This is a genomic window from Haloplanus sp. GCM10025708, assembly GCF_042663985.1.
Classification (GTDB): Archaea; Halobacteriota; Halobacteria; order Halobacteriales; family Haloferacaceae; genus Salinirarus; species Salinirarus marinus.
In genome coordinates this window covers 387,823-442,678 of the sequence record NZ_JBHSZA010000011.1, presented here as the reverse complement: position 1 = coordinate 442,678, position 54,856 = coordinate 387,823, and the positions used below count along the sequence as shown (strand labels likewise).

Annotated in this window: 44 protein-coding genes, 2 tRNA genes and 23 pseudogenes (2 of these 69 running past the window's edge); 28 read left to right on the top strand and 41 right to left on the bottom strand. The window is 68.7% G+C overall.

Annotated features, from left to right (window positions below; all coding sequences use genetic code 11):
• Window positions 1-30 carry the 5' end (the start) of an NOP5/NOP56 family protein gene (locus ACFQJD_RS05450; protein WP_379796711.1) on the bottom strand. Its footprint begins 816 nt before the window's first position, so 30 of the gene's 846 nt are visible here — the first part of the coding sequence; its start codon is at window positions 28-30; its stop codon lies beyond the left edge, outside the window.
• Window positions 31-371: 341 nt separating this feature from the next.
• Between ACFQJD_RS05450 and ACFQJD_RS05445 the strand changes: the two genes are divergently transcribed.
• The gene (locus ACFQJD_RS05445) at window positions 372-2,153 is read left to right on the top strand and encodes a PAS domain-containing protein (protein ID WP_379796709.1); all 1,782 of its coding nucleotides are present in this window, start codon (window positions 372-374) and stop codon (window positions 2,151-2,153) included.
• A 107-nt stretch (window positions 2,154-2,260) separates the two neighbouring features.
• On the opposite strand, the gene ACFQJD_RS05440 is transcribed toward ACFQJD_RS05445, so the two are convergent.
• Window positions 2,261-3,112 carry a hypothetical protein gene (locus tag ACFQJD_RS05440; protein ID WP_379796707.1) on the bottom strand — a complete coding sequence of 284 codons (852 nt, stop codon included), beginning with the start codon at window positions 3,110-3,112 and terminating at the stop codon, window positions 2,261-2,263.
• 115 nt (window positions 3,113-3,227) lie between these two features.
• Here ACFQJD_RS05440 and folP point away from each other — a divergent pair.
• The 3 genes and pseudogenes from folP (at window position 3,228) to ACFQJD_RS05425 (ending at window position 6,866) form a co-directional block, all read left to right on the top strand.
• Window positions 3,228-5,675, top strand: a pseudogene (folP, locus tag ACFQJD_RS05435) (dihydropteroate synthase).
• A 30-nt stretch (window positions 5,676-5,705) separates the two neighbouring features.
• Window positions 5,706-6,466, top strand: a pseudogene (locus tag ACFQJD_RS05430) (NRDE family protein).
• Between the two features lie 55 nt (window positions 6,467-6,521).
• A complete protein-coding gene (locus ACFQJD_RS05425) occupies window positions 6,522-6,866 on the top strand; it encodes a helix-turn-helix transcriptional regulator (protein WP_379796705.1) in 345 nt (114 codons plus the stop codon).
• Window positions 6,867-6,963: 97 nt separating this feature from the next.
• Here the strand turns inward: ACFQJD_RS05425 and psmA are convergent, their stop codons facing one another.
• From psmA to ACFQJD_RS05400, 5 genes and pseudogenes are all read right to left on the bottom strand, one after another.
• Window positions 6,964-7,722, bottom strand: a complete 759-nt coding sequence (psmA, locus tag ACFQJD_RS05420; protein ID WP_379796703.1) for an archaeal proteasome endopeptidase complex subunit alpha — start codon at window positions 7,720-7,722, stop codon at window positions 6,964-6,966.
• A 4-nt stretch (window positions 7,723-7,726) separates the two neighbouring features.
• Entirely contained in the window at window positions 7,727-8,206 is a 480-nt protein-coding gene (locus ACFQJD_RS05415) for an Rpp14/Pop5 family protein (protein WP_379796701.1), read from the bottom strand.
• Window positions 8,203-8,813 (bottom strand): annotated as a pseudogene (locus ACFQJD_RS05410) (class I SAM-dependent methyltransferase). The gene ACFQJD_RS05415 and the pseudogene ACFQJD_RS05410 overlap by 4 nt, the downstream one beginning before the upstream one ends.
• A pseudogene (locus tag ACFQJD_RS05405) lies at window positions 8,797-9,510 on the bottom strand (RNase P subunit p30 family protein). The pseudogenes ACFQJD_RS05410 and ACFQJD_RS05405 overlap by 17 nt, the downstream one beginning before the upstream one ends.
• A 76-nt stretch (window positions 9,511-9,586) precedes the next feature.
• The gene (locus ACFQJD_RS05400; RefSeq protein WP_379796699.1) at window positions 9,587-10,687 is read right to left on the bottom strand and encodes an LLM class flavin-dependent oxidoreductase; all 1,101 of its coding nucleotides are present in this window, start codon (window positions 10,685-10,687) and stop codon (window positions 9,587-9,589) included.
• 30 nt (window positions 10,688-10,717) lie between these two features.
• On the opposite strand from ACFQJD_RS05400, the gene ACFQJD_RS05395 reads away from it, so the two are divergent.
• Window positions 10,718-11,206: a redoxin domain-containing protein gene (locus tag ACFQJD_RS05395; RefSeq protein ID WP_379796697.1), complete on the top strand. Its 489-nt coding sequence runs from the start codon at window positions 10,718-10,720 to the stop codon at window positions 11,204-11,206.
• Here ACFQJD_RS05395 and ACFQJD_RS05390 read toward each other — a convergent pair.
• From ACFQJD_RS05390 to ACFQJD_RS05355, 8 genes and pseudogenes are all read right to left on the bottom strand, one after another.
• A pseudogene (locus tag ACFQJD_RS05390) lies at window positions 11,203-12,278 on the bottom strand (M20 family metallopeptidase). The gene ACFQJD_RS05395 and the pseudogene ACFQJD_RS05390 sit on opposite strands and share 4 nt — an antisense overlap.
• The gene (dapF, locus tag ACFQJD_RS05385; protein WP_379796695.1) at window positions 12,275-13,150 is read right to left on the bottom strand and encodes a diaminopimelate epimerase; all 876 of its coding nucleotides are present in this window, start codon (window positions 13,148-13,150) and stop codon (window positions 12,275-12,277) included. The pseudogene ACFQJD_RS05390 and the gene dapF overlap by 4 nt, the downstream one beginning before the upstream one ends.
• Window positions 13,068-14,360, bottom strand: a pseudogene (gene lysA, locus ACFQJD_RS05380) (diaminopimelate decarboxylase). The gene dapF and the pseudogene lysA overlap by 83 nt, the downstream one beginning before the upstream one ends.
• Window positions 14,357-15,190 (bottom strand): 2,3,4,5-tetrahydropyridine-2,6-dicarboxylate N-succinyltransferase, encoded by an 834-nt coding sequence (locus ACFQJD_RS05375; protein ID WP_379800412.1) that lies wholly within the window; start codon window positions 15,188-15,190, stop codon window positions 14,357-14,359. The pseudogene lysA and the gene ACFQJD_RS05375 overlap by 4 nt, the downstream one beginning before the upstream one ends.
• Before the next feature lie 3 nt (window positions 15,191-15,193).
• Window positions 15,194-15,909 (bottom strand): annotated as a pseudogene (dapB, locus tag ACFQJD_RS05370) (4-hydroxy-tetrahydrodipicolinate reductase); the annotation flags it as partial.
• Between the two features lie 32 nt (window positions 15,910-15,941).
• A pseudogene (dapA, locus tag ACFQJD_RS05365) lies at window positions 15,942-16,837 on the bottom strand (4-hydroxy-tetrahydrodipicolinate synthase).
• A gap of 260 nt (window positions 16,838-17,097) precedes the next feature.
• Window positions 17,098-17,619, bottom strand: a complete 522-nt coding sequence (locus ACFQJD_RS05360) for a redoxin domain-containing protein (RefSeq protein WP_379796693.1) — start codon at window positions 17,617-17,619, stop codon at window positions 17,098-17,100.
• Between the two features lie 52 nt (window positions 17,620-17,671).
• On the bottom strand, window positions 17,672-18,550 hold the full coding sequence (locus ACFQJD_RS05355) for a universal stress protein (protein ID WP_379796690.1): 879 nt from the start codon (window positions 18,548-18,550) through the stop codon (window positions 17,672-17,674).
• A gap of 123 nt (window positions 18,551-18,673) precedes the next feature.
• Between ACFQJD_RS05355 and ACFQJD_RS05350 the strand changes: the two are divergent.
• Window positions 18,674-19,167: pseudogene (locus ACFQJD_RS05350) on the top strand (NYN domain-containing protein); the annotation flags it as partial.
• Between the two features lie 96 nt (window positions 19,168-19,263).
• Here ACFQJD_RS05350 and ACFQJD_RS05345 read toward each other — a convergent pair.
• Complete coding sequence (locus tag ACFQJD_RS05345) at window positions 19,264-20,061, bottom strand: hypothetical protein (protein ID WP_379796688.1); 798 nt, start codon at window positions 20,059-20,061, stop codon at window positions 19,264-19,266.
• Between the two features lie 38 nt (window positions 20,062-20,099).
• Window positions 20,100-20,279, bottom strand: coding sequence for a hypothetical protein (locus ACFQJD_RS05340; protein WP_379796687.1), 180 nt, complete (start codon window positions 20,277-20,279; stop codon window positions 20,100-20,102).
• Between the two features lie 97 nt (window positions 20,280-20,376).
• On the opposite strand from ACFQJD_RS05340, the gene ACFQJD_RS05335 reads away from it, so the two are divergent.
• On the top strand, window positions 20,377-20,850 hold the full coding sequence (locus ACFQJD_RS05335; protein ID WP_379796685.1) for a PUA domain-containing protein: 474 nt from the start codon (window positions 20,377-20,379) through the stop codon (window positions 20,848-20,850).
• Here the strand turns inward: ACFQJD_RS05335 and ACFQJD_RS05330 are convergent.
• The 3 genes and pseudogenes from ACFQJD_RS05330 to srp19 all read right to left on the bottom strand — a co-directional run bounded on the left by ACFQJD_RS05330 (window position 20,847) and on the right by srp19 (window position 22,482).
• Window positions 20,847-21,905 (bottom strand): presenilin family intramembrane aspartyl protease PSH, encoded by a 1,059-nt coding sequence (locus tag ACFQJD_RS05330; RefSeq protein WP_379796682.1) that lies wholly within the window; start codon window positions 21,903-21,905, stop codon window positions 20,847-20,849. The genes ACFQJD_RS05335 and ACFQJD_RS05330 overlap by 4 nt on opposite strands.
• Before the next feature lie 76 nt (window positions 21,906-21,981).
• Window positions 21,982-22,204, bottom strand: a pseudogene (locus ACFQJD_RS05325) (H/ACA ribonucleoprotein complex subunit GAR1).
• Entirely contained in the window at window positions 22,204-22,482 is a 279-nt protein-coding gene (gene srp19 / locus ACFQJD_RS05320) for a signal recognition particle subunit SRP19 (RefSeq protein WP_379796680.1), read from the bottom strand. The pseudogene ACFQJD_RS05325 and the gene srp19 overlap by 1 nt, the downstream one beginning before the upstream one ends.
• Window positions 22,483-22,591: 109 nt before the next feature.
• On the opposite strand from srp19, the gene btuC reads away from it, so the two are divergent.
• From btuC to ACFQJD_RS05300, 4 genes and pseudogenes are all read left to right on the top strand, one after another.
• Window positions 22,592-23,605 carry a vitamin B12 ABC transporter permease BtuC gene (btuC, locus tag ACFQJD_RS05315; protein WP_379796678.1) on the top strand — a complete coding sequence of 338 codons (1,014 nt, stop codon included), beginning with the start codon at window positions 22,592-22,594 and terminating at the stop codon, window positions 23,603-23,605.
• A pseudogene (locus tag ACFQJD_RS05310) lies at window positions 23,602-24,813 on the top strand (ATP-binding cassette domain-containing protein); the annotation flags it as partial. The gene btuC and the pseudogene ACFQJD_RS05310, both read left to right, overlap by 4 nt.
• A 178-nt stretch (window positions 24,814-24,991) precedes the next feature.
• On the top strand, window positions 24,992-25,969 hold the full coding sequence (locus ACFQJD_RS05305; protein WP_379796676.1) for a class I SAM-dependent methyltransferase: 978 nt from the start codon (window positions 24,992-24,994) through the stop codon (window positions 25,967-25,969).
• 63 nt (window positions 25,970-26,032) lie between these two features.
• Window positions 26,033-26,105, top strand: a tRNA-Thr gene (locus ACFQJD_RS05300).
• A gap of 1,119 nt (window positions 26,106-27,224) precedes the next feature.
• On the opposite strand, the gene cysS is transcribed toward ACFQJD_RS05300, so the two are convergent.
• Both cysS and ACFQJD_RS05290 read right to left on the bottom strand, forming a co-directional pair.
• A complete protein-coding gene (gene cysS, locus ACFQJD_RS05295) occupies window positions 27,225-28,709 on the bottom strand; it encodes a cysteine--tRNA ligase (RefSeq protein WP_379796674.1) in 1,485 nt (494 codons plus the stop codon).
• A gap of 111 nt (window positions 28,710-28,820) precedes the next feature.
• On the bottom strand, window positions 28,821-29,303 hold the full coding sequence (locus ACFQJD_RS05290) for a DUF7523 family protein (protein ID WP_379796672.1): 483 nt from the start codon (window positions 29,301-29,303) through the stop codon (window positions 28,821-28,823).
• A gap of 118 nt (window positions 29,304-29,421) precedes the next feature.
• Here ACFQJD_RS05290 and ACFQJD_RS05285 point away from each other — a divergent pair, with 118 nt between their 5' ends.
• Window positions 29,422-29,667: a hypothetical protein gene (locus ACFQJD_RS05285; protein WP_379796671.1), complete on the top strand. Its 246-nt coding sequence runs from the start codon at window positions 29,422-29,424 to the stop codon at window positions 29,665-29,667.
• Here the strand turns inward: ACFQJD_RS05285 and ACFQJD_RS05280 are convergent.
• From ACFQJD_RS05280 to ACFQJD_RS05270, 3 genes are all read right to left on the bottom strand, one after another.
• Window positions 29,648-30,223: a DUF7524 family protein gene (locus ACFQJD_RS05280; protein ID WP_379796669.1), complete on the bottom strand. Its 576-nt coding sequence runs from the start codon at window positions 30,221-30,223 to the stop codon at window positions 29,648-29,650. The two genes, ACFQJD_RS05285 and ACFQJD_RS05280, sit on opposite strands and share 20 nt — an antisense overlap.
• Before the next feature lie 78 nt (window positions 30,224-30,301).
• A complete protein-coding gene (locus tag ACFQJD_RS05275; RefSeq protein WP_379796667.1) occupies window positions 30,302-30,487 on the bottom strand; it encodes a methytransferase partner Trm112 in 186 nt (61 codons plus the stop codon).
• 209 nt (window positions 30,488-30,696) lie between these two features.
• Window positions 30,697-32,019 (bottom strand): adenylosuccinate synthase, encoded by a 1,323-nt coding sequence (locus tag ACFQJD_RS05270; protein WP_379796665.1) that lies wholly within the window; start codon window positions 32,017-32,019, stop codon window positions 30,697-30,699.
• Between the two features lie 167 nt (window positions 32,020-32,186).
• Here ACFQJD_RS05270 and ACFQJD_RS05265 point away from each other — a divergent pair, with 167 nt between their 5' ends.
• A complete protein-coding gene (locus tag ACFQJD_RS05265; RefSeq protein WP_379796663.1) occupies window positions 32,187-32,492 on the top strand; it encodes a hypothetical protein in 306 nt (101 codons plus the stop codon).
• Between the two features lies 1 nt (window position 32,493).
• Here ACFQJD_RS05265 and ACFQJD_RS05260 read toward each other — a convergent pair whose 3' ends face one another.
• From ACFQJD_RS05260 to ACFQJD_RS05240, 5 genes and pseudogenes are all read right to left on the bottom strand, one after another.
• Window positions 32,494-32,745 (bottom strand): DUF7527 domain-containing protein, encoded by a 252-nt coding sequence (locus tag ACFQJD_RS05260; protein WP_379796662.1) that lies wholly within the window; start codon window positions 32,743-32,745, stop codon window positions 32,494-32,496.
• Complete coding sequence (locus ACFQJD_RS05255; RefSeq protein ID WP_379796660.1) at window positions 32,742-34,400, bottom strand: DUF7527 domain-containing protein; 1,659 nt, start codon at window positions 34,398-34,400, stop codon at window positions 32,742-32,744. The genes ACFQJD_RS05260 and ACFQJD_RS05255 overlap by 4 nt, the downstream gene beginning before the upstream one ends.
• Window positions 34,401-34,463: 63 nt before the next feature.
• Entirely contained in the window at window positions 34,464-34,682 is a 219-nt protein-coding gene (locus ACFQJD_RS05250; protein WP_379796658.1) for a CDGSH iron-sulfur domain-containing protein, read from the bottom strand.
• Between the two features lie 73 nt (window positions 34,683-34,755).
• The gene (locus ACFQJD_RS05245; protein ID WP_379796656.1) at window positions 34,756-34,989 is read right to left on the bottom strand and encodes a DUF7385 family protein; all 234 of its coding nucleotides are present in this window, start codon (window positions 34,987-34,989) and stop codon (window positions 34,756-34,758) included.
• A 66-nt stretch (window positions 34,990-35,055) separates the two neighbouring features.
• Window positions 35,056-35,909: pseudogene (locus ACFQJD_RS05240) on the bottom strand (cytochrome c oxidase subunit 3).
• 114 nt (window positions 35,910-36,023) lie between these two features.
• Here ACFQJD_RS05240 and ACFQJD_RS05235 point away from each other — a divergent pair.
• Together ACFQJD_RS05235 and ACFQJD_RS05230 are read left to right on the top strand one after the other, a co-directional pair.
• Window positions 36,024-37,402 (top strand): annotated as a pseudogene (locus tag ACFQJD_RS05235) (hypothetical protein).
• Window positions 37,399-37,671 (top strand): DUF7410 domain-containing protein, encoded by a 273-nt coding sequence (locus ACFQJD_RS05230; protein WP_379796654.1) that lies wholly within the window; start codon window positions 37,399-37,401, stop codon window positions 37,669-37,671. Before ACFQJD_RS05235 ends, ACFQJD_RS05230 begins: the two are co-directional and overlap by 4 nt.
• A gap of 7 nt (window positions 37,672-37,678) precedes the next feature.
• Here the strand turns inward: ACFQJD_RS05230 and ACFQJD_RS05225 are convergent.
• Window positions 37,679-38,748 (bottom strand): annotated as a pseudogene (locus ACFQJD_RS05225) (phytoene/squalene synthase family protein).
• A 152-nt stretch (window positions 38,749-38,900) separates the two neighbouring features.
• Here ACFQJD_RS05225 and ACFQJD_RS05220 point away from each other — a divergent pair.
• Both ACFQJD_RS05220 and ACFQJD_RS05215 read left to right on the top strand, forming a co-directional pair.
• A pseudogene (locus ACFQJD_RS05220) lies at window positions 38,901-40,039 on the top strand (acyl-CoA dehydrogenase).
• A gap of 53 nt (window positions 40,040-40,092) precedes the next feature.
• Window positions 40,093-40,374, top strand: coding sequence for a DUF7111 family protein (locus ACFQJD_RS05215; RefSeq protein ID WP_379796652.1), 282 nt, complete (start codon window positions 40,093-40,095; stop codon window positions 40,372-40,374).
• 10 nt (window positions 40,375-40,384) lie between these two features.
• On the opposite strand, the gene ACFQJD_RS05210 is transcribed toward ACFQJD_RS05215, so the two are convergent.
• Entirely contained in the window at window positions 40,385-41,071 is a 687-nt protein-coding gene (locus tag ACFQJD_RS05210) for a protein sorting system archaetidylserine synthase (RefSeq protein ID WP_379796650.1), read from the bottom strand.
• A 100-nt stretch (window positions 41,072-41,171) separates the two neighbouring features.
• Here ACFQJD_RS05210 and ACFQJD_RS05205 point away from each other — a divergent pair, with 100 nt between their 5' ends.
• Window positions 41,172-41,588 (top strand): cupredoxin domain-containing protein, encoded by a 417-nt coding sequence (locus ACFQJD_RS05205; protein WP_379796648.1) that lies wholly within the window; start codon window positions 41,172-41,174, stop codon window positions 41,586-41,588.
• A gap of 78 nt (window positions 41,589-41,666) precedes the next feature.
• Here the strand turns inward: ACFQJD_RS05205 and ACFQJD_RS05200 are convergent, their stop codons facing one another.
• The 4 genes and pseudogenes from ACFQJD_RS05200 to ACFQJD_RS05180 form a co-directional block, all read right to left on the bottom strand.
• Window positions 41,667-42,308: a 30S ribosomal protein S3ae gene (locus ACFQJD_RS05200; protein ID WP_379796646.1), complete on the bottom strand. Its 642-nt coding sequence runs from the start codon at window positions 42,306-42,308 to the stop codon at window positions 41,667-41,669.
• Window positions 42,301-42,534, bottom strand: a complete 234-nt coding sequence (locus ACFQJD_RS05195; protein WP_379796644.1) for a KEOPS complex subunit Pcc1 — start codon at window positions 42,532-42,534, stop codon at window positions 42,301-42,303. The genes ACFQJD_RS05200 and ACFQJD_RS05195 overlap by 8 nt, the downstream gene beginning before the upstream one ends.
• Window positions 42,535-42,541: 7 nt before the next feature.
• Window positions 42,542-43,698: pseudogene (locus ACFQJD_RS19335) on the bottom strand (exonuclease RecJ); the annotation flags it as partial.
• Window positions 43,699-44,165, bottom strand: a pseudogene (locus ACFQJD_RS05180) (30S ribosomal protein S15). It lies immediately after the preceding pseudogene.
• 215 nt (window positions 44,166-44,380) lie between these two features.
• On the opposite strand from ACFQJD_RS05180, the gene ACFQJD_RS05175 reads away from it, so the two are divergent.
• Window positions 44,381-44,452 (top strand) — tRNA-Ala (locus ACFQJD_RS05175).
• Window positions 44,453-44,787: 335 nt separating this feature from the next.
• Here ACFQJD_RS05175 and ACFQJD_RS05170 read toward each other — a convergent pair.
• Together ACFQJD_RS05170 and ACFQJD_RS05165 are read right to left on the bottom strand one after the other, a co-directional pair.
• Window positions 44,788-45,809, bottom strand: a pseudogene (locus ACFQJD_RS05170) (YeiH family protein).
• Window positions 45,790-45,933, bottom strand: a complete 144-nt coding sequence (locus tag ACFQJD_RS05165) for a hypothetical protein (protein WP_379796639.1) — start codon at window positions 45,931-45,933, stop codon at window positions 45,790-45,792. Before ACFQJD_RS05165 ends, ACFQJD_RS05170 begins: the two are co-directional and overlap by 20 nt.
• A 245-nt stretch (window positions 45,934-46,178) precedes the next feature.
• Between ACFQJD_RS05165 and ACFQJD_RS05160 the strand changes: the two are divergent.
• From ACFQJD_RS05160 to ACFQJD_RS05135, 6 genes and pseudogenes are all read left to right on the top strand, one after another.
• Window positions 46,179-47,072, top strand: a pseudogene (locus ACFQJD_RS05160) (phosphotransferase family protein); the annotation flags it as partial.
• Window positions 47,073-47,298: 226 nt separating this feature from the next.
• Window positions 47,299-47,634, top strand: a pseudogene (eno, locus tag ACFQJD_RS05155) (phosphopyruvate hydratase); the annotation flags it as partial.
• A pseudogene (locus ACFQJD_RS05150) lies at window positions 47,549-48,460 on the top strand (enolase C-terminal domain-like protein); the annotation flags it as partial. The pseudogenes eno and ACFQJD_RS05150, both read left to right, overlap by 86 nt.
• Before the next feature lie 140 nt (window positions 48,461-48,600).
• A pseudogene (locus ACFQJD_RS05145) lies at window positions 48,601-49,542 on the top strand (NAD-dependent epimerase/dehydratase family protein); the annotation flags it as partial.
• A 41-nt stretch (window positions 49,543-49,583) separates the two neighbouring features.
• Window positions 49,584-50,336 carry a DUF2797 domain-containing protein gene (locus ACFQJD_RS05140; RefSeq protein WP_379796637.1) on the top strand — a complete coding sequence of 251 codons (753 nt, stop codon included), beginning with the start codon at window positions 49,584-49,586 and terminating at the stop codon, window positions 50,334-50,336.
• A 56-nt stretch (window positions 50,337-50,392) separates the two neighbouring features.
• A pseudogene (locus ACFQJD_RS05135) lies at window positions 50,393-50,817 on the top strand (hypothetical protein).
• On the opposite strand, the gene ACFQJD_RS05130 reads toward ACFQJD_RS05135, so the two are convergent.
• Both ACFQJD_RS05130 and ACFQJD_RS05125 read right to left on the bottom strand, forming a co-directional pair.
• On the bottom strand, window positions 50,814-51,827 hold the full coding sequence (locus ACFQJD_RS05130; RefSeq protein WP_379796635.1) for a glycosyltransferase: 1,014 nt from the start codon (window positions 51,825-51,827) through the stop codon (window positions 50,814-50,816). The pseudogene ACFQJD_RS05135 and the gene ACFQJD_RS05130 overlap by 4 nt on opposite strands.
• 158 nt (window positions 51,828-51,985) lie before the next feature.
• Window positions 51,986-53,038: a glycosyltransferase family 4 protein gene (locus tag ACFQJD_RS05125; protein WP_379796633.1), complete on the bottom strand. Its 1,053-nt coding sequence runs from the start codon at window positions 53,036-53,038 to the stop codon at window positions 51,986-51,988.
• Window positions 53,039-53,203: 165 nt separating this feature from the next.
• Between ACFQJD_RS05125 and ACFQJD_RS05120 the strand changes: the two genes are divergently transcribed.
• Genes ACFQJD_RS05120 through ACFQJD_RS05110 form a run of 3 tightly spaced genes read left to right on the top strand, consistent with a single transcriptional unit; the run spans window position 53,204 to window position 54,654 of the window.
• Window positions 53,204-53,479, top strand: coding sequence for a ribonuclease P protein component 4 (locus tag ACFQJD_RS05120; protein WP_379796631.1), 276 nt, complete (start codon window positions 53,204-53,206; stop codon window positions 53,477-53,479).
• Window positions 53,480-53,527: 48 nt separating this feature from the next.
• Entirely contained in the window at window positions 53,528-53,776 is a 249-nt protein-coding gene (locus tag ACFQJD_RS05115) for a YhbY family RNA-binding protein (protein WP_379796629.1), read from the top strand.
• Window positions 53,773-54,654 carry a mechanosensitive ion channel family protein gene (locus tag ACFQJD_RS05110; RefSeq protein WP_379796627.1) on the top strand — a complete coding sequence of 294 codons (882 nt, stop codon included), beginning with the start codon at window positions 53,773-53,775 and terminating at the stop codon, window positions 54,652-54,654. The genes ACFQJD_RS05115 and ACFQJD_RS05110 overlap by 4 nt, the downstream gene beginning before the upstream one ends.
• Here the strand turns inward: ACFQJD_RS05110 and ACFQJD_RS05105 are convergent.
• On the bottom strand, window positions 54,651-54,856 hold the end of the coding sequence (locus ACFQJD_RS05105; protein WP_379796625.1) for an HD domain-containing protein. It continues 595 nt past the right edge of the window; 206 of the gene's 801 nt are visible here — the last part of the coding sequence; its start codon lies off the right edge, out of view; its stop codon occupies window positions 54,651-54,653. The two genes, ACFQJD_RS05110 and ACFQJD_RS05105, sit on opposite strands and share 4 nt — an antisense overlap.

Below are 54,856 nucleotides of genomic sequence, written 5' to 3'. Positions count from 1 at the left end.
CCAGGCGGCGTCCGTAGAAGTTTCGGTCATGGTCCGACTTAGACGCCCCACTTGTAAATGCGCTTTCGATAGCGCGGTTCGATGCCTTCGTAGTAGCTGTGGGTGTAGTGGTCGACTCAGCCCGCTGAATCCGTGAGTCCACCCGCAGACGGATCCTTCGCAAACATCGGTAGCGGCCACAGTTGGACGTGACCCCCGGCGTTGTCGGGGCTCACAGGGCCTCGTACTCGTCCTCGAAGACGACGCACGAGGGGGCTGTCGATGATACCCGTCTATCTCGACGGGAGGGTCCGCGAAGCGATGGCGTACGATTCTTATCTGTGATAATTTCGCCGATGTTTTCTTGTCGAATCTCGGCGTCGGTCGACGCGATGTATCTGTCGACCGCGGATACGATCCGTATCCTCCACGTCGACGACGACCCCGGCGTCGCCGAGATGACGGCGACGTTTCTCGAACGAGCGGACGACCGGTTCGACGTCGAAACGGCGACGAGCGCGAGCGAGGGGCTGGATCGGCTCGTGGAGGGCGGATTCGACTGCGTCGTCTCCGACTACGACATGCCCGACTGCAACGGCCTCGACTTCCTCGAGGACGTCCGCGAGAACTGTCTCACGACGCCGTTCATCCTGTTCACCGGGAAAGGAAGCGAGGAGATAGCCAGCGAGGCCATCTCGATGGGGGTGAGCGACTACCTCCAGAAGTCGCCCGGTTCGGAGCAGTACGAGCTGCTGGCGAACCGGATTCGAACGCTCGTCGAACGGGCGCGAGCGCGGCGCGAACTCGAACAGCGGGAGTCGCATCTCCGGCAGGCACAGATGATCGCGGACATCGGGAGCTGGTACATGGACGTCCCCGCCGAGGAGATCTACTGGTCCGACGAGATTTACGACATTTTCGACGCCGAACGGGACGAGCGACAGCTCGACCCCGAACGGTTCATTCGATACGTCCACCCGGACGACCGGGCGTTCGTCAGCGAGCAGTGGCACGCCGCGCTCGACGGCGAGGAGTACGATATCGAACACCGGATCGTGACCGGGGGCGGGGAGACGAGATGGGTTAGAGAACGGGCCGTCATCGAGTTCGGCGAGGACGGAACGGCGACGGACGCCGTCGGCGTCGTACAGGACGTCACCGACCGAAAGGAGCGCGAGCAGCAACTCGAAGCCCTCTTCGACAACGCGCCGGTCGCGATGGTGTACATCGAGTTCGACGGCGGCGAGCCGATCGTCGAGGACGTGAACGCGGCGTTCGAGCGAGTGTTCGGGTACGCGGGCCGCGAAGCGATCGGGCGGAATCTCGACGACCTCGTGGTGCCCGACGACCGCCGATCGGAAGCGGCCGACGTCAACGACCGCATACGGACCGGCGAGCCGATCGAAACGAGCGTCCGTCGGGAGACGGCGAACGGACTGCGGGATTTCCTGCTGTACGTAGTCCCGCTGTCTCCGGACGAGTCCGGGACCGAGCGCTACGTCATCTACAACGACGTCACCGATCGCAAGGCGTACGAACGCCGGCTCGAACGGCAGAACGACCAGCTCGACGAGTTCGCCAGCATCGTCTCCCACGACCTCCGGAACCCCCTGGGCGTCGCCGAGGGGTATCTGGAGCTGGCTCGAAGCGAGTGTGACAGCGACCATCTGGACGGCGTCGAGTCCGCGCTCTCGCGGAGTCAGGCGCTCGTCGACGAACTGCTCGCGCTGGCTCGCGACGACGTCCGATCGGACGGGATGGAGCCGGTCGCTCTCGACGACCTCGCCGAGACCTGCTGGCAGGGGTTGACGACAGCCGACGCGACGCTCTCGGTCGCGACCGACCGCGCGGTTCGAGCCGACCACGGCCACCTCCGACAGCTCGTCGAGAACCTCCTGGAGAACGCCGTCGTCCACGGCGGGGCCGGCGTCACCGTCTCGGTGGGCCACCTCGACGACGGATTCTACGTCGCCGACGACGGATCCGGTATCCCGACGGACGCGCGCGAACGAGCCTTCGAGAGCGGCTACTCCACGGCCGACGACGGGACCGGATACGGCCTCTCGGTCGTCGCACGGGTCGCCGAGGCCCACGGCTGGGACGTCACCGTAACCGACAGCGACGACGGCGGTGCGCGCTTCGAGATTACGGGTGTGGACTTCGTTGATAGTTAGGACTTCTCATCCGGCGACCGTGACGAACGAGAGCGTCTCACTCGCTCGGCGACCGTGACGAGCGAGAGCGTCTCACTCGCTCGGCGACCGTGACGAACGAGAGCGTCTCACTTCGACCGGCGGACCCGGCGCTCTTTCGTTCCGTTCTCCCACCGGAGAACGACGGTTACCTCGTCGTCGTCGAAATGTGCCGACACGGTCGGACGTCCCGTCGCCGTCTCGCCCGCGGGGACGTCGAGCGCGAACTCCGGTTGGTCGGACATGGCGGCGTCGCCGACTTCGGCGAGAAAGCGGCCGTCGCGTTCGCCCGCGTTTCGGACGGTGAGCGTCGTCTCCAACTCGCTTCCCGTCGCCGTCTCGGGGGCGGTGAACGATTCGACGCTGAACTCGGGCGCGGCCCCGAGAGCGCGGACGGCGGCGGAGTCGAGCGCCCAGCGAACGGTCGGGCCGGCGTTGGGCCGCCAGACGAGGGCCGCCCGTTCGGGGGCGGGATCAGTCGGGACGGCGTAGCCGAATCGCTGGCGCGTCTCGTCCGCGTTTCGCTCGGAGTGGACGTAGATGCGTCCCGACCGGTCGAGCGTATCCACCTCGACGGCCACGTCGAGGTCGGTCACGTCCGGACCGTCCCCGTCGACGACGACGTCGGCGACCACGAACTGCGCGCCGTCCGCCCACACCGGGTCGACGTGGACGGTGCCGAACTTCCTGACGCCGTGGCGGACGGCGACGTTCTCGACGGTCACGGTCCACCCCTCGGCCGTCTCGTACGCGTCGCCGACTGCTCGCGTCCTGTCGTCCGCCGGAGTCTCCGACGGAGTCGGCGGAGTCGGCGACGTAGTCGGTTCACCGGTCGTCTGACTCCCTGTCGGCGTACCGGGGGACTGTCCGGTGAGACATCCCGCACCGGCCGAGACGACGGCGACGACGACGGCGCGGCGGGTCGTGGCCGGAGAGCGCATACACCTGAGATCGACCGCCTACGATAAGTGTGTTCTCCACCGTTTCACGCTGCCGCCGACGCCTCGACCGCGGAAACCCGACGGAGTAAAAAGGCACGCAGTCGTCTCCTGTGGCATGGAGTGTTTCGAAGCGGTGGACTTTCTCTTCGACCTTCGCCGCTTTCGGGTCAGGCCGGGAACCGACGCGCTTCGGGGTTGCTTCGCGAACTCGGCGACCCGCACGAGGACGTTCGGTGCGTCCAGATCGCGGGGTCGAACGGGAAAGGCAGCACTGCTCGGATGGTCGAATCGATCCTCCGCGAGGCCGGCTATCGGGTCGGCCTCTACACCTCGCCGCATTTCGACGACGTGCGCGAGCGAATCCGCGTCGACGGGCGGAAGATCTCCGAGGCCGCCCTCACCGAATTCGTCGAGACGGTTCGCCCGTCCCTCGTCGAGCGGGCGGCCAACGGCACCCCGATCACGTTTTTCGAGGCGGTCACCGCGATGGGTCTCTGGCAGTTCGCCCGCGCCGACGTGGACGTGGCCGTCCTCGAAGTCGGTCTCGGCGGCGAGTTCGACGCGACGAGCGTCGTCTCCCCGAGGCGGCCGCCGTCACCAACGTGACGCTCGAACACACGGACGTCCTCGGCGACACCTTAGACGAGATCGCGGCGACGAAAGCCGCCGTCGCCCCCGCGGGCGCACCGCTGGTCACGGCGGCGACGGGCGAGAGCCTCGACGCCGTCCGGCGCGTCACCGACGACGTCCGGACCGTCGACACCGACGCGGACGCCGACGTCGTCGTCTCCTACGAGGGCCGAACGGCCCACGACGAGGGCGGCGTCACACTCGCCGGTGACGGCTGGCGCGTCGAGACGGCCGTCCCGATGCTCGGCGCGTATCAGGCCCGGAACGCCGGCGTCGCGGCCGCCCTCGCCGGACAGATCGGCGACGTGGCCGACGGCGACGTGGCGCGCGGCCTCCGGAACGCCCACTGGCCCGGCCGGTTCGAGATCGTGGAGCGCGACCCGCTGGTCGTCCTCGACGGCGCGCACAATCCGAGCGCCTGTGAAGCCGTCGCCGAGACGCTCTCGACGTTCGATTACGACGACCTGCATCTGGTCTTCGGCGCGATGCACGACAAGGACCACCGCGGCATGGTCGACGCCCTACCCGAAGCGGCCGCCGTCGTCACCTGCGCGCCCGACCTCGAACGCGCGGAGGACCCCGCCGTCCTGGCGGCGGCGTTCGAGGATGCGGGGGCGTCGACCGTTCGCGTCGGCGACGCCGTCGTGGACGCCCTCGACGCCGCTCGCGAGGGCGCGGGCCCCGACGACTGCGTCCTCGTGGTCGGTTCGCTGTTCGGCGTCGCCGAGGCCCGGACCACGTGGACGCGAGCCGTCGTCCCGAAACGGGTCGAATCGACCGACGCGGCCCGCGACGTGCTGTCGGCCGCTCACGCCACCGGCCGCGACGTGCGCGAGGCCGTCGACGAGAGCGTCCACGGCGTCGTCCGCACCCGCGTCGAGCGCCGCCAGGCACGGGTCCTCGAACGCGCGATGGCGCGCGCCGGCGGCACCTGCGTCGTCTCCGGTCACCGGAGCGACGGCGAACTGCTGAACGTCGTTCTTTCGGGGACGCGCGCGCAGTTCCGGGCCCTCCTCGACGACGTTTCCGACCGGGGGCTCGGCCTCTCGTCCGTCGCCGCTGACGTCCGGTCGCAGGTCGGCCTCGACGCGCCGGCGCGCTCCCGCGGCTACCCGTGGGAGGACCACCCTGCGTCATGGGCATCCTGAACGTCACGCCCGATAGCTTCCACGACGGCGGAGAGTTCTTCGACGCCGCCGCCGCTGTCGAACGCGCGCGTGAGATGGCCGCCGCCGGTGCCGCCATCGTCGACGTCGGCGGCGAGAGCACGCGCCCCGGGGCGACGCCCGTCGACACCGCGACGGAGATCGACCGCGTCGTCCCCGTCGTCGAGGAACTCTCGGACCTCGACGTCACGGTCTCGGTCGACACGCGGAAGGCCGCGGTGGGTCGGGCCGCCCTCGACGCCGGCGCGGACGTCCTCAACGACGTGACCGGTCTCGCGGACCCGGAGATGCGCTACGTCGCCGCCGATCACGACGTCCCCCTCGTCGTGATGCACAGCATCGACGCACCCGTCGTCCCGGACAAGGACGTCGAGTACGACGACGTGGTCGAGGACATCGTCGACGAACTCCGCGAACGAGTGTTCCTGGCCGAGAAAGCCGGACTCTCCCGCGACCAGATACTCGTCGATCCCGGCATCGGGTTCGGCAAGTCGACGCGCGAGAACTTCGAACTACTCGGGCGCGTCTCCGAGTTCGAGGCCCTCGGCTGTCCGCTCTTAGTCGGGCACTCCCACAAATCCATGTTCGAACACGTCGGGCGGGGGTCAGGCGACCGCCGCGCAGCCACCGTGGCCGGAAGCACCGTCGCCGTCGAGCGCGGCGCTGACGTCGTCCGCGTCCACGACGTCCCCGAGAACGTCGCCGCTGTCCGCACCGCCATCGCCGCCGCCGACCCCGACGCCGGCCCCTGGAACGACGAGGCGTGATTTAAGAGCGCCCCGACCGTAGGCGCGTTCGTGTGTACCCTCACGCTCGCGTGGCAGGTGTTCGTCGACGCGCCCTGGTCGTCGCGGCCAACCGCGACGAACTCGCGGACCGACCCTCCGAACCGCCGGCGAGGATCGATTCCGATCCCGCCGTCGTCGCCCCGCGCGACGCGCAGGCGGGCGGGACCTGGATCGGCTACAACGAACACGGCGTCTTCGCCGGCGTCACGAACCGCTGGGTGGTCGGGCTGGCCGCCGAACGGTCGCGCGGCCTCCTCGTCCGTGAGGCCCTGCGTCGCCCCGACGCCGAATCCGCGGTGCGGTACGTCGAACGGGCCGTCGACGACGACGCCTACGACGGCTTCAACCTCGTCGTCGCCGACGAGACGGCCGCCTTCCTGCTGGAGTGGGACGGCCGCCTCTCCGTGACGCCGCTCGACCCCGGCGTCCACGTCGTCGTCAACGTCGGTGCGGCCCTCGGCGGCGGCGGCGCGCTGACGGACTCCTTCTTCACGCCCCAGGAACGGCCCGAACGCGGGCAGGCGCAGGCCGAGAACGCCCGCGCGGTCCGCACGGCACTGACGCCCGAACCCGGCGAGGACGCCGACTCGTGGCTCGACCGGGCGCGGGTCGTCCTCGGTGATCACGACTACGGCGTCTGCGTCCACGAGGACGGCTACGGCACCCGCTCGTCGTCGCTGCTCCGCTTCGGCGCGGACGGCGTCCGCTACTGGTTCGCGTCCGGGCCGCCCTGCGAGACGCCGTTCGAGCCAGTCGAAAGTCAGGTTTAAACGGACTGCGAGTCGTCAGGCACATGAACGCGACTGCCGTGGTCGAGGTGGAACGATGAGCGCCGAGGAGACGCTCTCGGAGGACGAACGGCGGGCGCTCGAACTCGTCCGCGAGACGGGCGGTCTCCACCAGAGCGAGTTGTGGAAGGAACTCGACGTCTCCTCGCGGAAGGGGAGTCGCATCGCCGAGAGCCTCCAAGAGGCGGGACTCGTCCAGCGCGAAGAGGCCGTCTACCAGGGCCACAACACCTACTTTCTGATGCCGAGGGCGCGTGACCTCGAGTTCTCCCTGTTGATGGCGGGCGACATGCTCTCGCCGTTCATCGGCGAGGAGGAGATCGATCCGACTAGCGACGCCTTCTCGCAGTGGCTGATGAATCTCGCGTACGAAGAGTACTGACCGGGACGTCGGTCGCCGTCCGACGCGCCCTCGCTGGCGGCTGGTTCCGGCGGGAGCGTCGCCCGCGTTCGGTCAGGGAACGACCGCAGCGTCGGCGTTACTCCTCGCCGTTCTCGTCGGTCTCGCTTTCGAGCAGGTCGAGCTCGGCCAGCCGACTCTCTATCTCCTCGTTGTCGAGTTCGTCGAAGGTCTCCGTCTCGACGGGGACGGTGGCGACGTCGACGCCCTCGGGTGCCAGCGTGTCCTCGTTGGTCGACGCGATGGCGCGCAGGGCCAGATCGAGGCCCTCCTCAAGCGTCAGGCCCTCCTCGAAGTTCTCCTCGAGGTAGTCCTGGAGGTCCCCGCGGTTCGCGCCGATAGAGACGGCCTTCCACTCGTAGGGCGTGCCCGAGGGGTCCGTCTCGTAGAGGCGCGGTTCGCCGTCCTCGATGCCGCCGATGAGGAGGGCGACGCCGAACGGTCGCGCGCCGCCGACCTGCGTGTACTGCTGGATGTGGTCGGTGACTTCCTTCGTCAGCGTCTCGATGCCGATCGGCTCGTTGTAGCGGAGGCGGTTGACCTGGGCCTGTCGCCGCGCGAAGTCGATGAGCTGCCGGGCGTCGGCAACGTGGCCCGCGCTGGCGATGCCGATGTGGTCGTCGGCCTTGTGGATTTTCTCGACGCTCGTCGGCTCCATCAGCGGCGACCGAGAGCGCTTGTCCGCCGCGAGGACGACGCCGTCCTCGGTCCGGACGCCGATGCTCGCCGTCCCTCGTTTGACGGCCTCCCGTGCGTATTCGACCTGATAGAGGCGGCCATCAGGCGAGAAGATCGTTATCCCGCGGTCGTATGCCTGCTGTTGGGCTTGTCCCTGCATAGTATCACTCGAAATCGAGTTTCGTCGCGCCCGCGAACCCCGCCGGCGTCCGCACGTCGAGGGCGTCGTCCCGGACGAACGCAGTCCGACGGCCGTTCTCGAACACGACGTTGCTCTCGCCGATGATTCCGGCCCGGCGTCCTAAATACCTTTCTTCACAACTTCGTATCGTCCCCGAAACGCCACGGACGCGCACCCACAGGGGATGGCCGTCGACCTCGTCCACGCAGGCGAGGGCCGCCCGCGTCGGTTCGACGTCGCCCACGCGCGTCCGGACGACCGTCTCGCCCGCGCCGTCCTCGAACTCGAACCCGAGGACCGACAGGTCCGCCTCCGCACTCCCCGGGTCGCCGAGCAGGTTCTGGGCCGCGTACCAGAGTTCGCGCTGGAACGCCCCGCGCGAGACGTCGGCGTCGGGCCACGACTCCAGCTCGACCGCGAGATATCGCCGCCGCGGCCGGAGGTGTTTCGGCAGGTGTTTCACGCGCGCTCACCCGGACGTTCGGCCGTCAACACCCCGACAGCCTCGCCGACCCTGTCGACCGCCGTGAGCGAGAACCCCGCGTCCGTGAAGGCGTCGGCGAGGACGCCCACCGTCGCCGGATCGTCCACCTCGGGGTCGTAGACGTCGGCGTCGGCGTCGCCCTCGAAGAACATCACGTCGCCGAGGACGAACCTCCGCGGGCCGAGGGCGGCGACGGTTTCGATGGCCTCGCGTTTCTCCGCGTCGCTGAGGTGGTGCATGGCGAAGTTCGAGACGACGATGTCGACCTCGCCGTCGTAGTTCGGCGCTCTGAACCGCCCCTCGCCGAACTCGACGTTCGTGAGGCCGCGCTCCGCGGCCTTCTCTCGGGCCTGTGCGAGCATTCCTCGCTGATGTCGCGTCCGACGACGCGTTTCGCGTCGTCGGCGAGGGCGAGCGCGATGGCTCCCGTCCCGGTTCCGAGGTCGAGAACGACGTCGTCGGCGTCGGGCGCGGCGCGGGAGACGACGAGGTCGGCGCAGGCGCGGTACTCCGGCGACTGGTCCGCGTCGTAGTCGGGGGCGATTTCGGAGAAGCGTTCGGCGTGTTCCTCAATCGTCTTTTTCATATCTGCCACGTTCGACCCCCGGCTCAATGAACGACTCGGACCGTCGCCGTCGGTTCCGGGCCGCGAGTTCCCCCACGCTTCCAGTCCCTGCTCTATCCAGTCGCCGGTGAAGCCCACCTGCTCCCCGAGCGCCTTCATCTCGCGGGGGCGCGCAGCCGGAGGTGGACGTCCGGAGTGGCGGAGACGACGTAGGGGGTGTCGTACTTCTCGACCAGTTTGCGGAGTTTGCGGAGGCGCTGGAGGACTCGCACCCGGTGGCCCCCTCCGACCGGAGCACCGGCCCGAAGTCGAACTCGACGTGGACGGCGTTTCGCGTCGCCGTCTTCGCGAGGACGTGATTGAAGTCCCCGTCGTCGGCCATCGGCCGCGCGAGGACGTCTACGCGCTCCTGTTCGACGGCGAAGCGGTTCAGGCGGTCGGTGCCGCCGCGGACGAGCAACAGCGTGTGTTTCGGGCGGAGGTTGCCGATAGCGCCGCTCGCGTGTTCGGGGTCCGGCGCGACCACCTCCGCGCCGTCGACGACGTCGACGCCGGCGGCGTCGCGGACGGCGTCGTACGCCGGGCCACCCGCGGAACGCCGGCCCGCGCCGTCGACGGCGCGGACGACGACGCCGTCGTAGCCGGCGGCCCCGGCGGCGTGGGCGAACCGCGCCGTCGTGCTGTCGCCGTCGGGGTAGACGTAGGCCGCCTCGTACATGACCTACCGTGCGACGGCCGCGCGTTTGGGGTTTGCGCTTCGGCCGCGAGTGGACGCTGTGGACGCGAGGCCGGGCTCAGACGTGCGGGATCACGTCGTCGCCGATGCGCTCGATGCACTCGACGGCCCGCTCGTTGTCCATCCCCGGCCAGCAGACGCGCAGGACGACGTCGCTCGCGTTCAACTCCTCCTCGTAGCGCTCGATCTCCGCACACGCCTCCTCGGGCGTGCCGAGGACGAAGCGGTCCTCCGCGAGTTCCTCGAACGACCGGTGGAGGTCCTCCTGGTCCTCCATCGCCTCGTCCTGGCCCCACTCGATGTAGCGCTGGTATTTGGCTTCGAGATGCTCGCGGGCGGCGGAGACGGCCTCGTCTCGCGTGGGCGCGACGAACGCCTCGCGGAAGACGGGCACGTCGGTGTCCTCGCCACGTTCCTCGCGGACGGCGTCGTACTGCCGTTTCTGTTCCCGGATTTCGGCGACGGTCGCGTGTGGATTCACGAACCACGCGTCGCCGATGCGGGCGGCGCGTTCGACGGCCCGGCGGGCGTTGGCGGCCACCCAGACGTCGGGCTTCTCCGCCGGACGGGGCGTGATGGAGACGTCGTCGACGCTGTAGAACTCACCGTCGAAGGTGACGTTCTCCTCCGTCCAGAGGCGGTTCATCAGTTCCACGCCCTCGGCGAGACGGCCGGCGCGCTCCTCCTTGGGAATCCCGAAGCTCTCGAACTCGACGTCGCGGTAGCCGGCACCGACGCCGGCGACGACGCCGTCACAGAGCGCCGAGAGCGTCGTGAGCTGCTCCGCGATCTCGACGGGGTGGTGAAGCGGCAGGAGGACGATGCCCGATCCGACGCGCATCGACCCCGAGACGGCGGTCATGCGGGCGAGCAGCGGCATCAACTGGAGCTGGGCGTAGTCGGCGAGATAATGTTGCCCGGTCGTCACGAGGTCGAACCCGGCGTCGCGTGCGGCCTCCGTCTGCGCGAGGAGGTCGTCGGCGAGCGCCGTCGGCGCGGTGCCGGCCGGTGCCTGCGGATTCACGAACAGTCCGAACTTCATGTCCCGTGAGACAGGAACACGCACGCCCTTGACTGTTCTGAAACCCGAGAGGAACGACGCCAGGGTGAACGGTGAGTAGTCGACCGAGGGGACGGTGCGGTCCCCGGCGTCCCCCACACCTATGTCGCGCGCGACCGATGATTCGGTATGGTCGACGAAGGCGAACTCGCTCCCGAATTCAGTCTGCCGATGGCACAGGGACGGGCGTACAACGACATCGAGGAGTTCTCGCTCTCGGACGCGCTCGCGGAGGGCCCGGTCGTCCTCGCGTTCGTCCCGGCGGCGTTCACGAGCGGTTGTACCGACGAACTCTGTACGTTCACTGACTCCCTCGCCGCGTTCGAGGAGCTCGACGCCGGCGTCTACGGCCTCAGCGCCGACCTCTCGTTCGCCCAGAACGTCTGGATGCAACGCGACGGCATCGACGTTCCGCTGCTGGCCGATCAGGACCGGGAGGTCATCCGGGCCTACGACGTCGTTCTGGAGGACATGTACGGCTACTTCGAGGTGGCCAACCGGAGCGTCTTCGTCGTCAGAGAGGACGGAACGGTCGCCTACAAGTGGGTCAAAGGAGAGGAGAACCCGGACTTCGAGGAACTCGCCGCGGAGATACGGGACGAACTGGCCGCCCTCTAAACGAGGGTTTCGAGCGTCGCGGTGAGGGCGTCCGCGGCGGCCTCGACTTCGCCGAGTCGGACGTACTCCCGGTCGGCGTGAGCCACCGCCCCGTCGTCGTCTGCGAGGACGCCCGGGCCGAAGACGACGGTGGGCGCGGGCGCGAAATACGACGCCTCCGTGGCGGCGGTAAACGGGCGGACGTCGCCGCCCGACCCCTCGCTCGCCCGCCGCGCTTCTCCGGCGAGCGTTCGCACCAGCCGGTGGTCGGCGGGCGTGTCGAACGCCTCCAGAAACGGCGTGGGGCGGTCGGTCAACGCGAAGTCGACGCCCACGTCGCCCGGGACGGCCTCGCGAACGTGCGGCTCGAGCGCTTCGCGGAACCCCTCGGCGGTCTCCGGCGGGACGCTCCGCCGGTCGAGCGTGATCCGACACGCGGCGGGCACCTGATTCGTCGCCTCGCCGCCGTCGACGACGGTGGGCGTGAGCGTCGCCGGGCCGAGTTCCGGGTGTGGGTCGCGTCCCTCGTCGAACGATCGGAGGGAGACGAGCGCCTCCGCGGCGGCGTCGACGGCGTTGGCGCCGGATTCGGGTTCCGCGGCGTGGGCGTTGACGCCCGAGAGCGTCAGCGTTCCTCGAACCGCCCCTTCGCGGCGTTGCAGACGTCGAGGCCGGTGGGTTCGCCGACGACGTACATGTCGCCGTCCAAGTCGAGGGCCGCCGCGCCCGTCGAAAGCGTCTCCTCGTCGGGCGTCACCGCGAGCGTCACCGTCCCGCTCTCGGGGTCGACGGCGAAGAAGGCGGAGAGCAGGGCCGCCAGCGGCCCCTTCGCGTCGCACGCCCCGCGGCCGAAGACGACGTCGCCGTTGCGTTCGTAGGGGACGTGCGGCGAGACGGTGTCGACGTGGGTGTTGCAGACGACGTGTGGCGAACCCTCGCCGCGCGAGGCGACGACGTTGCCCGCGTCGTCGACGTCGGCGTCGACGCCGTGACCTTCGAGCGTCGCCACGAGGTACGAACGCATCTCGCCGACGTCCTCGTGGGAGGCGATGGGGACGGCTTCGGTCAGGAACTCGACGGGATCGAACGTCACCCCGACAGCACCTCGAGTTCGCCCTCGAACTCCCTCGTGACGTCGCCGGTCAGCGTCGCCGGCCCCGAATCGGGGACGACGATGACGAGGTCGCCGCCGGGCGGCGAGACGCGGACGGGTTCCTCGGTGTCGAGGCGCCCCGTGCGCCTGGCCGCGGCGACGACGGCGACGGCCCCCGTTCCGCAGGCGAGCGTCTCCGCCTCGACGCCGCGTTCGTAGGTTCGCTGGTCGAACGCCGCCGCGGCGAAGGGGGCGCTCTCGTGGGCCTCGACGGGGTCGTCCCGCGCCGCGAGCGTCACGTTCGCTCCCTCGGGGAAGACGTCGGCGGAGCGCACCGGCGGCGCGACGGATTCCAGGTCCACGGCGTCGACGTCGTCGACGAACGCGACGGCGTGGGGCACGCCCGTGTTCACCGCGGTGACGGACAGGCCCTCGACGTCCTCCTCGACCAGCGGTCGGTCGCGGGCGAGAGGCACGTCCTCGGGGGCAAAGGAGGGGATGCCCATCTCGACGGTGACGCCCTCGGACCGGACGACTGCCCGCCGTTCGCCCGCCGGCGTGTCGACGACGACCTCCCGCGCGCCCGTCCGACGGGCGGCCCACGCGGCGGCGACGCGCGCGCCGTTGCCGCACATCTCCGCGACGGAGCCGTCCGGTTGGACGAGCGTCATCTCGACGCGGACGGGGTTCTCTCGCGGTTCGAGTCCGAGAAAGAGGACGCCGTCCGCGCCCGTTCGCTCGCCGCCGACGCCGTCTTCCCGGTCGGTGTAGGCCGTCGCGAACGCCTCCCTATCGGGGACGTCGGCGTCGGCCTCGACGACGACGAAGTCGTTTCCGGTGCCGTGGTACTTCTCGATGGGTATCGTGGTCATTTTTCAGCTCCGTCAGTTCCGCGAGCGTCTCGCGCCGGCGGGCGAGGCGCGCCTCGTCGCCGTCGAGGGCGACTTCCGCCGGGCGCGGCCGCGAGTTGTAGGTACTGCCATCTCGTAGCCATAAGCCCCGGCATTGCCGACGGCGAGCAGGTCGCCCCGTTCGGGACGCGGGAGCGGCCGGTCCTCACAGAGGACGTCGCCGCTCTCGCAGACGGGACCGGCGACGGTCACCGGCAGCCGCGGTCGGCTCCCGGCGTCCAGATTCCGGATGGCGTGGTACGAGCCGTACATCGCCGGCCGGACGAGCGTCGTCATACCGGCGTCGACGCCGGCGACGGTCGTCTCGTTCGCTTCCTTGACCGTGTTCACCCGCGTCAGCAGAACGCCCGCGTCGGCGACGACGTAGCGCCCGGGTTCGACGGCGAGACGGGCGTCCACGTCGCCGAGAGCCTCGCGGGTGGCGTCGGCGACGGCGGCGAGGTTTAGGGGTCCTCGTCCTCGCGGTACGGGACGCCGAAGCCGCCACCCACGTCGACGAACTCGAGGGGCCGACCGACCGCGCCAGTTCGCCCATCCGGCGGACGAGTTCGCGGTGGTCTTCGAGCTGGTCGGCCGAGATGCCGCTCCCGGCGTGGGCGTGGATGCCGACCACGTCGAAGTCGTCACGGGCGTCGGCGAGGAGGTCGGCGACTCGACCGTAGGGGACGCCGAACTTGGCGTTCGCGCCGGTCCGGACCTTCTCGTGGTGGCCCGCGCCGACGCCGGGATTGACCCGAATCGCCAGTCGGCCGTCGAAGCCGCGTTCCCGCAGGCGCGTGAGGGTGTCCACCGCGCCGGCGACGACGGTCATCTCGTCCTCGTCCCGCCACCGGGAGACGACGTAATCGAGGTCCTGGGCGGGCGGGTTGACGGCCGTGTAGTGGATCTGTTCGCCGTCGAACCCGGCGTCGAGCGCTCGCTTCACCTCGCCCGCCGAGGCGCATTCGGCGTCCAGGTCCGCCTCGCGGACGGTTTCGAGGACGGCCCGTCCGGTGTGAGCCTTCACGGCGTAACTGACGTGGGCGTCGGGAAACGCCGACAGGAGCCGATCGGCGTTTTCCCGAACTCGGTCGAGGTCCGCGACGTAGAGGGGCGTGTCGTACTCGTCGGCGAGGGCGTGCAGACGGGCGGCGTCCCAGTCGGCGAGTCGCCGCACGTCGCCGCCGCTCATTCCCGCAGCGCCTCCTCGCGGCGGGTCGCGTCGAGGGTCTGCTCCTCGACGTCGAGCGCCACGACGGCGGGCTTGTACGCCCCGCCCGCGAACAGGTCGTGATCGCCGAGCGAGGATTCGACCATCCGGGTGAACGCGCGCCGCTCCGGCGGGAGGCGGCCGTAGATGACCTCCTCCTCGACCAGATCGTACACCGGAATGCGCGGCGTGAGCAGGGTGTTCTCGCCGACGACGCTGTTCTCGCCGACGACGAAGCCGGAAGTGACCCGACAGCCGGCACCGAGGGCGACGCCGTCCTCGACGACGACGGGCGCGTCCTCGACGGGTTCGAGGACGCCGCCGATCAGCGTGTTCGCGCCGAGTTTGACGTTTTCGCCGATCTGTGCACAGGAGCCGACGGTGTCACAGGAGTCGACCAGCGTCCCGTCGCCGACGTACGCGCCGACGTTGACGAACGAGGGGCTCATCATGATGCAGTCGGAACCGAGGTAGGCCCCGCGCCGGATCGTCGTTCCGTCGGGCGTGTTTCGGGTCCCACGGTCGCCGAGGTCGTCGGTCTCGCGGAGCGGTAGGACGTCGTGGTAGGCCACGTCGCCGTAGGTCCGAGCGTGGGTCTCGCGCAGGCCGAAGTTGAGCAGGATGCCCTGTTTGACCCACTCGTTGGCCTGCCACTCGCCGCCGCGCTTCTCGGCGGCTCTCACCTCGCCGGCTTCGAGCGCGTCGAGAAACGCGTCGAGGGTGTCGAGTTCGTCGATCCCCGCGCTCTCGGCGTCGACGTCGCCTTCGTCGTATCGGTACCACAGGTCGAGTATGTCGGTTTCAAGCGTCATCGTCAGCACGTCTCCGAAGTCGTACCAGCCGGCGTCGCGGCCGGCCAGCCATGCTGCCGCATCGAGCGACCCCGCCGCGAAGACGCCGCGGGACTCCGCGCGATGCGTGAGCGACAGTACCTCGTTGTTCCCGGCAAGTAGTAGTTCGTGTTCGCCGGTCACGTCGCCCGCGCGTCTCGCGTGGACGCCGATCTCCCCGTCCTCGCGGGGGTGATCCCCTTCGCGGCCGTGGACGCGGTCCGTCTCCCCGCGCACGTCCTCCACGTCGTCGAGGAGGGTGTTCGCGGTGCCGCTCGGCGCGTCGCGCTTGCGGTTGTGGTGGGTCTCCGTGAGTTCCACGTCGTAGCCCGGGAGGGCGGCGACGGCCTCGCGGACGGCGCGCCGGAGGGCGGCCACGCCGCGGGCGAAGTTGGCCGCCTTCAGCACCGGCACCGACTCGCTCGCGGCACGCAACCGGGCGCGTTCGTCGGCGTCGAAGCCGGTGGTGCCGACGACGGCGGCGACACCCGCCTCCGCGCACGCCTCGGCGTACCGGACGCTCGGTTCGGGGACGGTGAAGTCCACGAGGACGTCCGGGTCGCGGGCGGCCAGCAGATCCGGCAGGTCGGCCTCGTCCTCGACGTCGTAGCCCGCGACCTCCTCGATGGGCGGGCGGTTCACCGCGAGGACGACGTCGACGTCGTCGCGGGGGCCGCGGCTTCGAGGACCTCGCGACCCATATGCCCGCCGGCACCCGTGACCGCGAGGCGCGTCACGGCTGGTCCCCCACGGGGTCGAGGTCGTCGAGAATGCGCCGCAGTTCTTCGCGCCCCCTTCCCGCATCCGCGTCAGCGGGAGGCGGACGTGGCCGGGGGCGTAGCCGCGAATCTCCATCGCCTCGTTGACGGGAACGGGGTTCGTCTCCGCGAACAACTGCCGCGTCAGCGGTCCGAGTTCGTGGTGGACCTCGCGGGCGCGTTCGAAGTCGCCGTCGAGCGCCGAGTGGACCAGGTCGACGGTCCGCCGGGGTTCGACGTTGGCGACGACGCTGATGGTGCCCGTGCCGCCGATAGAGAGGACGGGCAGAGTGAGGCCGTCGTCGCCCGAGAGGACGTAGAACTCCTCGTCGCGCGTTCGCTCGACGACTTCCGAAATCTGATTCAGGTCGCCGCTGGCGGCCTTGTAGCCGAGGATGTTGGGATGCGAGGCGAGTTCAGCCGTCGTCTCCACCTCGATGTTCCGGCCGGTTCGGCTGGGGACGTTGTAGACGATCTGCGGGACGTCCACCTCGTCCGCGATGGTGCGGTAATGTTCGTACATCCCCTCGGGTTCGGGCTTGTTGTAGTACGGCGAGATGAGAAGCAGCGCGTCGGCACCGGCGTCGGCGGAGCGACGCGAGAGCGAGAGCGCCTCGCGGGTGTTGTTCGACCCGGAGCCGGCGATGACCGGCACGTCGGTGGCGTCGATGACCGCCTCGACGACCTCGATGTGTTCGTCGTGCGAGAGGGTGGCGCTTTCGCCGGTCGAGCCGACGGGGACCAGCCCGTCGACCCCCGCGGCCTCGAGTCGCTGGGCGTCGGTCCGGAGCGTTTCGAAATCGATGCTGCCGTCCTCGTGGAACGGGGTCGTCATCGCGGGGTAGACCCCGCGGAGTTCGGTGAGTGTCATGTCTGTCGTGTTCGGTGGGTGTAGTCGTCGGCTACGCGCCCTCGGAGGTCGCCCGAGACGGGGTCGCCACTCCCGCCACGAGCGTCACCGGGCGCGTTTTTTCAGAAGAGCGGACTGTCCACGCGTCGCTCCCGACCGGTGCGTGCCGCAAGCGACGGTGGATGGTGTCACGTCCGAACGGTCGGACGAGAGCCGCTTATATTTTGCGCATCGATCGTCGAGCCACCGGCATCGCGTTCGGCCCGCGTCCCGGCGTCGCCCTAATCGTCGGCCCCGTCTATCGACACCCTCGGCAGCGACTCGATCACCTCGGCCAGTTCGCTCACGTCGGGGTCGTCGTAGGGGTCCTCGGTGTCCCAGGCGTAGCGGATCGTTCTGTCCGCGTCAACGACGTACACGGCGCGCTTCGCGACGCCCCCGTGGCGTTCGAACTCGTCGTATCGGACGTCGTATCGGTCGACCGCTCGGCCCTCGACGTCGCTCAAGAGCGGAAACGAGAGGTCGTACGTCTCGACGAACCGCTGGTGGGCGTATCCGCCGTCGCGCGAGATCGCCCACACGTCGACGTCGGGAGTCATCGTGAGCCACTCGGCGTCGCGGAACCGACAGAGCTCCGTTGTACAGACCGGGCTGAAATCGAACGGGTAGAACACCAGCACCGTCGCGCCCGCGTCGCCGCGGTCCGACAGTCGATACAGCTCGAACTCCCCGTCTCCGTCCGTGCCCGGCAGTTCGAAGTCCGGCGCGGTCTCTCCTCGGTGAGCGTTCGTGCCGAAGGTCACGTACCACGTCCAAAAACCAGCCGCCTACCCCAGGAGTCCGGTCTCGACCGCCTCACGCCGACGAGTCGTCCGTCGAAGCCCGCACCAGCAACACCGGCACCGGCGACGTTCGGACGAGTTTCGACGTGACGCTCCCGAGGAGGTAGCGGTCGAAGCCGGTCCGGCCGTGAGTCCCGACGACGACGAGGTCGATATCGTTCTCCTCGACGTACTCCAGGATCTTTCGGTAGGCTCCCCCGTGTGCGATCTCGGTGACGGCGTCGACCGACGCCGACGCGGCGGCGTCGGCCGCGTCGGCGACGACTTCGTCGGCGCGCTCCGCGAGTCGATCCTCCGCCACGGCCGAGCGAACGTCGATGCCGAGGCCACCCGTCTCGACGACGTGGAGGATGTGCAGCGTCGCGTCCGTCGCGTCGACGACGCCGATGCCCTCGTCGAGCGCCAGGTTCGCGCCGCGACTGCCGTCCGTCGGCACGAGAACGTTCGCGGCGGGGTACGGGGACGCCTCCGCGTCGGGGTTGACCGTGAGGACGGGGACGGGGGCGTCGTTGACGACGCGTTCGGTGACGCTCCCGAGGAGCACGCGTTTGAGGCCCTCCCGCCCGTGGGTCGGCATGACGACGAGGTCGATATCGTAGTTCCGGGCGTAGTCGACGATGCCGTCGGACGGGTGGCCCTGGAGGACTTCGGTGGTGACGGGGAGGCCGCGCTCGGTCGCCCGCTCGGCCGTCTCCGCGACGATGCGTTCGCCTTCCGTCACCAGGACGTCGACGACGTCGCCGCCGACGACCGTCACGCTGTCCTGTGTCGTATCCGCGACGTGGAGGACGTGAATCTCGGCGTCGTGTGCGTCGGCCACGTCGAGCGCGTAGTCGAACACCGGATCCGCGACGTCGCTTCCGTCGGTCGGGAAGAGGATACGGTCGTACATACTCGAACGTCGTCCGCCGGTGCCATATATCCGTGGCCCGCCGACCCTGACTCGCTCGCCGGGCGTAGCGGCGGCGCTGACGCCGGGGCAAGTAATTAATCACCACCGTTCGTACGGCGACGCGTGACCGATATACATCCGAACCAGCGCGTGGCGATGTTGGCCGACGCGCAGAACCTCTATCACACCGCTCAGAGCATCTACTCTCGGAATATCGACTACTCGGCGCTGCTGGAGAAAGGGGTCTCGAACCGGGAACTGGTCCGCGCCATCGCGTACGTCATCCGGGCGGACTCCCCGAGGAGGAGAGTTTCTTCGAGGCCCTGGAGGACATCGGCTTCGAGACGAAGATCAAGGCCATCAAGACGTTCGGCGACGGCACGAAGAAGGCCGACTGGGACGTGGGGATGAGCCTCGACGCCGTCACTCTCGCGAACCACGTCGACGTGGTCGTCCTCTGTACGGGCGACGGTGACTTCTCTCGTCTCTGCTCGCATCTCCGCCACGAGGGCGTCCGCGTCGAGGTGATGGCGTTCGAGGAGTCCACCTCGGAGGAGCTCGTCGACGCCGCCGACACTTTCCTCGACCTGTCCGAACGCCCCGAGACGTTCCTGCTCAGGCTTCGTCGAGGACCCGCTCCTCGACGGACGCGTTCTCCCGACGGTAGAACGCCGTCGCGTAAGTCCCTCTGAACGCGAGCAACAGCGCCGACGTCAGCAGCGATGCCACCGCGAGTCCGACGATCTCCGGCGTCGAGAACGGCGAGGGCCGCCACCGAACGCCCCCGGCCCGAGTTGCGCGACGTCGGTCGGGACTGACGCGCCGGCCGACGTTCCCGACTCGCTCACGGACCGCAGGGCCACGTAGCCCGCCACGGGGAGATTGACGACGATGGCGACGGTCAGGTTCACGATCGAGTAGCCGACGGTCCCGAGGAAGTTGTCGCGCACGAAGCCGACGCTCCGAACGAAGCCGTCGGTAGCGCCCACCTCGTCGACGACGATGGCGACGTCGTAGAACTGGATGAACAGCGTGACCAGCAAGAAAAGCAGGGCGAGAAGCGCGAGGACGGCGACGGCGGGCAGGAGGACGGCGGCACCGACGGCACCGGGTGTGAAGCCGCCGGTGGCGACGGCGGACGCGAACCCGGTGGTGAACAGCAACGCGACGAGGACGACGATCGCCACGACGGCGAAGACGACGTGGATGCCGAACCGGACGAGGTTGCCGAGGAGGAGCGGGACGTACCGGTCGCGTCCGACCGACACCATCGTCGAGAGCGAGGTGTCGCCGTCGATGGACTCGTCGGCCATCCCGAGGAGACCGGCGACGACGAACGGCGTCAGGAAAAAGGAGAGGGCGCTCACCGCGGTCGGCGCGAGCGGAACCCGGGCCAACCGGAGGGCGTTCTGGGGGAGGAGCAGGAGTCCGTAGCCCAGTCCGGCGAGAAAGAGGACGCGGTTCCGAGAGAGCGCGTCGACGGCAGTGCGGAGAGATTCGATGACGGCCATGGCTGTAGGGCCGCCGAGTCGTCACATAAAACTGGTGTTCAGCGCGTACTGGCGGGGGCGCTCCCGCCGAAGCGAACGGCGGCCCCGACGGCCCCGAGGGACGCGAGACCGAGGAGCGCCGTCGGGAGAGCGGCCCCGACGCCGAGCGATGCGAAGGCGGCCCCGCTCACGAGCAACAGACAGACGCCGGCCGCCGCCAGTCGAACGTTCCCGGTCATGGTCGAACCGAGGCCGCTCTCCGTGGTAGGTCTTTCCGTTCGCCGGCGTCGGTGGCCGAGGAGGAAGGGATTTGAACGAGGAGGGAGAAGGCGGGACATGAGCAGCGACGAATCCGACCTGGCCGACCTGCGGACGGTCGCGGACTACCAGTTCGGAGCGGACGCGGGCGAGGCGCTCTTTCCGCCGGGGACGCCGCTTTCGATCTCGCGGTCGACGAGCGGTCGCCCGCGGCAGATCCACGCCGCGGAGGAGCGAATCGTGACCTACGCGACGGACGGCCGATTCACCCTCGGACTGGCCGGCGGCCGACGCCTCGTCGCCGCCGCGGACGCGCCGCGAAACCGCGTCGTCGTGGGGTCGGAGAGCGAACCGTTCGTCCGCGACGGTAAGAACGTCTTCGCCAAGTTCGTCCGCGACGTGGACGAGGCGGTCCGGCCGGACGACGAGGTGGCCGTCGTCCACGAGAACGGCGACGTCCTCGGCGTGGGACGGGCGGAGCTCGCGGCGGACGCGATGCTCGATTTCGACGCCGGGATGGCGGTGAAAGTCCGGAAGGGCGCGGGGGATTAGAGGTAGGGTGCCAGTCCGAGCGCCCGGACGAGGGGGACGCCGGAGACGACGGCACCGACGAGATAGCCCGCGATCGCGCCGCCGTTGAGAAGCGGCAGGCCGGCGTGTGCACGGCCCTTCATGACGGCCCAGAGCAGGACGCCGAGGCCGAGGAAGGTGCCGACCATGGAGGTCAGCGCGGGGAGGTTCAGCGCCGGGAGCCACGAGACGCCCAGCGACGCCGCCGGCGAGAAGAAGGCGGCGCTCGCGATCATCACCGACGGCATGACGGCGTCGCCGAGGCCGATGAAAAAGGCGTCGCGCTCCGAGACGGGGGATTCGGCCTCGGATTCGGCCGCCGCGTCGCCCCCGTCGGACGTCTCCGGCGGTCCCGTCGCCGAATCCGTCGTCGCCGAATCCGTCGTCTCCGTCCCACCGTCACCCTCATCGTGGACGCCGCTCGCGCCCGAGAAGTCGTCTTCGAGCAGCGAGTACGACCACGAGAGCGGGATGACGAGAATGACGGGAACGCGCAGGTCCATGACGCCCTCGGCGAGGTCGAGCATGTGTTCGGTGCCGTAGACGCTGACGGCGTCGTAGACGGCGAGCGCCGAGAGCAAGACGACGGCCGGCAGGAGGCCGAAACTGATGCCGAACAGGCCGGCGGCCCCCGCGCCCATGACGACGCCGGCGGTGTCGACGACGTACCACTCTGGGTAGACGAGGAGCGCACCGGCGACGGCGAGAGCGAACGCCGCGGCGAGGACGTTCAGCGATCCGTAGGTGACGACGGGCGGGACGACGACGCCGAAGACGTACCACGAGACGAGCGCGCTCGACAGGAGGACGACGCCTTTCACCGCCCGGTCGAAGTCGTATTTGAACGCGGCGAGCATGAACCCCGTCGCCACGAGAATCGCGCCGAGGTAGACGAGGCTGTTCGTCGGATCCGAGGGATCCTCGACGGCCTGGTAGCCAGCCGACTGGAACGGTTCGACGAGCGAGAGCGCCCCGACCTGCACCAGAAAGAAGACGAGGGCGGCGAAGGCGACGCCACGAACGACGCGGAGGTCCATGGCCGGCCGTTGGGAGAGGAGTGATTTGGGGGTTGCGACTCGCCGCGCGTCGGGACGCCGCGTCCCGACGTCGTTTTCACCGTGCGTAGAGGCGCTCGCCGACGAGGTCGGCCGGCCGGACGCCGTCGGTGGGCGAGACGGCGAGATACGGCCGCTCGACGGGGCCGAACACGTCGACGACGCGGCCGACCGTCGAGAGCGACTCGTCGACCGCTTCGGTGCCGATGCGGGGAGTCGTCGTCGGACCGGACGATGGCGAGGCCCTGTGCCGTCCGGTCGACGGTGCCGAGTCGGCGCATCAGTCGCGAAGCAGCGCCACGAAGGCGGCGACGGCCTGGACGAGGTCGTTTTTCGTCGCGTCCTCCGCGCCCTTCACGAGAACGCGCCCGCGGGGTTCGTTCTCGCGCGGATAGGTGACGTCGCGCTCGATGACGGCGTCGTACCCCACCTGTCTGACCGCCTCGGCGATCTCGTCGACCGTCGGGTCCTCGACGGCGTCCTCCTCGGGGACGCGACGGCCCTCGGCACGCGTCAACGACGCGTCGATGTACGCGGGCCAGATGACGTTCTCAACCATACGAACCCACCCGCGCCCAGCCGTAATACGATTTTGGAACGCCGGTCGCGGTGGTGATGCCCATCGACGTATGCAACAAGTATTTACCTACTGCAAGGGGGTTTCGACAATGGCGTTACACAGGCTGGAAACGGGCGCGTGGCTGGTCGGCTTGGCGGTGCTACTCGTCGCCGTCGCCCTGGTGAGCGCGACCATCGGCCCGGTGTCGATTCCGCTCCGGACCGTCGCCAGCGTCGCGCTCTCGCCGTTGCCGTGGCTCTCTACCACCGCTCCCGACACCGCCCGGACCATCGTCCTCCAGATCCGGATGCCGCGGATCGTCCTCGGAGCAGTCGTCGGCTTCGCCCTCGCGGCGGCGGGGACGGTGATGCAGGGCTTCTTCCGCAACCCCATGGCCGACCCCTCCATCGTCGGCGTCTCCGCGGGGGCGGCGACGGGCGCAGTCGCCGTCATCGTCACCGGAATCTCCGTCCCCTTCGGCCGGCCGGCCGCGGCGTTCGCCGGCGCGCTCGTCGCCGCCTTCGGGGTCTATCTCATCGCGACCGAGGGCGGCCGGACGCCCGTGGCGACGCTCCTGCTGGCGGGCGTCGCCGTCCAGACGTTCCTCGGTGCCGTTATCTCCTACCTGCTCGTCTACGCCGGCCGGCAGATGAACGAGGCCGTCTACTGGCTGATGGGCCACCTCCACAACAGCACGTGGCCGAAAGCGCAGGCCGCGTTCGTCGTCGCCCTCCCGGGCGTCCTCCTCCTCCACCTGTTCGCCCGTGACCTGAACGTCCTCCTCCTCGGCGAGGAGGACGCCCACGCCCTCGGCGTCGACGTCGAGCGGACGAAACGCGTGTTGCTCGTCCTCGCGAGTCTCGTCACCGCCGCCGCCGTCGCCGTCTCCGGCGTCATCGGCTTCGTCGGCCTCGTCGTCCCGCACGTGATGCGCCTGCTCGTCGGCCCCGACCACCGCGTGCTCCTGCCGACGAGCGCGCTCGCCGGCGCGTCCTTCCTCGTCGCCACCGACACCGTGGCCCGGTCGGGGCCCGCCGAACTCCCCGTCGGTATCGTCACCGCCGCCGTCGGCGCGCCCTTCTTTCTCTACCTGCTCCGGAAGCGGGAGGTGCACGCGCTGTGACCCCCGCCGTCGACGTCTCGAATCTCTCCGTCTCGCTCGGCGGCGTCAGCATCCTCGACGACGTGACCACGAGCGTCGAGCGCGGCCAGTTCGTCGGTCTCGTCGGCCCGAACGGGGCCGGCAAGACGACGCTCATACGATCGCTCAACGGCGTCCTCACGCCCGACGCCGGCACCGTCCTGATCGAGGGCGAACGCATCCACGACCTCTCCTCGAAGGCGGCGAGCCGACTGGTGGCGACGGTGCCCCAGTCGCCGTCGCTCTCCTTTGCGTTCGACGTGCGCGAGACGGTCGAGATGGGACGGATGCCACACGTCGACCGGTTCGAGGGGACGACGCCCGCGGACCGCGACGCGGTCGAGCGCGCGATGGAGCGAACCGACGTGACGCAGTTCGCCGACCGCTCGATCACAGACGTGAGCGGCGGCGAGCGCCAGCGAGTCTTCCTGGCGCGCGCGCTCGCACAGGAGACGCCCGTGCTCCTCCTCGACGAACCCACCTCGAACCTCGACGTCAACCACCAGATCCGGACGCTCGAACTCGTCCGCGAACTCGCCGACGAGGGGCGCACCGTCGTCGCCGCCATCCACGAACTCGACCTGGCGGCGCGCTACTGCGACGAACTCCGTCTCCTCTACGACGGCACCGTCCGCGCCGACGGCTCCCCCGAAACGGTGCTCTCCGAATCGAACGTCGAACGCGCCTTCGACACGTCCGCCGCCGTCGCCGAGAACCCCGTCACGGGGTCGACCGAGGTGGTGGCCCTCCCCGACGCCGCGGCGGCGACGGGGCACGTCCACGTCGTCGGCGGCGGTGGGGCCGCCGCCCGCTATCTCTACGCCCTCGACGCGGCCGGCTACGAGGTGTCCGTCGGCGCGGTGAACGAGGGCGACACCGACGCGTCGGTGGCCGACCGCCTCGACTGCGACGCCGTCACCGTCCCGCCGTACGCGCCCGTGGACGACGAAGCCCGCGCCGCCGTCGACGAACGGGTGCGCGCCGCCGACGCCGTCCTCGTCGCCGACGTGGTCGTCGGATCGGGGAACCTCCCGAACCTGGAGGCGGCGCTCGCCGCCGACTCGCTCGTCGTCGTCGAGGGCCGCCCGTTCGCCGCCCGCAACCACGCCGGTGAGGCCGCCGCCCGGACGCACGCAGCGTTGCGGGAACGCGGCACCGTCGTCGGCCCCGACGAGGCGATCGAGGCGGTTCGGGCGGCGGTCGACCACGGCAACGGGGGCCTCGACGCGAGGATCGCCCGTCCCCCGACCGGTCGTAGCCGACGGGGCGTCGACGCCGCCGACGTCCGTCGATGCCGGTCGTCGCCGTCGAGCGTCACCGCCGGCGTCGAAACGTCACCCTTACTCCCCGCGACGGCGAGAGTCGACCATGGAACGACCCTGCGTTCGTGCGCCCCGGGACGAGGGCGAGGAGACGCGACAGGCCCTCGCGGCCGCGAACCTCGTCGACGAGGAGTACGACATCGTCGCCGACGAGGAGTCCGTCTTCGTCCCGGTCACGGATCCCGATGCCGTGCCAGGGGAGTTCGAGGTGGTCACCCGCGACGTGCCCACGCGGACCCGCCAGCGGACGCCCGCCGACGTCCTCGGCTTCGAACCCTCCTACGAACGCCTCGGCGACATCGTCATCCTCGACGAGAACGACCCGGACCGCGCCGCCGACATCGCCGACGCGGTGATGGCCTCCGACCTGCCCGTCGACACCGTCGTCAACCGCGCCTCGAAGGTGAAAGGCGAACTCCGAGTGCGCGACTGGGACGTCCTCGCCGGCGACGGCACCGAGACGGTCCACCGCGAGTACGGCTTCGAGTATCTGCTCGACATTTCGACCGTCTACTTCTCGCCGCGGCTGGCGACCGAACGCCGCCGCGTCACCGAACAGGCCGAACCCGGCGACCACGCCTTCGATATGTTCGCGGGCGTCGGCCCCTTCGTCGTCCCGTTCGCCGCTCGCGGTGCCGACGCCGTCGGCGTCGACCTGAACGAAGCGGCCGTCGAGTATCTCCGCGAGAACGCCCGCCGGAACGGCGTCGAGGAGAACGTGACCGCCGTCCACGGCGACGTCCGCGAGGTCGCCCCGGAGTACGAGGGCTGGGCCGACCGCGTCGTGATGAACCTCCCGCACAGCGCCGACGACTTCCTCGACTCGGCCGTGACCCTCGCCGGCGACGACTGCGTCCTCCACTACTACGACATCCAACACGAGGACGACCCGTTCGGTCCCGGCGAACGCGCCGTCCGCGACGCCGCCGACGGCTACGACGTGACGGTCGAAACCGAACGCGTCGTGCGGTCGTACGCCCCACACGAACTGAACGTCTGCCTCGACGTTCGGCTGTCGCGGTGAGTCGTCCCACCGGGTTTCGGAAGCCTTATTGGAGTAATCGAAGTACGGGACAATGCACACCCCGCCGGTGTAGCTCAGCTGGCAGAGCGATTCCTTCGTAAGGAATAGGCCGAGGGTTCAAATCCCTCCACCGGCTTAACTTCGGCTTCGCCTCGTTAATGATCGTTAACCGTTGTTAGCGGCGCTCGGACTCGAATATTGCTCTCAAGGTAGCCTCTGCTGGAGACATTTGAGTAGGTCTCTCCACCCTGTTTTGCCGGAAACATTTGATTCCATGACGGATACGGTACTGCGCAGTCGTGCGGTTTCAGAAAAGGAATCGGGGATGGCGTCGGACATCCCGAACCCGTTCAGTTGCCGTTACTCTTCCCCGTGTTATTACTTCAGAAAATCATCTATGGAGGCAGTTCGTCACTCCCCGGAATCTACCGAATCAGACAGGAAGAGTTACTGTCTCTGTTGAAGCCCTCTTTTCCAGACACGGTTCGGAATGAAACACCTGCTCAGTAGGAGTGCGTATCGGTCGGTTCTGATGGATTAGGTAAAGAACGAGCGGGGGCTCTCGTCAGAAATGTACCCGATGGTGGCGCCAATCAATGCAGGCATTGCGATTGAGATAACCAGTAAACTACCATACTGCGTGGCGGCACTCAAGGACATTGGAAAGGACGGTTCTGCTACTATCCAATCGAGCGAGAGTATGCCCACCCCGAAAACGAAGCCTGCAACGAGAAACCATCCGGTGACTCGCTGTATCGGTTCCTTACAGATGTAGACGAGATAGAACCCACCGATGGCCGCCAACAACGGAATCAGGAGAAAACGAAGGCCGAAACCAACCGTACTCACGAGAGGGAACCAAGAATCGAGATACGCGACGCGTGCGGATTCTGTGCCGATGAAAGACTGTGGATACCAGAATAACAAAAAGTGATGAATGCCGGTTGTTATCACACCAAATATCGCTACCAGTGACCCGACCCATCGCGGCGAACAAGACACAGCCATAGCCACTACACCCTTACTGAATAATAAATATTTCCGCCAACGTACTGTTTACAAGCACTTCGACGAACGGGAAACGGGTGACTGCTAAGGGACACTTCGAGGCGTGCGCCCAGTACGTGGCTTCGCAGATCTCGGGTACCCGGTCGAACGGGCATTCCCCGCCGTTGTAGAAGCACGGCTTGGTGCCGACGTAGACGTGTTTGGTGATGGCCGTCCGGCTCGCTCGCCCCGCTCCGGCGACGGTGGACTAGAACCGGTAGGTCGGCCCGTCGGCGCTGTCCTCGACGTCGACGCCGAGGGCTTCGAGTTCGTCCCGGAGTTCGTCCGCGCGTTCGTAGTTGCCCGCCTCGCGTTCGGTCTCGCGAACGTCGAGGACGAGTTCGACCAGATCCTCCGCCAGGCGGACCGCACCCTCCCGTTCGCGGCCGCCGAACGCGAGACCGAAGACGTCGCCGCCGAGTTCCTCGAACGTCTCGATCGCGCGGCGCAGGCCGCGGTAGTCGTACGCGTCGGCGTCGTCGACGTGGCGGTTGATCGCCGACGCGAGTTCGAGCAGCGCCGCCGTCGCCTCGCGGACGTTGAAGTCGTCGTTCATCGCGGCGGTGAACTCCGCCCGCGTCGCCTCGACCGCTCCCCGGAGCGACGCGTCCTCGACTTTCGTCCGGGCGTCGACGCTGTCGCAGGCGTCCGTCGCCGTTTCGTAGGCGCGTTCGAGACGCTCCCAGCGCTCTTCGGCCTCGCGCATCGCCGCCTCGCTGAACGTCTGTTTCGATCCGTACCCCGTCCCGAGGTAGAACGTCCGCACGACGTTCGGGCCGAATTCGTCGAGGGCGTCGGCGACGTAGAAGTAGTTGCCGAGGCTCGAACTCATCTTCTCGCCCGCCGTCTCCAACAGACCAGTGTGGAGCCAGTAGCGCGCGAACCGCTGGCCGGTGGCGGCCTCGCTCTGGGCGATTTCGTTCTCGTGGTGCGGGAAGACCAGGTCGTGGCCGCCGACGTGGACGTCGATGGTGTCGTCGAGGTGGGTCATGCTCATCGCGGAACACTCGACGTGCCACCCCGGTCGGCCCTCTCCCCACGGCGACTCCCACGTCTCGCCCGAAGGGACGTCCTCGCCGACCGGCCGGCCGTCCGTCCGGTGCTGGGCGATGTCCGCGGGCGAGACGCCGTCGGCCTTCCAGAGCGCGAAGTCCGCCGGGTGGCGTTTCTCCGAGCGCTCTGCGGGGTCGCCCTGGGCTTCCATCTCGTCGACGCGCTGGTTCGAGAGCTTGCCGTAGTCCTCGAACGACGTCACGTCGAAGTAGACCGAACCCGCCGATTCGTAGGCGTACCCCTTCTCGAGCAGCGTCTCGACAAGCGAGATGATCTCGGGGACGTGTTCCGAGACGCGGGGGTAGACCTCCGCCCGACGGAGGTTCAGCCCTCGCATGTCCTCGATGACCGACGACACGAACCGTTCGGCCACCTCGAGTTCGGCGTCGCCGAGGCCGTCCTCGCCGACGCGGGCGACGATCTTCTCGTTGACGTCGGTGAAGTTCTCGACGTGGCGGACGTCGTAGCCGAGGTGGTCGAGCCACCGATGCATCACGTCGGCGTGCGTCCACACCCGCGCGTGACCGAGGTGGGCGTCGTCCGAGACCGTCAACCCACAGACGTAGAGCAAGACTTCGTCGCCGGCTGGCTCGAACTCCTCGCGTTCGCCCGTCAGGGTGTTGGTCACGGACAGCGTCATCGTCCACCCCTTCCGCGTCGAGCCTTTAGTAGTTGTACGTTCGATAGGACGGTTGTAACCGTCTCCCAAGGCGGTCGCACGGCTCCGTGCGGTCGAAGCCGTCGGACCGGGTCACGTCGGCACCGCGTCGAGGGCGTTCTCGACGGCCCTGAGCGCCGTCGCCCCGCCGCGGCGGCCGACGACGACGGCCAGCGAATCCGCGGCGACGCCCGCCGCGTCGACGTCGACGCCGTCGGCGACGAGTCGGCCGAGCGCGGTCGAGAGCGACCGGGCGTCCACGTCGCCGACGGCGACGACGGCCGTCCGCGATCCGGCGTCCGGAACGACGCCGACGCCACCGACGGCCACGATGGCGTCCGAGGCGTCGTCGACGACGCCGACGCCGCGGTGCATCGTCACGCGGACGTCCCGGCTCTCGGTGTCGTACGCGGGGAGATCCTCTCGATACCGTCGGAGGGCGGCCGCGACGGCGTCCGCGTCGCCCACGTCGAGAAAGTCGGCGGCCGCGCGGTAGTTCACGACGCCCGCCCGGAGAGCGTCCCGGAGGAACGGGCGCGCGTCCACGGCCGCTCTGGCTTCGGCGGCGAGTGACATGGCGCGTATCTCGCACCGCCCCGGCAAAAACGCGCCGAACCCGCCGACAGAAGCATAAAATACGTTACAGAAACGCCGTTCAGATTACACTTATGGCGTCCCGGGGCGACCCGACGGTATGCGACGACCCCGGCCCTCCCGTCGCCGAGATCGGTTCCCGCGGACGCTGTTCGGCTCGCTACTCGCAGCACTCGTCCCCGCTGTCGCTCTGTACGCGGTGTCGTATCCGGTCGTCGCCGCCGCTGTCGCGGCGTTCGTCCTGACGGTCGTCGCCTCCACCTGCGTCGGGCGAGGAACGCTCGCACCCCCGACGCGTCCGGCTACTTCCAGACCGACGCGTCCGGCTACTTCCAGAGGAAGATGAGCGCGAGGAAGACGCCGAGAACCACGACGCCGACGCCGAGCGTCACGACCTGACTCTCGACGGAGAAAGCGGTGGCAGCGGCGATGCCGACGGCCACGAGAGCGAACGTCAGCACCGGCAGGGTTCGCCGCGCGGGGAGTCGGCGAGCGATTCGCGTCGTGAGCGGATCCGGTCGTGGCTCCGGCTGTGGTGGCCGAGAGAGGTTCTCGTCCACGTCGACGGACGGGTCGTCGTCCTCGGGGTCGACGACGACGTCGACGTAGGCTGTCTCGTTCCCGTAGGCGGTGACGACTTTCAGTTTGCCGCGAACGGACTGGTCGACCGACCGGACGTCGACGTCGACGGCCGTCTCGGATTCGCCCTCGACGAAGTAGTTCCCGCCCGAGTCGAGCGCGGCGGCCGAGGAGAGATCGTCGTCGAGATTGAGATGGACGTGGATGGCCTCACCGTGGTTGCGAAGCCGTATCGTGAACGGGCCTGCGACGTGAAACTCCGCAGGAGCGTCCACCTCGTGGATGCTCCCGCGGTTCAACTCGACCGATAGCGACGGTGGCACGGATGGCCCGACGCACCGGGGGACGAAAAAGCTCGGGGGTCGTTTTGCCGTGAGTTCCCGAAGGCGTCGTCGGACAGGTCACTCTTCGCGCATGTCGGGCGGGAGGAGGTTCGGGATGCCGTCCTCGATAGGGTACACCTCGCCGGTGACGGTGCCGACGAGTCGTCCCTCGATGATCTCCTCGCCGTCCCGTTCGTCGACTTCGAGTTCGAGTTCGCTCTTGTCCAGGGGGTCACAGAGGATGTCCATCAGGGATTCTTTCATCGTCCGAAGAAGGCGACCCACTCGGTAAAAGCCTACGGGTTGCCACCCCAGATCGGGGCGTAGTCCGCCGGTACCGCAGATCCCCGGAACAACCGTGGCGCGGGTTCGTCACGACGGTCGAGCGGCGAGGCGTTCCCGGACGTCGACGGGCGGGGGTCGCTCACGACCGTCGCGTCTCGTCACCGAACGGGAGCCGTATCGCCCGGCCGCTAGCCGTCCCGCTCGAACGGATTCACGAGGTCGATCGTCTCGGCCCGATCCGGACCGATACCGACGGCGTAGATGGGCGCGCCGACTTCGTCGCCGAGATAGTCGAGATACGTCCGGGCCTCGGCCGGGAGGGCGTCGTATCCGTCCTCGGCGACGGCGCTCCAGTCGACGTCCGGCCACGGGTCGAACTCCTTCAAGACGGGGTCACACTCGGCCCAGCGTTCGGTCGTCGCGGGCATCGTGGTCAGCGTCTCGCCGTCGAGGTCGTAGGCGTGGCCGACTTTCACCTCGTCGAGTCCGGCGAGGACGTCCAGGTGATTGACGGCGATGCCGGTGAAGCCGCTGGCGCGGGCGGCGTGGCGGAGCATGGGGACGTCGAGCCATCCGATGCGGCGCGGGCGGCCCGTGACGGTGCCGAACTCGCCACCGCGCTCGCGAATCTCGTCGGCGAGGGGCCCATCGAGTTCGGTCGGGAGCGGCCCCGTACCGACCCGCGAGAGGTAGGCTTTGACGATGCCGACGACCTCGCCCCGTCCGACGACCGTCGGGCCGACGCCGCTACCGGTGCAGGCCCCGCCGGCCGTCGGGTTCGACGACGTGACGTAGGGGTAGATGCCGTGGTCGATGTCGATGGAGGTCCCCTGTGCGCCCTCGAAGAGGACGTTCGCGTCGTCGTCGAGGCGGTTCCCGAGGAAGTTGCCGGCGTCGACGGTCATGTCCTCGCGTTCGAGGCGCTGGCCGACATCGACGAACTCCTCGTGGAGGGCGTCGACGTCGAACTCCTCGCTGGCTTCCATCCCGAAGACGTCCTCGACGAGCGCCCGCTTCTGCGGGACGACGTACTCCAGTCGCTCGCGGAGAACGTCCGGATCGAGGAGGTCGCCGACGCGGACGCCGCGGCGGCCGACCTTGTCCTCGTAGGTCGGACCGATGCCGCGCCCGGTCGTGCCGGCCTCGAGATCCGAATCGCTCTTGGCTTCCTCCTCGATGCCGTCCAGCACGCGATGGTACGGCATGATGACGTGTGCGCGGCGGGCCACCCGGACGTCGGGGTCGAGCCCCCGGTCGCGCAGGTCGTCGAGTTCCGAAAACAGCGTCCGCGGATTGACCACACAACCGTTGCCGAGGAGGCCCACTTTGCCGCGTACCGCGCCGCTCGGAACGAGCGAGAGTTTGTATTCGGTGCCGCCTTCGACGACGGTGTGACCCGCGTTGTCCCCGCCCTGATAGCGGACCACGATGTCGGCTTCCCCACCCCAGAGGTCGACGAGGGCACCTTTGCCCTCGTCGCCGAGTTGGGAGCCGACGATGGTGACTGTCATGTCCGCTGGACGGTTTCTCGCCGCCCGCTAAACCGATTACGGTCGCGAGGCGGCCGCGTCGGACCGAAACGTTAACCACCCACAGGACGTACGTGTACGGTGTCGGTTCTCTGAGTGTGGGATCAAGAGCAACTTTTAAAACCCGCAAAGACAAGTTAACAAATGGCATGATAGACAGGCTTGAGAAAGAAGTAGATATGCTCGAACGGCACCTGCAGGTCTTGAAGATGGTCATCGGCAACGAGCCTATCGGCATCGTCAAGATGTCCAACGAGACCGGCTACCCTCACCACAAAGTCCGTTACTCACTGCGTGTCCTCGAGGAGGAGAACCTCATCGAGCCGTCGAGCCAGGGCGCGATTACGACCGAACGAACCGCCGAATTCGTCGACGAACTCGACGAGAAGATCGACGACATCGTCGGGAAACTCGACTCGATGAAAATCGAGGAGACGGCCGAAGTCGAATCCTAGTTCACAGATCCGGAACCGTCAGGTAGAAGCCACCGTCTCGTGCCTCCGCGAGACACAGGTGAAATCCGCGCGTCCGCGAAATCTTCACGTAGCTTTTCCGTTTCGTCCGGCTGAACAGCCCGCCGCCGGTGGCGTCGGCGGTGACCTCCATCGCGTCGGGGTCGAAGTAACTGGTCGTCAGGAAAAACGCCGCCGCCAGCGAGTCGACCGCCTCCGTCACCGTCGTCGCCTGATCGACGAGCGACTGCATCATCCCGCGAGTCGTCGGCTCCCGCGAGTCGTTGACGTCCGCGACGAGCAGGGGTTCCCCATCTTGTCGTAACAGACCACGTCGAAGGTGTACTCCTCGCCGGCCCCCTCGACTGCGGTCGAGAAGTCGATGCGGTCGACGTCGGGGACGGCGTCGTAGAGCCTGTCGAGAACGCGCCGACTCCCGGTGTCGCGGATCTCGTAGAAGAGGTCGGTCACCAGCCACCGGACGAACTCGTAGTGGACGGTTCCGCGGAGAAACTCCTCGTAGGGCGCGCCGTCGACGTACAGGCCGTCGGTGTCGACGTTCGCGTGGTAATCCAGGACGAGGTTCTCGTCGACCGTCTCCCGCGTCGTCTGTCCCTCGTGGACCCCCTGGAGCGTCCCCGCGCTCTTGGTCTCGTACCGGACGAAGAGGTTCGTCCCGGCGAGGGCCTCCTCGGGCGACAGCGTCCGCTCCGGGTCCGCGTCGGATCGCCGCCCTGCCACGGGCGCGTCGGCGCGGGGCCGCGTGCGTTGCGTTCGCTGTCCAACGGGCTCACTGGACTGTTCGGCAGCGGCGGACGCGTCCGCCGTCGACGCCGGGACCTCGGCCGCTCGTGACGGATCGGTCCGTTCCTGCTGTGTCGCGTCGTCGCCGCCCGTCGTCGACGCAGCGTCCGTCGCCGATTCCGCGTCCGTCGCCGACGCCGAGTGCTCGGCGGCGTCCGCCTCGGCCTCCTCGGCGGCCGTCAGTTCGATATCTTCCGTGGAATCGGGCGCTACCCCCGCGTCCGCGTTCTCGCCAGCGGACGGCGTCCCGGCGTCGACAGCGTCGTCCCCGGTTCGCGTCGTCGACGCCGCGTCCGCCTGGTTGGCGTCAGCCTCGGCGTCTCCGGTCGACGCCGCGCCCGACGGACTGGCGGCGGTGTCGTCGCTTCCGGCCGTCTCGCCGTCCCCCGATTCGGCCGGGTCGTCCGCCGCTTCGGCGCTGGTCTCGTCAGCACTTGCCTCGTCGTCAGCACCGGTCTCGTCAGCACTTGTCTCGTCAGCGCTACCCTCGTCGGCGTCGGCCGTCTCGTCGCCCGCGATGGTCACCGCCTCGACGTCGGTCGACGGCTCCTCGGGTTCCGGTTCCGGGGGCTCGGGGACGTCGACGACGTCGATCGTCGCCTCCTTGACCTCGTAGATGCCGACTTCGTCGTTCGCGCGTTCGAAGGCCTCGTCGCCGGTGACGAGGCGACGGCTGTTGCCGACGAACGCGACGCTCATCGACTTGCCGCCGGAGTAGACGACGTAGTAGTCGCCGGAGAGGACGTTTTCGGAGAGTTCGACGTAGCCGGTGAAGCCGCCGTCGGACAGCGTCTCGTCGACCTCCGACAGGGGCGTCTCGTTCGTGTAGTATTTCGCGCGCGTCTGCCCGTCGCCGAGACGCATCGTGTAGAGCAGCGGAAGCGCCTCGTCGGGAGCGACGTACGCGTCCAGGTCGGCCGCCTCGAACGCCTCGATCGTGCCGTCGAAGACGCCGACGACGCGTCCGTTGAGCAGGAACGCCCACGCGTCCCCGGCGGTGACGGCACCCGAGAACCGTTCGTCGGCGAGGTCGTGCAGTCCCGCGTAGCCGTCGGCGACGGGGTGTGGACTCCACTCGCGTATCGCGTCGAGAATTTCGCTCTCCATTTGCACTATCATGTCCGCAAGCGGGGGAAATACTTTCCGGCAACGCGCGGCGTCGCCCGTCGATCACTCCTCCTTGACGGTCACTTCGCGGCGCTCGCCGTCGACGTACTTGTACAGCGTGTCCGGGGATTCGTCCTCCGTCCGTCGGTGTGAGCCGTCACAGAAGGGGTACTCTTCGCTCAGCCCACACAGGCAGATGGCGACGTCTCCTTTCTCGTCGTCGACGTCCGCCGGGGTGAGAATCCGCGGTCCGTGTGCCGTGTGTGTGACCTCTCGGGGCATGTCCCGCCGTACCGACGGCGACGTGTTAACTCCGGTGGACGACGGCGAGCGCGCCGGCGTCGGCCCGAACCGGTCAGTGCTTGTGGGTGAACAACAACGGCCGCTCCTCTTGCGTCGTCAGACAGAGCCCGAGCGGCTCGGTCTGGTCGAGGCTGGTGGACGCGCCCTTGCACACCACGAGGTCGTCGAACGGCTCCTCACAGACCGGACAGGCTACCGCCACCGTGTTCTGATAGAGCTTGAACTCCTCGTTTTCCTCGCGGGGCGTCAGCGACGAGATGAGTTGGTCGAAATCTTCTGCGTCCATGCGGTTTCCTGTCGCGTCGACCCATATAAAACCACGGAGGGTGACAGCTACCCTCGCAGGGGGCGTTCAGGCCCCGAGTTGCGCGCCGGCGTAGAGGACGACGACGAGGAAGATCCAGACGGCGTCGACGAAGTGCCAGTACATCGAGACGGTGGTGACCGAGACGTGGCGCTCGGCGGAGTACTGGCCGGCGAGACTACGGACGAAGACGATGCCGAGGAGGACGGCCCCAAGCGAGACGTGGAGGCCGTGCAGGCCGGTCAGCCCGTAGAAGGCGGAGCCGAAGATGCCGGAGGTGACGGTGAACTGCGAGTGGACGATGAACTCGTAGTATTCGAGCACCTGCCCGCCGATGAAAATCACGCCCAGGACGAGCGTCGCGACGAGCCCGATCAGGAAGTTCCGGCGGTTGCCGTTACGGAGCGCGACGTGCGCCCAGTGGAGCGTCACGCTCGACGCGATCAGCAGGAGGGTGTTGACGACGACGAGCGACCCCAGCAGATGGGGGAGGCTCTGTGGCGGCCACGCGCCCGTCCGGATGAAGAAGTAGTAGGCGAAGCCGCCGCCGAACGTCGCGACCTCGGAGCCGAGGAAGGCGATCATCCCCCACCTGAGTGCCTTGCCGCTCGTCTCGCTCGCCTCGCGCGACCAGAACGCGGAGACGAAGGCGTGATAGAGCCACCCGTAGAGACCGACGAGGAAGACGGCGACGCTCCCGACGAGGGCCGCCGGAGCGAGGGCGGGAGAGATGGTCGAGTCCTGCCCGCTCGCGACGATGAACAGCGCCGCGCCGAGATAGATGCCCCCGCGCCCAGTGCCGTGATGAACGGCCACCAGCTCGCCTCACCGAAGCCGCGAGGCCAGTCCTCGACGGCCGGCAGGTGATGGCCGTGGTCGTCGTGTGCGTCTTCGGTACTCATGCTATCGGACCGTTGCGATTCGACTACCAAAAACCTCCCAAGCGCGTCCGAGAAATATCGCCCGCCCCGAGACGGTTTCGGAAGCTACTCCCGTCGACGCGCCGAACGCCGACTATGGCTCGTCGCCGTCGCCTGCGCGCCACGCTGTCGTCCCTCGCCGTCGCCACGGCGTTCGCCGGGACGGCGGCCGCTCACAGCGGGAGCCTCCGCGGCGCGACCCAGGAGTCGCTCGCGGTGCCGACGTGGCTGTTCCTGCTCACTGGCGGCGGGGCCGTCGGTGCCTCTTTCCTCCTCGCCAGTTTCGTCACCGACCGCCGCTTCGTCGAACAGCTCCACGCCTGGCACCGATCGCTCCCGACGCCCGGGCGTTTCGTCACCCGGGCGGCGCGTCTCGCCGCCGTCGGCGTCCTCCTGTCGACCGTCGCCTTCGGCTTCGTCGCCCCGGACGAACAGCTCCGGAACCTCGCCATCCTCGTCGTCTGGGTGGCCTGGTGGGGCGGCTTCGTCGCCTCGACGTATCTCCTCGGGAACGCCTGGCCCGCGCTCAACCCCGTCCGCGCGCTCGCAGACGCCCTCCCGTCGCTGGATCGGCCCTATCCCGAGCGGCTGGGCGCGTGGCCGAGCGTCGCCGCCTTGCTCGCGCTCGTCTGGATCGAGGTGGTGAGCCCCCTCGCCGACGACCCGCGACTGCTCGCGACCGTCGTCCTCGTGTACACGCTCGTCACGGTCGGCGGGGCCGTCGTCGTCGGGGCGGAGCGGTGGTTCACCTCCGTCGACCCGCTCTCGCGGGCGTTTCGCTACTACGGCCACGTCGCGCCGATCCAGCGCACCGACGACGGCCTCCGACTCCGGCTTCCCGGGGCGGCGCTCCCCGAGACGGCGGTGTCGGGGCGCGACGAGGTGGCGTTCGTCGTCGCCCTCCTGTTCGTGACGACGTACGACGGCTTCGTCGCCACGGGACTGTGGGCGACGATCGCCCGAACCGTCGCCGGCGTCGGCGTCCCCCGACGCTGATCTATCTCGGCGCGTATCTCGGCGGCTTCGTCCTCTTTCTCGGGGCGTTTCGCTGGGCCGCGCGCGACGCCCGGCGACGCGCCGAGAGCTACCTCACGCCGGAGTATCTCGCCCGTCGGTTCGCGCCGTCGCTGCTCGCGATCGCCGCCGGCTACCACCTCGCGCACAACCTCGGCTCGGTGTTGTTGCTGTCGCCGACGCTCGTCGCCGTCGCGACGTCGCCGCTCTCGCCGCCGTTGAACCCGCCGCAACTCGCCGGACTGCCGGGCTGGTTCGGCGGCCTCGAACTCGCGTTCGTCCTCGTGGGACACCTGTTGGCCGTCTGGGTCGCTCACGCGACGGCCTACGACGCGTTCCCCGGGCGGCTCCAGGCCGTCCGGAGCCAGTACGCCGTGACGCTCGTGATGGTGCTCTACACCATGACCAGCCTCTGGATCGTCTCCGAACCGTACGTTCCGCCGCCGTTCATCGCCACATGACCCGAACCGACGTCGACACCGACGTGCCCGCCGACGCCGAGGCGCACGTCTGTTCGTACTGTGGCCGGCCGTTCGCGCGCGAGAAGTACCTCGTCTTGCATCGCGGACTCGCCCACCCGGACGACGTCTCCGACGGCGAACGCGACGCCTACGAGCGGGCGTACGCAGAGGAGCAGGCGGACATCGATCGGTTTCGGATCGTCGCGCTGGGGGTGCTGGTGGTCATCTACTTCGGGTTCCTGTTCGCCTACGCGGTGTTCGCCGCCTGATTCGCCCTTAGTCCGCGCTCGTCGACACCCGGTGGAACGGCTGTCCGGCGATGGTCTCGCGGAGTTCGTCCAGCGAGTTCCGGTCGTTCGCGCCGGTCATCGTCGTGACGACGGCAAACACCTCCTGGCGAGAGACTTTCACGCCCGTCGCCGAGAGGGCGTCCTCGGGCGAGGCGAGCAGCTCCCGGAGCGTTCCGACCGCGAGGAGGAAGGGGATGGCCCACGCTTCCAGGGTGTTTCCGTCCGTCGTCGGGACGGTTTCGAGGTACGTCTGGGCGTCGTCGACGAACGACCGGGCGTGGGCGGCCGTCCGGCGGACGACGGCCGCTGCCCCCGACTCGTGTTTCGGGGCGATGATTTCGTCCTGCGGGACGCCCTCGGCGTCCAACCACTCCGCCGGGAGGTAGACGTTGTTCTCCTCGGTGTAGTCGTCGTAGACGTCCTTGGCGACGTTGACGAGCTGGAGGAGGAGGCCGAACTGTTCGGCGGTGTCGTAGAGGGCGTCGCGTCGCTCCCGCGAGACGTCGCCGCGCGTGAGGAGGTTCGTGACGAGGGTGCCGACGGTGCCGGCGGCGTAGTAGCAGTACTCCTCCAGTTCCTCGCGGGACTGGATACGGAGGCCGCCGGTGTCGGCGTAGCGTTCGACGAACATGGCCATCCCCTGGACGAGTTCGCGGGCCGGCGGTGTCACGGCCCGGCGGACGTCGGCCGGGAGGCTGCGGAAGGTGCGGACGATACGGGGTGCCGCGGCGACGACGTCCCAGTCGTCTGACCGGGCCTCGGGCAACCACTCGTCGACGTCGTCGCGGAAGTCGTGTACGTCCGTCTCGTCGTCCGGATCGAGCGTCCGATCGTAGACGCGCAGGAGACGGGCCTGTTCCTCGGGGGGATGTGGTCGGCGTCCTCGACCGTGTCGGCGACGCGACAGACGAGATAACCGATACAGATGTACGAGGCCATCGGTTCGTCGAGCACGTCGACCGTCAGCGCGAAAGTACGCGAAACGCCCTGTACCGCCTCGTGACACCAGTCGAGGTCGGCGTCGTCACCGGGTGGTCGGGCTGCATCTCTAGACATTCGGAGTGGTTTCGGGTTACGCCCGGGGGATAAAAAGCCTCGTGGGCGACGACGGCATCCTCGTCAGCGCTCGTGAGCGGCCCGTCGACCGCGTGCGTGGTCAGCGGACGGCCCGTGGAAAACCCTAAGCAGAGCGGGACGTACTGTGAGGCATGGACTTCAGCCTCTCCGCCGAGCAACGCCAAATCCGCGACATGGTCGCCGAATTCGTCGACGAGGAGATCGTCCCCCGGGCCGCAGAGATCGACGAGGACGACGAGTTCCCCGACGACGTCGTCGCCGAGATGGCCGACCTCGGCCTCATGGGCATGCCCTTCCCCGAGGAGTACGGGGGCGGGGCTCGACTACCACGCCTACGCAATCGGCCTCGAAGAGATCAGTCGCGGTAGCGGCGGGATCGGGACCGTCGTCGCCGCCCACACCAGCCTCGCGGGCAACATGCTCTACGAGTTCGGGAGCGAGGCACAAAGGGAGAAGTATCTGACGCCGCTAGCGGAGGGGACGGAGATCGGTGCGTTCGCGCTCTCGGAGGCGGGCGCGGGCAGCGACGTGCCGGCGATGGAGACGACGGCGACGCGGGAGGAGACGAGTACGCGATCGACGGCGGCAAACTCTGGATTTCGAACGGCTCCGTCGCCGACACGGTGACGGTGTTCGCCAAGACCGACGCGGACGCCGGCAGCAAGGGCATCTCCTCGTTTGTCGTTCGACCCGACGAGGACGAGGGGTTTTTCGTCGAGGGGACGGAGCACAAACTCGGCGACAAGGGCTGTCCGACGGCCGAACTCCGGTTCGACGACATGCGCGTGCCGGCGGACCGTCGCCTCGGTGAGGAGGGCGACGGGTTCGTCCAGGCGCTGAAGACGCTCAACGGCGGCCGCATCACCATCGCCGCCCGCGGCGTCGGCATCGCCCGCGCCGCCCTGAGGAGGCCCGCGAGTACGCCGGCGAGCGCGAGCAGTTCGGTCAGCCCATCGGCGAGTTCCAGGCCATCGGACACAAGCTGGCCGACATGGACACCAAGGTGCAGGCGGCGAAACTGCTGATGCACCGGGCGGCGGACAAGAAGATGCGGGGCGAGAAGTTCGTCAAGGAGGCCGCACAGGCGAAACTCTACGCGAGCGAAGTGAGCACCGAGGTGGCGAACGAGGCCATCCAGATCCACGGCGGCTACGGCTACACCAAGGATTTCCCCGTCGAGCGGTTCTACCGCGACGCCAAACTCAACGAGATTTACGAGGGAACGAGCGAGGTGCTGCGCAACACCATCGCCGACCAGCTGCTCGACTGAGGGCGACGGAGCGAGACCGACAGCTTTCACTGTCGGCGACGCGAACGACGGCCATGAGCGACGACGGGGAAGAAGTCGAGTCCGACGGTATCGCCGCCCGCTACACGGAAACCGACCACGAACGCGTCCTCAGGTTCGAACGCGACGGCCGAACAGCGGTGCTCGTCCAGAACACGGACGGCTACGCGATGGTGACGGTTCGCCGGCGCGTCGACGGGGACGAACTCGAACGCTACTACGGCTTCGACGTGGCGCTCGACCACGCGGCGGAACTACTTGACGTCGCCCCGTCAGCACTCCCGATCCCCGACGCGGCGTCCGACATGGGAATGTGACGGCTCCGCGCTACCGCCCCCAGTAGAACCGCGGGGCGAGCGTCGTGTACGCCAGCGAGAGAAAGAGGATGGCGAACGCGAAGACCTCGCCGGGGCGGCCGGTGAAGACGATGGCGAACAGCTGAACGACGCCCATCACGAGGGCATCCTGTGAGTGGAGGTCCGGATACTGGACGGTCGACACCATGAGCACGGCCAGCGCGCCGCTCAGGCCGACGAGGATCGCCGGACCGACGAATCCCGCGAGGACGCCCGCAGAGAGGATGGTAGCGGCGAGCGTCGTCGGCGCGCCCTCGGTGGCGTCGTCCTCGCTGTCGTAGACGGTGTAGAGGCCGAGTCGGACGACGGCCGTGGCGACGAACGCCCCGCCGAGGCCGAGCGTGACGGCGAAGCGGACCGGGCCGCCGTCGAGCGACCACGCGGGCATCGCCGTGACGTGACAGGCGACGAGGAGCGCTGGCGCGACGCCGAAGGAGGCGACGTCCGCGAGCGAGTCGAGGTGCGGCCCCACCGGCGTCCCGCCGAACTTCCGGGCGACGACGCCGTCGAGTCCGTCGGTGATGGCCGCCAGCAGCAGGAGGCGGGCCGCGAGCGTCGCGTCGAACGTCGCGGTGAAAGCCGCGAGAAAGCCGAGGACGGCGTTCCCCGCCGTCACGGCGTCCGCGGGGCCGAGTCGGCCGACGAACCGGGGTTGCATATCACCTGCCTCGAACACCGGCGGCTTACGTTTTTACATTACCACCGCTTTCGGGAGTCGAACCACGCCGCATTTATTCGCGCGCCGCCGACGCTGACGTATGAATCGGCGAGGCTTTCTCGCTGGCGTCGGCGCGGCGGCCCTGACGAGCGGTGCCGGCTGTGCCAGCCTCGGAACGGCACGGAACGTGGACGGCGACGTCGGCATGACGGCCACGGCGTTCCGGCCCGCGACGTTCACCGTCGCCGTCGGCGACGACGTCGTCTGGTACAACAACAGCGTCCGCGCCCACTCGGTGACGGCCTACGAGAAGTCGCTGTCGGACGGCGCGGACTTCTTCTGTACCGGCGACTTCGACACCGAGGCCGCCGCCCGCGAGGCGTGGGACGGGATGCGGGGTGCGATCGACAGCGGCGAAACCTACAGACACACGTTCGAGGTTCCGGGAACGTACGACTACTTCTGCATCCCGCACGAACAGGGCGGGATGGTCGGGCAGATAGTCGTCGAGGGGTAGCGGCCGTCACGGACGAGTCGGGACGGCCGTCGCTCGGTGGGGTGGAAAAATCGGCCGCGAACGCCGCTGCCGGCGGGACTACTCCTCGACGGCGACGTCCGCTTCGTCGACGTCGACCGACGCCTCCTCTTCGGCGGCGACTTCCTCGGGGTGCGCTTCGAGGGTGAGCTTCTGGATCTCTACCCGTCGGAGGGGGTAGATCGTCTTGGCCTCGCCGTAGATGGCCGAGGAGAGGCGGCCCTCGACGACGCTGTCGACGTAGCTCTCGAAGGTGCGTTCGGTGGCGGCGTCCTCGACGAGGTCGATCATGACCCGCCGGATGGCCTTCTCCTGACTGCGGTCGGCCTTCTTCGTCGTGAACGCGACGGGTTGGACCTGAATACGGTAATCGTCCGTCGTCAGGACCGTCACGTTCGCGGCGATCTTGGAGGCACCGCGGCGCACGAGGCTCCGCAGGTAGTCGCGGGTCAGTTCGTGCTTGACGAACTCCGTGTAGGCGGAGTCGCTCCCCACGTCCGTAATCTTGAACGTGAGTTTGGTGTTGTTGGCCCCGGCGTCGTCGGTGATCTCGCCGAGGGTGGTTTCGATGGTCCGTCCGATGACCTTCTCCGGTTCGTCTGCGACAGTCTGGCCGAGTTCGGCCCGGTCGAACTGTTCGGGCGCGAAGACGGTGTACCAGCGCTTGCCGCGTTTCTGCTTGGATACTGAGCGTTCACTCATGATTTCGATAGGTGTGTGCTGTCTGTGCGACGGTCTCTGCGACCGTCAGGTTCACCACGTAGTCGTCCACGGTGGCGTGGAGGCCGCCCGTCGTCTCGCGTTCGATTTCGGTGGCGACGTAGTCGCCGTCCACCGTCGTCGTCATCGAGTCGGTGTTGTCCGGGCGGAGCGAGGCGGCGACGAGCGCCGCGGCCTCGTGTTCCGTCCGGACGTTGGCGCGCCTCATAGCGCCCCCTGAACGCCGTGATGAACCCCGATACTTCCAGTCCGTCGTCGAAGCGCGCTCGCCCGCGTCGCGACCCGCCGTGACCGGTGCCGTCCATCGCCGTCGCCGCCTCGTCCATCGCGTCGCCGAGGGCCGCGTCCTCGACGCTCGCGGCGGCCGCCGCGCCCTCCGTCACGACCAGTGCGACCGGTTCCGGCGACCGGAAGTCGCGGAGGAGTCGCGCGGCCGTGGCGAGTTGGCCGACGGTGCCCGAGTCGACCCGGGCGACGAACAGGCCGTCGTATCGGCCCGTCGTCGCGCCCGCCAACTCGGCGTGGACCGTTCGGGCGTGCGCCCGCCACGCGTCGAGGGCGTCCGCACGGAGTTCGGGCGCGTCCCGAAGCGCCAGGGCGACGCCCGTTCCCGGCCGTTCCCGGGCGACGGCGTCGAGGACGTCGGCGTAGCCGCCGACCGTCGCGAACCGGCCGTCCGGCGTCGCGTACGGGCGGAGGAACCGCTCGACTGCTTCCGCCGCGCGCGGCGACGCCCCGTCGGCGTCGACGGTTTCGACGGCAATCCACGAGGCGACGCGTCGGCGGGCGTCGGCGTCGAGGGTCGCCGGCAGATCGAGGCCGGCGAGCGCCGCGCTGACGGCGTCAGCGTCGCCCGAGACGGGCGCGCGAACGAGCGTCGAGTGGGCGATGCCGTCGGCGAGGTGGCCCTCGCCGTCCACCGCGCCGTCGGTCGGCACGGCGACGCCGGGGCGGCGCTCGACCAGTTCTCGATGCTCGGCGGTCTCCAGGAGATCGGCGGCGTCGCCACCGCCCGGCATCTCGCCGGCGGCGACGACGCCCGCGAGTGCGAGCACCGGGTCGACGTCGGCGGCGAGTTCGGCGGCGGTGCGGTAGGCGTCGACGCTCGCCGGGCGGGCGTCGCCGGGGATGGCGACGTCGCCGCCAGCGGCACCGACGCTCACGAGCAGGTCGTCGTCCGTGCGCGGGGGTCGGGGAGCTCCCGAACCCGGACCTGAAACGGCACGTCGCAGTCACGGAGCGCTCGCGCGAGGAGGCCACTCGCCGCCAGCGAGTCACCGTCGGCACTCGCGGCCACCGTGACGAAGGCGGCCTCGCGGAGTGCCGCGGCGTCGGCGGCGGGCGTCTCCGAGGCGGAGCGCGCTGACGACATCTACTCCTCCAGCAGTTCGACGGCGACGTCGTAGCTGTAGGTGAAGTCCGCGTCGAGTTCGTCGCCGCGGTAGTAGTCCGCGAGGCGGCGGATCTTCGACTCGGTGTTCTGCAGGGCGCGCTTGTTCTGGTGGTCCTGCGGGTTCTCGTCCATGTGCTCGCGCAGGCCGATGGCGCGTTCCATCAGGCTCCGCAGGTCCTCGGGGAGGTCGCCAGTGGCGTCGTTCTCCTCGAGGATCTCGGTGAGTTTCTTCCCGGTCGCCAACTTCACGTCGGGGACCGGCGTGCCCTTCACGCCCTCGTCGCGCAGTTTCATCCCGATGACGCTCGGGTCGTGACCCTGCTCTGCGAGTTCGACGACGCGTTCCTCTACGGCTTCGGCGTCGACGTCGCTCCACTCCGGGGTTCGTCTGCCACCGGCTTGTCCGAACCGGACGAGCCACGGCGGCGGGTGTGCATTCGTGCCATATTTCTGATTGGAACTGCACAGACCGCTAGATAGAGCGTGACCGACGTCTGTCGGTGCACTTCCGCAATCCCAAGCCCGCGTGGGCGAGTCGGATTTGCGGCCGTGCTGTTCCCGTTTGTCCTCAGTGCGGTCGACGACTAAACCGTTTCGACTCCCCGAGAGCGGGAGTCGAAGCCCTTATTACCAAAACCGCGATACGGTAGAGTGCGCTCGAGGGCTCGTAGATCAGTGGTAGATCATCCCCCTGGCACGGGGAAGGCCCGGGGTTCAAATCCCCGCGAGTCCATCGGAGCGACCGAGTTTTCGAGGGAGCGAGAATGGTCGAGCCGGGATTTGAACCCTGGAAGTCGCAGCGCCGAGCGTAGCGAGGCGACCGTCTTCCTCTGGTTCAAATCCCCGCGAGTCCACTCACTCCGTTCCTCGCTTGGTCCCGTTCGCTCCGCTCACGGGACCCCATCGAGTCCACTTCTGGCAGTGAAGAAGGTACGAGCGTTCGCTGGCGCGAACGCGGTGAGCGCCTCGGGAGGGCAAACGGCGGGCCGCGACGAACGCAGGACGACGGATTTCGGCGGACGGTCCCGCGAGGGTCGGTCCGGGGACGTCGCGCCGCGGTGTGGGCCGTCAGCCAAAGAGCACCGTGACGGCGGCGAGTGCGACGGCGCTCGCGATACAGAGCGTCAGGAACGCGACGCTGGCAGGACGGAGCCCGGCCGCCCGCAGTTTCGACAGTCGAACGTCGAGGCCGAGGCCGGCGAACGCGAAGAGGAAACACCAGCGATAGGCGTTCGTGAGGTGGGAAATCCGCGCCTCCGAGAGCAGACCGGCGTTGGCGACGACGGCCATCGCGACGAAACCGAGGACGAACTTCGGGAAGGTGACCCAGAGCTGGCGAAGCGACCCGCGGACGTCCGACGCCGACGGCCGGAGATAGCAGACGGAGTAGACGACCACGACGACGCCGATGAGGACGTTCCGCGTCAGTTTGGTCACCACAGCCCACTGTCCCGCCACGTCAGCGTAGGCGAACCCCGCCGCGGCCACCGGTCCCGTACTCAACATGCTCACGCCCGCCCAGAGACCGAACGTCCGGGCGGAGAGGTCGAGCAGGCCCCCGCGAGCGGGTAGAGAAAGAGGGTGACGGCGTCGACCAGCAGGACGGTGGCGACGACGTAGGTGACGTCTTCGCCCTCGGCGCGGATGCCGCCGGCGACCGCGACGACGGCCGAGACGCCACAGATGCTCAGGCCAGCGGCGAGCAGCGACGCGAGGGAGCCACGGAGGCCGAACGCGGTGCGCGCCAGCAGTTCGGTGAGAACGAGCGTGAACGCGACGACGGCGAGGACGAGAACGAGGAGTTGGAGGCCGGCGTCGACGACGGCGGCGAGCGAGATACGGGCCCCCATGAGAACGATACCGGCGCCCAGCAGGAGTCCGTGCGTCGCCACGCCCGGTTCGGCCCACTCGGGGACGCCGACGGCGTTCGCGAGGACGACGCCCGCGACGATCGCGAGGAGGAGGTGGTTCGCGCCCGGCACGGCGTCGGCGACGAGTCGGGCGACGCCGCCGACGAGGACGAGGAGGGCGAGTCCCGGCGCGAAACGCCTCGCTTCCTCCCGCGCGCGGTCACCACGGAACCGGAACATCGAGTGCGACGACGGCCGACACGGCGAAGCCAACGACGACTGCTTTCCAGTCTCGTTCCAGATGCATCCACCGCGAAACCGCTCCGTGGGCGTCGCCGTCCTCAGGGCAGTCACTGGCGTCCATCGGTGGAGGGTTCCGCGCATATGCAGTAAAATTTGCGATGAGAGACAGAGAGCGGCAACATTTGGCCCTATCCGTCACGCCGCTATCGACTCGTGAACGGTCGACGAACCGTGGAGCGTCGGGGTGATACCAACGGGAGGAGGGTGCGTCATCGGGGAGACGCGACGAGCGTCGGTCGTACCGTGCGGGCCGAATCGGTCCGGTCCCGGCGTCGGCGTCCGGTAGTTGGGGACGCTTCGGCATAAATGTCACAGAACGCGAATTTAGTTGAATCAAGTTGTCTCCACGCGGGGACAACAGTGAATACCTCCCGGACGCCAGTCGTGCGCATGAGTGACACGCGCCGTCTCGAACTCTCGGCGGGGAACGCCGTGGACTACCTGAAGCGTCGCGGCTTCCTCTCGGCGGACGCGACGGCCGAGGCCCGACCGCTGGGCGGTGGCGTCTCGAATCACGTGCTGGCGGTGTCGTGGGACGGCGGCTGTGTCGTCGTGAAACAGCCGCTCCCGAACCTCGCCGTCGAGGACGACTGGCCGGCCGACGTGGAACGCGTCCACAACGAAGCGGCGGCGGCCCGGACGTACGCCGCCGTCATCGAGGCGACGTCGCTGGAGTACGCCCACGTCCCGGACGTCGTCTTCGAGGACGAGACGGAGAACGTCGTCGGCGTCGAGTGTGTCCCCGGCGACGCGCCGACGTGGAAGGAGGAACTCCTCGACGGTCGCGTCGACGTCGCCGTCGCGGACGAAGTCGGGCGCGTCCTCGGTGCCGTCCACGACGCCGCCGCCGGCGACGACGACGTGCGAGCGAACTTCGCGAGCAAGCGCCCGTTCGACCAGCTCAGAATCGACCCGTACCACCGGACGACGGCGCGCCGACACCCGGACGTCGCCGACGCCATCGACGCCGAGATCGAGCGAGTCCGGAGCGTCGAGAGGACGCTCGTCCACGGCGACTACAGCCCGAAGAACGTCCTCGTTGATCGGACGGGGGCCGCCCCCGAACCCTGGATCATCGACTTCGAGGTAGCCCATTGGGGCGACCCCGCGTTCGACACCGCGTTCCTGCTCAACCACCTGTTCATCAAGTCGGCGTACAACCGCGAGAAACAGGCGGCGTATCTCGACGCCGCCTTCGAGTTCTGGCGGGCGTACGTCGACCGGGTCGACTGGGATGTCGAGGCGGCCACCGTCGCCGAACTCGGCGTGTTGATGCTGGCTCGCGTCGACGGCAAGTCCCCGTCGAGTACGTCGACCGGGAGGCGACGGCGAACGCTCTCCGCCGCACCGCGAAGCGAACGCTCACGGAGGGGATCGAGACGCTGGACGGGGTCGCGACGGCGATCCGCGAGGAGGCGCGGGCGCGATGACCGAAATCGCCGCCGTCGACGCGTGGGAAGTCCTCGACTCGCGCGGGCATCCGACGGTCCGGGTACAGGTGACCGCCGGCGGCGAGACGGGGACGTTCACCGTCCCCGCCGGCGCGAGCACGGGCGACCACGAGGCGGTCGAACGCCGCGACGGCGGCGATCGATACGGCGGGTTGGGCGTTCGCGGGGCGGTCGAGACCGTCCGCGACGAACTCGCCCCGCTCGTCGTCGGCTGCGACGTCACCGATCAGACGGGCGTCGACGAATCTCTCGCCGACTACGACGGCACCGACGACTTCTCGGCCGTCGGAGCCAACGCCGCCCTCGGCGTCTCGGGCGGCGTCGCCCACGCCGCGAGCGCCGCCCGCGACGAACCGCTCTACGAGTATCTCGCGCGCGACAGCCCCGGCCGGATTCCGCTACCGATGGTCAACGTCGTCAGCGGCGGCCTCCACGCGTCCCGGGGCCCGAGATCCAGGACTTCCTCGTGGTGCCGGTCGGGGCGGACGCCTACCCCGACGCCCTCGAAGTCGTCTGGGACGTTCGCTCGGCGGTCGGCGACCGAATCGCCGGCGACGGGTCGCCCTCGTCGCCGACGAGGGCGGCTTCTCGCCCGACGTCGAGAGCGTCGACGACGCCTTCGACCTCCTCGCGGCCGGCGTCCGCGACGCCGGCTACGACCTCGGCGGCGACGTCGCCTTCGCCGTCGACGTCGCCGCCGCGCACTTCTACGACGCGGAGACCGACCGCTACGTCCTCGACAGCGTCGGCCGGTCGCTCACCCGCGACGGGATGGTCGACCTCGTGGCCCAGTGGGTCGACGACTACCCGCTCGTCTCCGTCGAGGACCCACTCACCGAGGACGACTGGGAGGGGTGGGCGACGCTCGCCGATCGCATCGGCGACGAGGTGCAGGTGCTCGGCGACGACCTCCTCGTCACGAACGAGTCCCGCCTCGACCGCGCCGTCGACGCCGACGCCGCGAACGCCGTCCTCGTGAAGCCGAACCAGACGGGGACACTGACCGGCGCGCGCCGCGTCGTCGAAGCGGCCAAGGAGGCGGGGTGGGCGACCGTCGTCTCCGCCCGGTCGGGCGAGACGTGCGACGCCACGATCGCCGACTTCGCCGTCGCGCTCGACGCCGGCCAGATAAAGGTCGGCTCGCTCGCCCGCTCCGAACGCCTCGCGAAGTACAATCGCCTCCTCGCCATCGACCGGTTCCACGACGGCGAGTTCGCCGGGCGCGACGCGCTCGTCCCCGGAATCCGTGACCGGAAGGCACTTACTCGCGACCGAGCATCTCGCGACATGGACCTCACAGGCCAGCGCGTCGTCGTCACGGGAGGCGCGGGGCTCATCGGATCGCATCTGGCCGCCCGCCTCGTGGACGACAACGACGTCGTCGTCGCGGACGACCTGTCGAAAGGCGACCGTTCCCGCGTCCCCGAGGCCGCCGAGTTCGTCCGGGCCGACATGCGCGACCGGGACGACGTGGCTCGCGTCGTCACCGAGGACGTCGACGCCGTCTTCCACCTCGCGGCCTACACGGACACGAACTACGCGAACCCACGGCAGCTGTTCGAGGAGAATACCGAGATGACCTACAACGTCCTCGAACGCATGGACGAGGTGGGCGTCGACGCCCTCGCCTTCACCTCCTCGTCGACGGTGTACGGGGAAGCCCCCGTCCGACGCCCGAGGACTACGCCCCGCTCGAACCCATCAGCGAGTACGGCGCGGCCAAACTCGCCGACGAGGGCCTCGTCTCGACGTACGCCCACTCCTACGACGTCACGTCGTGGGTGTTCCGCTTCGCCAACATCGTCGGCCCGCACCAGCGAGGCAACGTCGTCCCCGACTTCATCGAGAAACTGCTGGACGACCCCGAGACGCTCACCATCCTCGGCGACGGCCGCCAGGAGAAGTCCTACCTCCACGTCGAGGACTGCGTCGACGCCATCTGTCACGTCGTCTCCAACGCCGACGCCGACCTGAACGTCTACAACCTCGGGTCGCGGACGACCACCTCCGTCGTCCGCATCGCGGACATCGTGAGCGACGAGATGGGCGTCGATCCGGACTACGAATTCACGGGCGGCGATCGGGGCTGGACCGGCGACGTGCCGAAGATGCGCCTCTCGGTCGAGAAGCTCTCCGCGCTCGAGTGGGAGCCGCCGGCGTCGAGCGACGACGCCGTCCGGCGGGCCACCCGCCAACTCGTCGCCGAACTGCGGGGTTGAAGAGGGACATCGCTTTATTTCGCGGGGACGAAGCCGAGGACGTGCAGGTCGTGGGATACGACGCCGCCGACGGACACCTCCTCGTGAGCGACGCCGACGGCGACGTGGAGGCGCTCGCCCTCGACCCCGGAACCGACCTCGACTACCGACTCGGCGAGCGACGCTGTGCGGGCACGATACACGAGGGCCGACACGTCGCCTGCGACGCGCCGGACGCGCCCTACTGCCGCGACCACCGGCGTACGTGGGTCTGTGCGCGGTGTACCGGCACCTGCCTCAAAGACGAGATGGACTGCGACGAGGAGCACGCCGTCTACCTCGCGGCGTTCGCGCCCGACGTCGTCAAGGTGGGCGTGACGCGCCTGTGGCGGCTGGAGACGCGCCTCCGCGAACAGGGGGCCGACCGCGCCGCGCACGTCCGAACGGTCGCCGACGGCCGCATCGCTCGCGAAATCGAGGCGGGACTGGCGGCTGACTTCGACATTACCGACCGGGTTCGGGTCCCCGTCAAGCGACGCGGGCTCCACCGGTCCGTCGACGAGGCGGCGTGGAACTCCGCCCTCGATTCGTTCGACCCGATCGACGCCTTCGCGTTCGACTACGGCCTCGACCTCTCGGAGCGACCGATAGCCGAGACGCTCGCGACGGGGACCGTTCGCGGGACGAAAGGCCGGCTGCTCGTCCTCGAAACGGGCGGCACCACCTACGCCGTCGACGTGCGCGATCTGGTCGGCTACGACGTCGAACCCGGCGGGACGACCCGGAGCCTCCAGTCGAATCTCGGCGCGTTCTGAACCGCTGACGTTCGCGGACGACAACCCTTTTCGGGGTGGATTACGAACGGCGAGGCATGTCCGAAGACGAACCCGAAGAGACGCAGGCAGAGGGTAGCGACGCGGAAGGAGAGGACGGCGAAGAGAAATCCTTCCGTGAGCGCGTCGAGGAGATTCGACAGCGGCGCGCCGAGGAACGGGAGGAAGGCGAGGGCGGCGAGGGTGAACGTCCGAGTCCCGAGGAGATGATGGGCGGCGGCGGTGGCCCCGGCGGCAACCCCTTCGCGCAGATGATGAGCGGCATGATGGGCGGCGGACCCGGTGGTCCCGGCGGCATGGGCGGCGGGCCCCCGGCATGGGCGGCGGCCCCGGTGGCCGCGAGCGGGAAGAAGAGTCGGCCGGAAACGAGGAAGTCGTCCGCGAGATCCGCCAGCTCCGCGACGAGGTTCGCGACGTGACCCGTCAGCTCCAGCGCATCGCCCAGGCCATCGAAGAGGACTAGAGGCGGTCGTAAACCGCCTGCAGTCGGTCGACCGCCCGCTCGACGCCGTACTCTCCTCGCAGTTCGAGACAGCGCTCCCCGAGCGACTCGCGTTCGTCGAGCGTCCGCGTTATCGTCGCCGCGAGGGCGTCGACGTCGCCCGTGGGGAAGTGATAGCCGGTCGCGCCGTCGACGACGGTCGACGCCAACGCGCCCTCGTCGGCGGCGACGACGGGCGTCCCGCAGGCGACGGCTTCCAGTGCCACGAGGCCCTGGGTCTCGACGGGGCTCGGGAAGACGAACGCGTCGAGGGCGCTGTAGAAGGCCGGGAGCTCGTCCCGGTCGAGAAAGCCGAGAAATCGGGCGTCGACGCCGCGGTCGTCCGCCCGCGCTTCGAGGTCGTCCCGGGCGGGGCCGTCGCCGCCGAACACCAGCGTCGCGTCGACGTTCGCCGCGGCGTCCACCGCGTCACGGAGGCGTTTCTCGTAGCCGTGGCGGCCGGTGTAGCCGACGAGCGGGCCGCTGCCGAGGCCGTATCGCTCGCGGAAGGCGGCCGCGTCGACGGGGCGGAACCGGTCCAGGTCCACGCCGTTCGGGAGGACGGTCACCTCGCTCTCGACGCCGACGGACTCCGTGAGATGTCGGCGCGTCGCCTCGCTCGGCACGAGGATCGCGTCGACCCGGTCGAAGAACCACCGCTCGTACGCCTCCGAGAGCCGTTCGACGCCGCCGCCGAGACGCCCGCCGGCCGCGAGGTAGCTGGCGTACTCCGACGTCGGCGTGTGGTACGTCGCGACCAGCGGGACGTCGGCGCGCGCCGCGAGACGCAGGCCGGCCAGTCCGAGCGCGAACGGCGTGTGCGTGTGGACCAGTTCCACGTCGCGGACGCGGCGGGGATGCTCGGCACGCCGAGGCGGAACCCTGGGTAGAAGGGAAAGGGGAGACTCCGGACGGGATACTCGCCGACGCGGGGCGTGTGGTCGTCGGTTTCGGGATAGACGACGTCCATGCGGCCACCGCGTCGTTCCCACCGGTCGCGCCACGTCTGTACCGTGTAGGTGACGCCGTTGACCGTCGGGAGATAGGTGTCGGTGAACGCGGCGACCGAACGCATGGGCGTGGGTTCGTGAGAGGGCACTTAATCGCTTGTGACTTATGAGTGAGCGGTTACGCGCTCGCGGGTGGGCAGTTACTCGCTCGTGACCTCGGCGTAGACGGCTTCGAGCCGCTCGCCGACCCGGTCGAGGCTGTGTTCGGCGGCCGTTTCCCGGGCGCTTTCGCCGAGGCGACGCCGGAGGTCCGGGTCGCCGGCCAACAGGTCGAGCGCGCGACGGAACTCCGCGCGGGTCGAGCATTTGAGGCAGTCCTCGCCGTGGGTGTAGAACTCCTCGAAGACGGGGATGTCCCGGAGGACCACCGCCTTCCCGCAGGCCATCGCCTCGAGGACGGCGATGCCCTGGTTCTCGTTTTTCGTCGGGAAGAGGTAGACGTCGCCCGCGCCGTAGGCCCCGCGGATGTCGTCGATCCACCCCGTGAAAGTGACGTTCGCGGGCGGGTCCGAGGTCCAGCGGCGCACCGCTTCGGAGGCCTGTGGACCGGTGTCGTAGGGGCCGAACCACGCGAAGTCGTAGTCGGTCTCTTCGGCGAGTCGGCAGAACGTCGTCACGCCCTTGCGTTCGAAGACGTTGCCGACGGCGAAGACGACCATCCCCGAGAGGTCGTACCGGTCGCGATACTCCCCGCGGAGGTCCTCGAACCCGTCCAGTGCCTCCGTATCGACGCCGTTCGTGACGGGGCGGACGGGCGCGTCGACGGGGTAGGATTCGAGGACGCGTCTGGTGTACTCGCTCGGACAGAGGACGAGGTCGGCCTGCGAGTAGAACCACTTCAGATACCGGCCCAGCGGCCGGGCGAGGTAGTTCGATCCGCGGAAACTCCCGGCGAAGTCCTCGCGGGTGACGTGGGCGTGGAGGATCAACGGGACATCGTGTCGCTTGGCGTGGCGCGCGACGGCGAGGGTGCCGGGGCCGATGAGGTTGCAGTGGGCGACGTCGTAGTCGCGAAACGGACTGTGACCACGGAGGGCATTCAGCGCGGCGCGTCCGGGGTCGCCGTCGCGCCACGGCGACGTGACCACCTCGACGTCGGTGGTTTCGAGGGCCGCGCGCTGCTGCCTGGCGGCGGTCCCGATGCCGCTTCGCTGGAGTCGGGATTCGAGTTCGAGGTAGTTGAGCGCGCGCACGGCGTCGGCTTCGCCGTCGACGTTCTTGACCCTACCGACTCCGTCGGGCGGTTCCCGGTCCGGGGACGCGATGCGACCGGATGACCGAACCGCCGCACCGGGACGGAGGCCAGAAGGCAGGACGGAGGCCAGAAGGCATATACTCGCGCCCGCCCGCGAGTACGCATGGGCATCCCGGAAGAACGCATCGAGCGACTGCACGAGCAGTCCCGGGAAGCCGCCGCCGCCGGCGACGTCGACCGATCACAGGAGTACGTCCGGTTGGCCCGCCGCATCGCGGAGCGGAACCGACTGCGCCTCCCGCGCGAATTTCGCCGGTTCACCTGTGACGCCTGCGACGCCTACCTCGTTCCGGGCGTCAACGCACAGGTCCGCCTCCAGTCCGGACACGTCGTCATCCGGTGCGACTGCGGCGAAATCGCACGCTATCCCTACGACTGACGAGACGTATCACAAACTTACAAATTCCTGCGAACCCAAGCGACGCGCATGGACAGACAGGAGTTGCGAAAGCGGGCCCACGACCTCGACGTGACGGTCTGGGTCGGCAAGAGCGGCATCGACGCGGTCGTCGACGAGTTGGACGACCAGCTCGCGGACCGCGAGCTGGTGAAGGTGAAGTTCCTGCGAGCGGCCCGGGGCGGCACCACGGTCGAGGAACTGGCCGACGACCTCGCCGATCGGGTCGAAGCCGACGTGGTCGAAACCCGGGGTAACACCGCCGTTCTCTACCGATGATACCGCTCCAGGCCGGGAGCGGCGCGATCGGGCAGTTCCTGGCACGGCAGGGCGTCCCATACGCCGATGCCCTCGGCTCTGCCGTCGCGTTCGTCGTCGCCCTCGTCGTCGTCTACCTCGTCGGGCGCGTCGTCGCAGTCCCTCTGCTGAACCGCGCGATGGACGCCCGCGGCCTCGAAACCCACGCGAAGCGCCCGCTTCAGAAGATCGCGAAGATACTCATCCTCTTCGTCGCCATCACCGTCGCCTTCGGCTTCGCCGACTACGGCGACTTCCTGCAGTCGCTGGCCACCGTCGCCGCGGCGGCGACGCTCGCCATCGGCTTCGCCATGCAGGACGTCATCGCCAACTTCGTCGCCGGCGTCTTCATCTTCACCGACAAACCGTTCCGCATCGGCGACTGGATCGAGTGGGACGGTAACTCCGGCGTCGTCGAGGACATCAGTTTCCGGGTCTCCCGCGTCCGGACCTTCGACAACGAACTGCTGACCGTCCCGAACTCGCAACTCACTGACGGCGTCATCAAAAACCCCGTCGCCAAGGACAGACTCCGCCTGAAGATACCCTTCGGCATCGGCTACGACGACGACATCGAACTCGCGACGGACATCATCCTCGAGGAGGCCGAGAACCACGAGGGCATCCTCGCCGATCCAGAACCCTCCGTCCGGCTGACCGAGCTCGGCGACTCGTCGGTGATCCTCCAGTCGCGCGTCTGGATCGACCAGCCGAGCCGCGCCGACTTCGTGAAGACGCGCGCGGAGTACACGCAGGCGGTCAAAGAGCGCTTCGACGAGGAGGGCATCGACATCCCCTACCCGAACCGAACCATCGGCGGGTCGCTCGACGTCTCGGGGCTGGACCGGCTCGAAGGCTAAAACTCGATTCGCTCGACCAACTGTTCCTCTTCACGGGTGTTGACCGCGACGATTCGGATGTGTTCTTCGAGCATCGAATCTTCGAGTTTCGCCTTCAGCAGGTTGTCGACCTGATAGACCCCGGCGGCGTTGACCATCTCGATCTCGACGAGGACGGGCCGTTCGCCGCCGGGTTTCAGCGTCACGTTCTGGATGGCTTGAC

Coding starts and splice junctions, on each gene's coding strand:
- cysS (WP_379796674.1), bottom strand. CDS start 28,709: ATGACGCTGTCCGTGACCAACACCCTGACGGGCGAACGCGAGGAGTTC.
- ACFQJD_RS05330 (WP_379796682.1), bottom strand. CDS start 21,905: ATGGACCTCCGCGTCGTTCGTGGCGTCGCCTTCGCCGCCCTCGTCTTC.
- ACFQJD_RS05245 (WP_379796656.1), bottom strand. CDS start 34,989: ATGGACGCAGAAGATTTCGACCAACTCATCTCGTCGCTGACGCCCCGC.
- ACFQJD_RS05195 (WP_379796644.1), bottom strand. CDS start 42,534: ATGAGGCGCGCCAACGTCCGGACGGAACACGAGGCCGCGGCGCTCGTC.
- ACFQJD_RS05120 (WP_379796631.1), top strand. CDS start 53,204: ATGGGCATCCCGGAAGAACGCATCGAGCGACTGCACGAGCAGTCCCGG.
- ACFQJD_RS05255 (WP_379796660.1), bottom strand. CDS start 34,400: ATGGAGAGCGAAATTCTCGACGCGATACGCGAGTGGAGTCCACACCCC.
- dapF (WP_379796695.1), bottom strand. CDS start 13,150: ATGACCACGATACCCATCGAGAAGTACCACGGCACCGGAAACGACTTC.
- srp19 (WP_379796680.1), bottom strand. CDS start 22,482: ATGGTTGAGAACGTCATCTGGCCCGCGTACATCGACGCGTCGTTGACG.
- ACFQJD_RS05285 (WP_379796671.1), top strand. CDS start 29,422: ATGCGACGACCCCGGCCCTCCCGTCGCCGAGATCGGTTCCCGCGGACG.
- ACFQJD_RS05445 (WP_379796709.1), top strand. CDS start 372: ATGTATCTGTCGACCGCGGATACGATCCGTATCCTCCACGTCGACGAC.
- ACFQJD_RS05425 (WP_379796705.1), top strand. CDS start 6,522: ATGAGCGCCGAGGAGACGCTCTCGGAGGACGAACGGCGGGCGCTCGAA.
- ACFQJD_RS05395 (WP_379796697.1), top strand. CDS start 10,718: ATGGTCGACGAAGGCGAACTCGCTCCCGAATTCAGTCTGCCGATGGCA.
- ACFQJD_RS05260 (WP_379796662.1), bottom strand. CDS start 32,745: ATGATGCAGTCGCTCGTCGATCAGGCGACGACGGTGACGGAGGCGGTC.
- ACFQJD_RS05265 (WP_379796663.1), top strand. CDS start 32,187: ATGATAGACAGGCTTGAGAAAGAAGTAGATATGCTCGAACGGCACCTG.
- ACFQJD_RS05375 (WP_379800412.1), bottom strand. CDS start 15,190: ATGACGCTTGAAACCGACATACTCGACCTGTGGTACCGATACGACGAA.
- ACFQJD_RS05210 (WP_379796650.1), bottom strand. CDS start 41,071: ATGCAACCCCGGTTCGTCGGCCGACTCGGCCCCGCGGACGCCGTGACG.
- ACFQJD_RS05215 (WP_379796652.1), top strand. CDS start 40,093: ATGAGCGACGACGGGGAAGAAGTCGAGTCCGACGGTATCGCCGCCCGC.
- ACFQJD_RS05165 (WP_379796639.1), bottom strand. CDS start 45,933: ATGGACGCCAGTGACTGCCCTGAGGACGGCGACGCCCACGGAGCGGTT.
- ACFQJD_RS05200 (WP_379796646.1), bottom strand. CDS start 42,308: ATGAGTGAACGCTCAGTATCCAAGCAGAAACGCGGCAAGCGCTGGTAC.
- ACFQJD_RS05115 (WP_379796629.1), top strand. CDS start 53,528: ATGGACAGACAGGAGTTGCGAAAGCGGGCCCACGACCTCGACGTGACG.
- ACFQJD_RS05305 (WP_379796676.1), top strand. CDS start 24,992: ATGGAACGACCCTGCGTTCGTGCGCCCCGGGACGAGGGCGAGGAGACG.
- ACFQJD_RS05205 (WP_379796648.1), top strand. CDS start 41,172: ATGAATCGGCGAGGCTTTCTCGCTGGCGTCGGCGCGGCGGCCCTGACG.
- btuC (WP_379796678.1), top strand. CDS start 22,592: ATGGCGTTACACAGGCTGGAAACGGGCGCGTGGCTGGTCGGCTTGGCG.
- ACFQJD_RS05110 (WP_379796627.1), top strand. CDS start 53,773: ATGATACCGCTCCAGGCCGGGAGCGGCGCGATCGGGCAGTTCCTGGCA.
- psmA (WP_379796703.1), bottom strand. CDS start 7,722: ATGCAGGGACAAGCCCAACAGCAGGCATACGACCGCGGGATAACGATC.
- ACFQJD_RS05230 (WP_379796654.1), top strand. CDS start 37,399: ATGACCCGAACCGACGTCGACACCGACGTGCCCGCCGACGCCGAGGCG.
- ACFQJD_RS05335 (WP_379796685.1), top strand. CDS start 20,377: ATGAGCAGCGACGAATCCGACCTGGCCGACCTGCGGACGGTCGCGGAC.
- ACFQJD_RS05440 (WP_379796707.1), bottom strand. CDS start 3,112: ATGCGCTCTCCGGCCACGACCCGCCGCGCCGTCGTCGTCGCCGTCGTC.
- ACFQJD_RS05250 (WP_379796658.1), bottom strand. CDS start 34,682: ATGCCCCGAGAGGTCACACACACGGCACACGGACCGCGGATTCTCACC.
- ACFQJD_RS05290 (WP_379796672.1), bottom strand. CDS start 29,303: ATGTCACTCGCCGCCGAAGCCAGAGCGGCCGTGGACGCGCGCCCGTTC.
- ACFQJD_RS05275 (WP_379796667.1), bottom strand. CDS start 30,487: ATGAAAGAATCCCTGATGGACATCCTCTGTGACCCCCTGGACAAGAGC.
- ACFQJD_RS05345 (WP_379796688.1), bottom strand. CDS start 20,061: ATGGCCGTCATCGAATCTCTCCGCACTGCCGTCGACGCGCTCTCTCGG.
- ACFQJD_RS05340 (WP_379796687.1), bottom strand. CDS start 20,279: ATGACCGGGAACGTTCGACTGGCGGCGGCCGGCGTCTGTCTGTTGCTC.
- ACFQJD_RS05270 (WP_379796665.1), bottom strand. CDS start 32,019: ATGACAGTCACCATCGTCGGCTCCCAACTCGGCGACGAGGGCAAAGGT.
- ACFQJD_RS05355 (WP_379796690.1), bottom strand. CDS start 18,550: ATGTACGACCGTATCCTCTTCCCGACCGACGGAAGCGACGTCGCGGAT.